Source organism: Dactylosporangium sp. NPDC051087 (assembly GCF_055586325.1).
The window spans coordinates 29923-85571 of the sequence record NZ_JBVJIJ010000001.1; the positions used below are offsets into that span (position 1 = coordinate 29923).

General features: G+C 70.3%; 43 protein-coding genes, 2 tRNA genes and 1 pseudogene. 14 read left to right on the forward strand and 32 right to left on the reverse strand.

Going from position 1 to position 55649, the window contains the following annotated elements; all coding sequences use genetic code 11:
• Window positions 1-89: 89 nt before the first annotated feature.
• Window positions 90-872: a PASTA domain-containing protein gene (locus ACZ6TV_RS00175; RefSeq protein ID WP_465293668.1), complete on the reverse strand. Its 783-nt coding sequence runs from the start codon at window positions 870-872 to the stop codon at window positions 90-92.
• Between the two features lie 130 nt (window positions 873-1002).
• Between ACZ6TV_RS00175 and ACZ6TV_RS00180 the strand changes: the two genes are divergently transcribed.
• Window positions 1003-2532, forward strand: coding sequence for a hypothetical protein (locus ACZ6TV_RS00180; protein WP_465293670.1), 1530 nt, complete (start codon window positions 1003-1005; stop codon window positions 2530-2532).
• A 27-nt stretch (window positions 2533-2559) separates the two neighbouring features.
• Here the strand turns inward: ACZ6TV_RS00180 and ACZ6TV_RS00185 are convergent, their stop codons facing one another.
• Window positions 2560-4035, reverse strand: coding sequence for a glutamate-cysteine ligase family protein (locus ACZ6TV_RS00185; protein ID WP_465293672.1), 1476 nt, complete (start codon window positions 4033-4035; stop codon window positions 2560-2562).
• Window positions 4036-4257: 222 nt separating this feature from the next.
• Window positions 4258-4833: a YceI family protein gene (locus ACZ6TV_RS00190; RefSeq protein ID WP_465293674.1), complete on the reverse strand. Its 576-nt coding sequence runs from the start codon at window positions 4831-4833 to the stop codon at window positions 4258-4260.
• A gap of 96 nt (window positions 4834-4929) precedes the next feature.
• On the opposite strand from ACZ6TV_RS00190, the gene ACZ6TV_RS00195 reads away from it, so the two are divergent.
• Window positions 4930-5409: a MarR family winged helix-turn-helix transcriptional regulator gene (locus ACZ6TV_RS00195; protein ID WP_465293676.1), complete on the forward strand. Its 480-nt coding sequence runs from the start codon at window positions 4930-4932 to the stop codon at window positions 5407-5409.
• Window positions 5410-5640: 231 nt separating this feature from the next.
• Here ACZ6TV_RS00195 and ACZ6TV_RS00200 read toward each other — a convergent pair whose 3' ends face one another.
• The 12 genes from ACZ6TV_RS00200 to ACZ6TV_RS00255 form a co-directional block, all read right to left on the reverse strand.
• A complete protein-coding gene (locus ACZ6TV_RS00200) occupies window positions 5641-7995 on the reverse strand; it encodes an ATP-binding protein (RefSeq protein WP_465293678.1) in 2355 nt (784 codons plus the stop codon).
• A gap of 64 nt (window positions 7996-8059) precedes the next feature.
• A complete protein-coding gene (locus tag ACZ6TV_RS00205) occupies window positions 8060-10237 on the reverse strand; it encodes an MMPL family transporter (RefSeq protein ID WP_465293680.1) in 2178 nt (725 codons plus the stop codon).
• 48 nt (window positions 10238-10285) lie between these two features.
• Window positions 10286-11443: an acyl-CoA dehydrogenase family protein gene (locus tag ACZ6TV_RS00210; protein WP_465293682.1), complete on the reverse strand. Its 1158-nt coding sequence runs from the start codon at window positions 11441-11443 to the stop codon at window positions 10286-10288.
• An 11-nt stretch (window positions 11444-11454) separates the two neighbouring features.
• Window positions 11455-12957, reverse strand: coding sequence for an acyl-CoA carboxylase subunit beta (locus tag ACZ6TV_RS00215; protein ID WP_465293684.1), 1503 nt, complete (start codon window positions 12955-12957; stop codon window positions 11455-11457).
• A 163-nt stretch (window positions 12958-13120) separates the two neighbouring features.
• Window positions 13121-14773 carry a chaplin family protein gene (locus ACZ6TV_RS00220; RefSeq protein ID WP_465293686.1) on the reverse strand — a complete coding sequence of 551 codons (1653 nt, stop codon included), beginning with the start codon at window positions 14771-14773 and terminating at the stop codon, window positions 13121-13123.
• 247 nt (window positions 14774-15020) lie between these two features.
• Complete coding sequence (locus ACZ6TV_RS00225; protein WP_465293687.1) at window positions 15021-16022, reverse strand: hypothetical protein; 1002 nt, start codon at window positions 16020-16022, stop codon at window positions 15021-15023.
• 134 nt (window positions 16023-16156) lie between these two features.
• A complete protein-coding gene (locus tag ACZ6TV_RS00230; protein WP_465293688.1) occupies window positions 16157-17050 on the reverse strand; it encodes a hydroxymethylglutaryl-CoA lyase in 894 nt (297 codons plus the stop codon).
• Complete coding sequence (locus ACZ6TV_RS00235) at window positions 17047-18399, reverse strand: acetyl-CoA carboxylase biotin carboxylase subunit (protein WP_465293689.1); 1353 nt, start codon at window positions 18397-18399, stop codon at window positions 17047-17049. Before ACZ6TV_RS00235 ends, ACZ6TV_RS00230 begins: the two co-directional genes overlap by 4 nt.
• A gap of 68 nt (window positions 18400-18467) precedes the next feature.
• Window positions 18468-19091, reverse strand: a complete 624-nt coding sequence (locus ACZ6TV_RS00240; RefSeq protein ID WP_465293690.1) for a TetR/AcrR family transcriptional regulator — start codon at window positions 19089-19091, stop codon at window positions 18468-18470.
• 52 nt (window positions 19092-19143) lie between these two features.
• Window positions 19144-22002 carry a hypothetical protein gene (locus ACZ6TV_RS00245; protein WP_465293692.1) on the reverse strand — a complete coding sequence of 953 codons (2859 nt, stop codon included), beginning with the start codon at window positions 22000-22002 and terminating at the stop codon, window positions 19144-19146.
• Entirely contained in the window at window positions 21992-23752 is a 1761-nt protein-coding gene (locus tag ACZ6TV_RS00250) for an HSP90 family protein (RefSeq protein ID WP_465293694.1), read from the reverse strand. Before ACZ6TV_RS00250 ends, ACZ6TV_RS00245 begins: the two co-directional genes overlap by 11 nt.
• A gap of 43 nt (window positions 23753-23795) precedes the next feature.
• Window positions 23796-25025: a YncE family protein gene (locus tag ACZ6TV_RS00255; RefSeq protein WP_465293696.1), complete on the reverse strand. Its 1230-nt coding sequence runs from the start codon at window positions 25023-25025 to the stop codon at window positions 23796-23798.
• Here ACZ6TV_RS00255 and ACZ6TV_RS00260 point away from each other — a divergent pair.
• The 3 genes from ACZ6TV_RS00260 to ACZ6TV_RS00270 all read left to right on the forward strand — a co-directional run bounded on the left by ACZ6TV_RS00260 (window position 25024) and on the right by ACZ6TV_RS00270 (window position 29517).
• Window positions 25024-25974, forward strand: a complete 951-nt coding sequence (locus ACZ6TV_RS00260; protein WP_465293698.1) for an ADP-ribosylglycohydrolase family protein — start codon at window positions 25024-25026, stop codon at window positions 25972-25974. The genes ACZ6TV_RS00255 and ACZ6TV_RS00260 overlap by 2 nt on opposite strands.
• Before the next feature lie 284 nt (window positions 25975-26258).
• Window positions 26259-28577, forward strand: coding sequence for a glycosyltransferase (locus tag ACZ6TV_RS00265; protein ID WP_465293700.1), 2319 nt, complete (start codon window positions 26259-26261; stop codon window positions 28575-28577).
• On the forward strand, window positions 28567-29517 hold the full coding sequence (locus ACZ6TV_RS00270; protein ID WP_465293702.1) for a glycoside hydrolase family 130 protein: 951 nt from the start codon (window positions 28567-28569) through the stop codon (window positions 29515-29517). Before ACZ6TV_RS00265 ends, ACZ6TV_RS00270 begins: the two co-directional genes overlap by 11 nt.
• Window positions 29518-29577: 60 nt before the next feature.
• Here the strand turns inward: ACZ6TV_RS00270 and ACZ6TV_RS00275 are convergent, their stop codons facing one another.
• Window positions 29578-30417, reverse strand: coding sequence for a sulfurtransferase (locus ACZ6TV_RS00275; protein ID WP_465293704.1), 840 nt, complete (start codon window positions 30415-30417; stop codon window positions 29578-29580).
• Window positions 30418-30421: 4 nt separating this feature from the next.
• Window positions 30422-31189, reverse strand: a complete 768-nt coding sequence (locus ACZ6TV_RS00280) for an SGNH/GDSL hydrolase family protein (protein ID WP_465293706.1) — start codon at window positions 31187-31189, stop codon at window positions 30422-30424.
• A 146-nt stretch (window positions 31190-31335) separates the two neighbouring features.
• Between ACZ6TV_RS00280 and ACZ6TV_RS00285 the strand changes: the two genes are divergently transcribed.
• Both ACZ6TV_RS00285 and ACZ6TV_RS00290 read left to right on the forward strand, forming a co-directional pair.
• On the forward strand, window positions 31336-31761 hold the full coding sequence (locus ACZ6TV_RS00285; RefSeq protein ID WP_465293708.1) for a CBS domain-containing protein: 426 nt from the start codon (window positions 31336-31338) through the stop codon (window positions 31759-31761).
• Between the two features lie 10 nt (window positions 31762-31771).
• Entirely contained in the window at window positions 31772-32200 is a 429-nt protein-coding gene (locus tag ACZ6TV_RS00290; protein ID WP_465293710.1) for a SufE family protein, read from the forward strand.
• On the opposite strand, the gene ACZ6TV_RS00295 is transcribed toward ACZ6TV_RS00290, so the two are convergent.
• From ACZ6TV_RS00295 to ACZ6TV_RS00310, 4 genes are all read right to left on the reverse strand, one after another.
• Window positions 32183-33463, reverse strand: coding sequence for a VWA domain-containing protein (locus ACZ6TV_RS00295; protein WP_465293712.1), 1281 nt, complete (start codon window positions 33461-33463; stop codon window positions 32183-32185). The genes ACZ6TV_RS00290 and ACZ6TV_RS00295 overlap by 18 nt on opposite strands.
• A 105-nt stretch (window positions 33464-33568) precedes the next feature.
• Window positions 33569-34084 (reverse strand): YbaK/EbsC family protein, encoded by a 516-nt coding sequence (locus ACZ6TV_RS00300; RefSeq protein ID WP_465294860.1) that lies wholly within the window; start codon window positions 34082-34084, stop codon window positions 33569-33571.
• Window positions 34084-35790, reverse strand: a complete 1707-nt coding sequence (locus tag ACZ6TV_RS00305) for a substrate-binding domain-containing protein (protein WP_465293714.1) — start codon at window positions 35788-35790, stop codon at window positions 34084-34086. Before ACZ6TV_RS00305 ends, ACZ6TV_RS00300 begins: the two co-directional genes overlap by 1 nt.
• A gap of 91 nt (window positions 35791-35881) precedes the next feature.
• Window positions 35882-36643 (reverse strand): arginase family protein, encoded by a 762-nt coding sequence (locus tag ACZ6TV_RS00310; protein ID WP_465293716.1) that lies wholly within the window; start codon window positions 36641-36643, stop codon window positions 35882-35884.
• A gap of 53 nt (window positions 36644-36696) precedes the next feature.
• Here ACZ6TV_RS00310 and ACZ6TV_RS00315 point away from each other — a divergent pair, with 53 nt between their 5' ends.
• Window positions 36697-37416: a cyclase family protein gene (locus tag ACZ6TV_RS00315; RefSeq protein ID WP_465293718.1), complete on the forward strand. Its 720-nt coding sequence runs from the start codon at window positions 36697-36699 to the stop codon at window positions 37414-37416.
• 323 nt (window positions 37417-37739) lie between these two features.
• Here ACZ6TV_RS00315 and ACZ6TV_RS00320 read toward each other — a convergent pair.
• The 6 genes from ACZ6TV_RS00320 to gyrB all read right to left on the reverse strand — a co-directional run bounded on the left by ACZ6TV_RS00320 (window position 37740) and on the right by gyrB (window position 43512).
• A tRNA-Ala gene (locus tag ACZ6TV_RS00320) sits at window positions 37740-37815 on the reverse strand.
• A gap of 29 nt (window positions 37816-37844) precedes the next feature.
• Window positions 37845-37973: a DLW-39 family protein gene (locus ACZ6TV_RS00325; protein WP_239136238.1), complete on the reverse strand. Its 129-nt coding sequence runs from the start codon at window positions 37971-37973 to the stop codon at window positions 37845-37847.
• A gap of 1 nt (window position 37974) precedes the next feature.
• A tRNA-Ile gene (locus tag ACZ6TV_RS00330) sits at window positions 37975-38048 on the reverse strand.
• Between the two features lie 117 nt (window positions 38049-38165).
• On the reverse strand, window positions 38166-39026 hold the full coding sequence (locus ACZ6TV_RS00335) for a DUF3566 domain-containing protein (protein ID WP_465293720.1): 861 nt from the start codon (window positions 39024-39026) through the stop codon (window positions 38166-38168).
• Window positions 39027-39029: 3 nt separating this feature from the next.
• Complete coding sequence (gyrA, locus tag ACZ6TV_RS00340; protein ID WP_465293722.1) at window positions 39030-41540, reverse strand: DNA gyrase subunit A; 2511 nt, start codon at window positions 41538-41540, stop codon at window positions 39030-39032.
• A gap of 28 nt (window positions 41541-41568) precedes the next feature.
• Complete coding sequence (gyrB, locus tag ACZ6TV_RS00345; RefSeq protein ID WP_465293724.1) at window positions 41569-43512, reverse strand: DNA topoisomerase (ATP-hydrolyzing) subunit B; 1944 nt, start codon at window positions 43510-43512, stop codon at window positions 41569-41571.
• A 452-nt stretch (window positions 43513-43964) separates the two neighbouring features.
• On the opposite strand from gyrB, the gene ACZ6TV_RS00350 reads away from it, so the two are divergent.
• The gene (locus ACZ6TV_RS00350) at window positions 43965-44522 is read left to right on the forward strand and encodes a hypothetical protein (RefSeq protein WP_354776951.1); all 558 of its coding nucleotides are present in this window, start codon (window positions 43965-43967) and stop codon (window positions 44520-44522) included.
• A gap of 3 nt (window positions 44523-44525) precedes the next feature.
• On the opposite strand, the gene ACZ6TV_RS00355 is transcribed toward ACZ6TV_RS00350, so the two are convergent.
• The 5 genes from ACZ6TV_RS00355 to dnaA form a co-directional block, all read right to left on the reverse strand.
• Window positions 44526-45119, reverse strand: a complete 594-nt coding sequence (locus ACZ6TV_RS00355; RefSeq protein WP_465293726.1) for a DciA family protein — start codon at window positions 45117-45119, stop codon at window positions 44526-44528.
• Window positions 45112-46242, reverse strand: coding sequence for a DNA replication/repair protein RecF (gene recF / locus ACZ6TV_RS00360; RefSeq protein ID WP_465293728.1), 1131 nt, complete (start codon window positions 46240-46242; stop codon window positions 45112-45114). Before recF ends, ACZ6TV_RS00355 begins: the two co-directional genes overlap by 8 nt.
• A gap of 2 nt (window positions 46243-46244) precedes the next feature.
• The gene (gene gnd, locus ACZ6TV_RS00365; protein ID WP_465293730.1) at window positions 46245-47117 is read right to left on the reverse strand and encodes a phosphogluconate dehydrogenase (NAD(+)-dependent, decarboxylating); all 873 of its coding nucleotides are present in this window, start codon (window positions 47115-47117) and stop codon (window positions 46245-46247) included.
• An 18-nt stretch (window positions 47118-47135) separates the two neighbouring features.
• Window positions 47136-48266 (reverse strand): DNA polymerase III subunit beta, encoded by a 1131-nt coding sequence (gene dnaN, locus ACZ6TV_RS00370; RefSeq protein ID WP_465293732.1) that lies wholly within the window; start codon window positions 48264-48266, stop codon window positions 47136-47138.
• Window positions 48267-49182: 916 nt separating this feature from the next.
• A complete protein-coding gene (dnaA, locus tag ACZ6TV_RS00375) occupies window positions 49183-50889 on the reverse strand; it encodes a chromosomal replication initiator protein DnaA (protein ID WP_465293734.1) in 1707 nt (568 codons plus the stop codon).
• A 477-nt stretch (window positions 50890-51366) separates the two neighbouring features.
• On the opposite strand from dnaA, the gene rpmH reads away from it, so the two are divergent.
• From rpmH to ACZ6TV_RS00400, 5 genes and pseudogenes are all read left to right on the forward strand, one after another.
• Window positions 51367-51513: a 50S ribosomal protein L34 gene (gene rpmH, locus ACZ6TV_RS00380; RefSeq protein ID WP_465293736.1), complete on the forward strand. Its 147-nt coding sequence runs from the start codon at window positions 51367-51369 to the stop codon at window positions 51511-51513.
• Window positions 51514-51539: 26 nt separating this feature from the next.
• Window positions 51540-52070: a ribonuclease P protein component gene (gene rnpA, locus ACZ6TV_RS00385; protein WP_465293738.1), complete on the forward strand. Its 531-nt coding sequence runs from the start codon at window positions 51540-51542 to the stop codon at window positions 52068-52070.
• Window positions 52067-52338 (forward strand): annotated as a pseudogene (gene yidD / locus ACZ6TV_RS00390) (membrane protein insertion efficiency factor YidD). The gene rnpA and the pseudogene yidD overlap by 4 nt, the downstream one beginning before the upstream one ends.
• Before the next feature lie 11 nt (window positions 52339-52349).
• Window positions 52350-53393, forward strand: a complete 1044-nt coding sequence (gene yidC, locus ACZ6TV_RS00395; protein ID WP_465294862.1) for a membrane protein insertase YidC — start codon at window positions 52350-52352, stop codon at window positions 53391-53393.
• Between the two features lie 120 nt (window positions 53394-53513).
• Window positions 53514-54173 carry a Jag family protein gene (locus ACZ6TV_RS00400; protein ID WP_465293740.1) on the forward strand — a complete coding sequence of 220 codons (660 nt, stop codon included), beginning with the start codon at window positions 53514-53516 and terminating at the stop codon, window positions 54171-54173.
• Window positions 54174-55649: the final 1476 nt, after the last annotated feature.

A 55649-nucleotide genomic window follows, 5' to 3' on the forward strand; every position in this document is an offset into this window, starting at 1 on the left:
CCCACCCCCCACCCCCCCCCCCCCCCCCCCCCCCCCCCCCCCCCCTCCTCCCCCCCCCCCCCCCCCCCCCCCCCCCCCCCCCGCCGGCCTTACCGGGGAACCGCTGACGGCGACGCCGAGGACTTCGACGGCGCCGCGGACGGCTCGGTCGCCACGTACAGGGTGACGGTCTCGCCGGTCGCGATGATCTCGCCCTCGCCAGGGTCGGTCGCGGCGACCTCGCCCGGCTGCACGGAGCCGTCGGCCCGGCGGACGACCTTCACCTCGAGCCCGAGCTGCTGGAGCTTGATCGTCGCCTGCGCGAGGGAGTTGCCGCGCAGGCGCGGGATCGTGACGCTGGTCGGCGGCGCCTCCGTCGTCTCGGACGGGGCCGCCGACGTGGGCGGCGCCGTCGACGGTTGCTGCGTCTGCGTCGGTGCGGCGGCGCTGTTGCTCGCCGTCACCTCCGGCAGCTGGTTCGGCGGTGCGTTGTCGCCGTCGGCGGTGGCCTGATAGATGAGGTACAACCCGAACGTCAGCGCGCCGACGAGCACCAGCGCCACGACGCCGACGATCACGGGGGTGAACCAGGAGCGTCCCTGATACGGGTCCTCCTCGATCCACTCCTCGGGCGCGGACTGCCGCAGCGACGGATCGCCCGGCTGGGGGACATTGGCGCGGGCCGACCACTTGGGCGGCTCGTCATGGCCGAGCGGGCCGCCGATCCGGGTGGCACCGCTGTCGTCGGGCCGCAACGGCGACGTACCGCCGCCGATCCGGGTCGCGTCCGGGTCCTGACTCTGGCCGGGGCCGATCCTCGTGGCGTCCGGGTCCGCGTCGCCCGGACGTGGTGGTTTGTCGAACGGGGCGGTGGCGTCCGGCTCGTCAGGCATAGTTCCCAGTTCACCACCTTGTCCGACATATCGCCTGCTGGTGCACAGGTTGCCCACCTCAGGTCCACCCTCCGCGACGTTCCCGGACATCGACTCGCCCGGGTTGCCTGCTCGGCGTACGCTGCGCGGCATGGCCGCAAGAAGCTGGGCAACCTCAATATTCACCGCGATCGGCGTCGCGGCGGGCGCGGGTGCCGCGCAGCTCGGTCTTGGCTACGGCCTGGGGATCATCTCCTGGCAGCCGACCGGAAACAGCGCGACCGTCTGGGTCAGCAGTCTCGCCTGGGTGGCGTGGCTCGCGGCCTCCTCGACGGTCATCGGCGCGCTGTGTGCCGACCGGCTCAGCCCCGCGGACACCCCTGTCGCGGGCAACGCATCCACACCCGCCGCGCACGCGCTGACCGCGGCTTGGCGGATCGTGATCGCGTTGTCGGCGGCGGTCGGCGCCCTCATCGTCGTGCCGCTGGTCGCCGTGCCGTCGCGCACGCCCCGGCCCGACAACGTCGCGCCCTACTTCACCGCCGGTGGCTATGCGATCGCCGGCATCATCGTCGGCCTGCTGATCGCCGTCGCCGCCCTGGCCGCCCGCGCGATCGCCGCCAACGTCATCGCCTCGTCGGCGTGGCTGTGGACCCTCGCCGTCGTCGCCGTCGTCGACGTGGTCCGCGCCGACGGCAACCTCGCCACCGCCGCCCAGCTCGGCACCTGGCAGTTCACCGACGCGACCTGGATCCGCAACATGGTCAACCTGCCGGGCGCGCTGCTCATGCTGGCCATAGCCCTGGTCATCGGCGCCCTCGCGGCGTGGCCGGCCAGCCGTCGCGGCGACAACCGGGTGGGCGTGGCGGTCTCCGGCGCGGCCGGCCCGCTGCTCGTCGCCCTGGCCTATTTCCTCGCCGCCCCCGCCGTCGGCGAGCGGGACCCGCAGCTGTCCGCCTTCGTCATCGCCCCGTATGCGGTGCTCGCCGGCCTCGCCGGCTCGGTCATCGTGTCGGCGATCGGCCCGCGCGGCTCCCGCGCCCAGGCCCGGGCCGCCCGCCAGGCCGCCGCCGCCGACCGTGAGGCCCGCGCCGCCTCCGACATCGCCGACTGGACCCAGGCCCTCGCCGACGCGGACGCCGCCGAGGCCCGCCGCCGCGCCGAGTCGGGCGAGCTGCCGGACACCGACGACCCGTGGGCCGCCGCACCCGACCGCACCGCCGAGCCGGTCACGATCGGCGCCTCCGGCAAGGCCTCCGTCCCCAAGCAGGCCGCCGCCGCGAAACCGGCCGCGACCGCCACCAAGCAGCCCGCGACGGCCGCCGCCGCCAAGCCGGCCACGCCCGCTGTCGCGAGCAAGCCGCCCGCCTCGACCGGCAAGGCGAGCGTCGCCAAGAGCGCTGAGCTGGACTCGGCCAAGGACCTCGAGTCCGACGCCTATGCCCCGTCCCGCGCCTATGGCAGCACCGAGTCGTCGGGCCGCACCTATGCCTCGGAGTCGGCCAACCGCGCCTATGCCGAGGACACCGTCACCGACGACCCGGACGCTCCGGCTCCGTCGTCGTCGGCCCGCGGTCCCGTCGAGCCGCTGTGGCCCTCGGACACCTCGACGTCCTCCGAGCCCGCCAAGCCCGCCCCCGGCAGGGGCCGTGGTCGGGGCCGGGGCAAGTCCGGCGAGTAGCACCGGCCCTGCCAGGAGCGCCGCCGCTCAGACGGGCCAGGTGTGGACGGGTTCGTTGGCGTGGAGGCCGACGCTGTAGCGCTGGAGCATTTCGCGGAGTGCTGAGCGGCGGTCGAGGTGGTGCCTGGCCTCGAGGTCGTCGACGGTCTCGGTCTGCCAGGCTGCGCCGTTGCGGCCGGTGCGGCAGCGGCCCTCGATCACGCCGAGCAGGCGGTCACGGGTGGCGGGGTGGACGCCGAAGCGGTCCAGGCCGGCCGAAGCGAGGGGCAGCAGCTCGTCCAGAACGAGGGTGGCGACCTGGACCTCACCCCGGTCGGGCCACCACAGCCGGGCGTCGAGGCCTTCGCGGGCGGCGGTGTGGAAGTTCTCCTCGGCGGCGGAGAACGTCATCTGCGTCCAGATCGGACGGTCCTGCTGCACGAGCTCGCCGACGAGGCCGAAGTAGAACGCGGCGTTGGCGACCTGGTCGACGACGGTGGGGCCGGCGGGCAGGACCCTGTTCTCGACGCGCAGGTGGGGGCGGCCGTTCATGACGTCATAGACCGGACGGTTCCACCGGTAGATGGTGCCGTTGTGCAGGCGGAGCTCGCCGAGGTGCGGGACGCCGCCGGACTCCAGGACGGCGACGGGGTCTTCGTCGTCGGTGATGGGCAGCAGCGGCGGGAAGTAGCGGACGTTCTCCTCGAACAGGTCGAAGATCGACGTGATCCAGCGCTCGCCGAACCAGACCCGGGGGCGGACGCCCTGGGCCTTGAGCTCTTCGGGGCGGGTGTCGGTGGCCTGCTCGAACAGCGCGATGCGGGTCTCCGCCCAGAGCCGTTTGCCGAAGAGGTACGGCGAGTTCGCCCCGACCGCGACCTGGATGCCGGCGATCGCCTGGGACGCGTTCCAGTGCATCGCGAAGTCTTCGGGGGCGACCTGGAGGTGGAACTGGACGCTGGTGCACGCGGACTCGGCGGCGATCGAGTCGGACTCGGCCTCCAGGCGCTCCCGGCCGCGGATGTCCAGGGCGATGTCCTCGCCGCGCGCGTTGATGATCTGCTCGTTGAGCAGCTGGTAGCGCGGGTTGTTGGACAGGTTGGCGAGCACCGTGTGCTCGGGCCGCAGGGTCGGCAGGATGCCGATGAGCGCGAGCCGGGCGTCGGACTTGCGGGCCCGCTCGTCGGCGTGGACGAGGCTGGCGAGGACCTCGCGCTCGTAGATGTCGAGGCCGTCGCCCTCGATGACGCGCGGCGCGACGTTGATCTCGAGGTTGAACTGGCCGAGCTCGGTCTGGAACGACGGGTCTGCCAGGTCGGCCAGCACCTCGGCGTTGCGCATGGCCGGCTGGGCGTCGGGATCGATGAGGTTGAGCTCGATCTCGAGGCCTGTCATCGGCCGGTCCGAGTCGAACCGGAAGTCGTTGAGCATCAGGGCGAACACATCAAGACATCGGCGAACTTTATACCGATATCGGGCGCGGTCCTCACGCGAGAATGCTCCCCGTATGACGTCTTGCCCCATTGTGTTCCCCAAAATCCCGGCCGATCCCGTGGACCCTCCACGTTAGGAGTGGTCGGGATGTACCGCTAGGGACAAAACGGGCGCAACCTCAGCCGACGGTGAGCAAAACCTTGCAGAGGGTGGGAGATTTCGCCCACCCTCTGCACGATGGTCAAACTCCGGCTTAAGACGCGAACCGGTCTCGAAGGCGCACGATCAGTACAGCTGTCGGCCGGGGCCGACTCAGGCCTGGCGCACACCCTCGGCGCCGATCTCGATCTTGACCTTCTTGCCGACGAGGACGCCGCCGGTCTCGAGCGCCTGGTTCCAGGTGATGCCGAAGTCCTCGCGGTCGATCTCGGTGGTCGCGCTGAAGCCGATGACCTCCTGGCCCCACGGGCTCTTCGCGTGGCCCTCGAACTCGACGTCGAGCTCGACCTCGCGGGTGACGTCGCGGATCGTCAGGTCGCCGACGAGCTTGAACTCGCCGCCGGAGAAGCCGACCACGCGGGTGCTCTTGAAGGTCAGCGACGGCCACTTCTCGGCGTCGAGGAAGTCCGCGCTGCGCAGGTGGCCGTCGCGGTCGGCGACGCCGGTGTCGATGCTGGCGGCGTCGATGTCGACCTCGACGTGCGACTGCAGCGGGTCCTCCGCGATGACGATCGTGCCGGCGGCCTTGGTGAAGCCGCCGCGGACCTTGCTCACCATGAGGTGCTTCGCGACGAAGCTGACCCGCGTGTGGGCCGGGTCGATGTCGAACTTGCCCGGCGTCGGGATGTTGACGCCGCTGAACTCGCGGGTGCCGGCCGGTGCGGTCATGATGCCCTCCAGATGTGCTGTGGCGGAGAAGATTGCTGACGCAAATATACTCACGGCAGACTCTCGTTTGTCAAGCTCTTCTGTTAGACTGCCACTGTGACCGACGAGATGCTGGAAGATCCGCGAATCACCGCCATGGGCCTGTTCGTCGAGGCCTTCACCGGTGTGACCGCGCGGCTCAACGTCCAGTTGGCCGAGCACGGTCTCGGCAATGTCGACTTCGAGGTGCTGGTCAGGCTCGCCCGCTCGCCCGGCGGCGAGCTGCGGATGACCGACCTCGCGGCACAGACCGGCCTGTCGACCAGTGGCGTGACCCGGGTCGTCGACCGCCTGGAGCGCGACGGGCTCGCGATGCGCCGGGCCTGCCCGACGGACCGGCGCGGCTCGTTCACGGTGGTGACGCCCGCCGGCGTCGCCAAGATGCATGCGGTCCTGCCGGATCACCTCGCGCTCATCGACGAGTGGTTCACCGGCCGGCTGTCACCGGACGCCCTGGAGACGCTGCTCGGCAACCTCCGCACGATCCGCGACGCGGTCCGCCCCGGCGCCACCTCTGGCGTGGCCGCCGCGGCCTGATGGCGTGAAAGGCCGGGAACGCGACCGGCAGGATCACCGGCAGCTTCTGCCGGTCCATGTGGTGAAAGGCGTGCAAAGCCGCATTCCAGGCGAACAGCTTCGTTAGTGTCCGCTTCGGGGAGGCACACGGCACCAATCCCGCAGTCAATGGGGACCGGCACGGACGAAGCAGGTGGGAAGGCAACACGCGCCCGGGGGGTCTTCGTCCGTGCCCAACAGGCGTGCGGAGCGTCAGCCTGCCAGCAGTGAATGCTCCCGCGGCAGCAGCGACAGCCCGCCCCGCGCGCAGATCCCGTCCAGCTCGCCCAGCGCCCGTGCCCGGTCCGCCGGCCCGGCGCTCGCGGCCAGTCCGACGAGCGCCTCCAGTACATCCCGGATGTCATCGCGACCGGCGAGCACATTGGCCGCCGTCTCGAACGCGACGGCCGCCGCGGCACGGTCGCCCCGGGCCAGTCCGAGATACCCGCCGATCATGGCCGACGCCCCCGCATTGCCGGGCAGCTCGGCGAGCTCGACCAGCACGTCGTCCGCCTCCCGCAGGCGGCCGGACTCGGCGAGCGCCTGCCCGAGCGTGCCGAGCGCGCGGACCCGGTGTGTGGGATCGCCGACCTCGGCGGTCGCGGCGGCGGCGCGGCGGGCCAGGTCGACGGCGTCGTCATAGCGGCAGTCGAGGCGCGCGACCTCGGCCAGGTTCGCCTGCGTGAGCGCCTGGAGGCGGGTGTCGCCGGCCTCCGCGGCGCGCCGTCCCGCGCCGGCCAGCCGCCGGGCCGCGGTGGCCAGGTCGCCGGTGCGGATGTCGTGCCAGGCGATGTTGTTCTGCGAGACGGCGATCTCCCGGATTCGGCCGGTACGGATGGCCAGCCCGAGCATCGCCTCGTTGTGCCGGCGGGACTCGTCGGCGCCGCCGACCGCCTGCCACACCCCGGCCAGGACGGCTCGGGCGGCGAGTTCGCCGGCGGCGTCACCGTGGGCGACGAGCACCTCGAGCGCGGCCTCGGTCGGCCAGAGCTCGGCGAAGCCCCGGCCGTGCGCCATCGCGAGCATCCCGGCGGCGACCTGGGCGGTCGCGCGGATCAGCGGGTCGCAACCGGCGGTGCGCGGGTCGTCGAGGAGCCGCCGGAGCAGGTTGTGCGCCTCGACGTCCCGGCCGCGCAGCCGGCACCAGCGCGGGATGGCCCCGGCGAGGCGCAGCGCGATGGCGGGGTCGCGGACGGCGGCGTACCGCAGCGCCGTACGGATGTCGCTGTTGAGGTAGTCGAGCCGGGACACGGCCGCGGCGCTGGCCGGTCCTACGAGGTCGGCGGCGAGCCGGACCGCGATCCTGGTGACGACCTCGGCGTGGCGGATGCGCAGCTCCCGCAGCTCGCCCAGCTCGGCGCCCCGCTCGGAGGCGAAGTCGCGGACCACGTCCAGGAGGCGGAAGCGCAGTTCGCCGGGGCCGCGGACGCTGACCAGGCCGAGCCCGACGAGCCGGTCGAGCACGGTTTCGGCGTTGAACCCGAGCAGCGCCTCGGCGAGCTCGAGCGACCAGCGGCCGCGGAACATGGCGAGGCGGCGCAGCGCGGCCTGATCGGGCTCGTCCAGCAGGTGGTAGCTGGCCGCGACGGCGTCGCGGAGCCGCTGACCGTCGGGATCGGTGGCGGCGAGGTCGAGGACGCGGTTGCCGTACCGCGACAGCAGCTCGGGCAGCTCCAGCACGCGCCCGCGGGCGGCGGCGAGCTCGATCGCGAGCGGCAGCCCGTCGAGGCGGCGGACCAGTTCGGCGACGGCGGGGATCTCGGCGTCCGGCACCGGTTCGCGGCGGACCTGGCGGAGCCGGTCGAGGAACAGCGCGACGGCCGGCGTGCGGCGCACCTCAGCGAGCGAGGTGGGCGCCGACGCGTGCGGCAGGTCCAGCGGCTCGACCCGCCAGTCGACGGCGCCGGGGACGACGCCGGCGAGGGGGCGGCGGCTGGTCGCGAGGATCTTCACCGCCGGCACCCGGGCGCGGAGCCAGCTGATGGCCTTGACCGCGCTGCGGTGGGAGCGGTCGATGCCGTCGAGGACGAGCAGCGACGGCCGGTCGAGGAGCTCCTCGGCGCGGGCGACGCCGAAGACGGCGGCGACGGCGGCGAACACGTCGGTGGGCTGCGACACGTCGGTGATCGTGACCGAGACGGCGGTGCCGGGGGTGGCGTGCGCGACGGCGTGGGCGAGGCCCGTCTTGCCGACGCCGGCGAGGCCGACGAGCGCGACCAGGTCGGCGCGCTCCAGCAGGTCGAGCAGTTCGGCGATGTCGGCGTCGCGGCCGATGAGCGCGGGTGCCGTGGGCAGCGGCAGGGTCGCCGGGGTGGTGGCGACGGTCCCGGCGAGGAAGTCTTCCCGGTCCGGACCGACGAGGTCGAGCGCGTCGGCGAGCAGCGCGAGGGTTCCCCGCTGGGGGCGGGCGACCCGGCCTCGTTCGAGCTCGCGCAGGGTGCGTACGCCGAGGCCGGCCCGGCCGGCGAGCTCCTCCTGGGTCAGTCCCCGGGCCAGGCGGCGGGTCCGCAACGCGGCGGCGAACCCTGCCCCGGCGCCCCGCGGATCATGATCCGCAACTGGAGACATGTTGAGGAAGGGTACTGACGGGAGCCCTCCCGCAGAAGCTGGCCGTCGGAACTACGACGATTGTCTATTTGTCGGGCTTGGTGAGCGTCGGTACCTCGACCGTCAGGTCGTCGGCGGGGTCCGCGGCCCGCTGCTTCGGGACCTGCTTCCCCGAAGGCGGCACGACCCGGGCGGCACCCGGCCGGGCGAGGAACGACGGCGCCCACCAGTTCCAGCTGTCGAGCATCGTCATGAGCGCCGGCAGCAGCAGCCCCCGCACGACCGTGACGTCGAGGATCACGGCGACGGTCATGCCGACGCCGATCTCCTTCACCGCGACCAGCCCGCCGACCGCGAAGCCGAGGAACACGATGACGATGCAGATCGCGGCGGCCGTCACGACCGGGCCGGACTTCGTGATGCCGCGCAGGACCGCCCGGTTGGTGTCGGGGCGCTGGTCGTACTCCTCCTTGATCCGCGCAAGGAGGAAGACCTCGTAGTCCATCGACAGCCCGAAGATGAACACGAACAGCAGCACCGGGGTCGTCAGGTCGATGCCGCCCCAGGAGTCGAAGAAGAGCGGCAGCTGCCCCCAGCCCCACTGGAACACCACGACGAGGACGCCGAGCGTGGCGACGAGGGTCAGCAGGTTCATCAGGACGGCCTTGAGCGGGATGACCACGGAGCCGGTGAGCGTGAAGAGCACCACGACGGTCACGATGAGCACGATCAGCGCCGCGATCGGCAGCCGCCGCGCGAGGGAGTCCTGGTAGTCGATGACCTCGGCGCTCGGCCCGGTGACCCACTTCGAGAAGGGGGTCGGCATGGCCCGCACCTTGCGCACCAGGTCGAGGCCCTCCTGCCCGCCGACCTCGCCCTTCGGGGTCAGGTCGAGGACCGTCCAGCCCTTGGGCACGTCGGGGCGCACCTCCTGGCGGAACACCTGGCCGGTGAGCTCCTTGTTGACCTGGTTCATGAACATGCGGACGTCGGCGCGCTCGGGGCCGGCCTCCAGCAGCACGACGACGTCGTCGGGGTGGTCGTTGTTGAACTTCGTCTGCAGCGCGTCATAGGCCTGCCGGGCCTCGTTGCTGTGCGGCAGCGCCCGCGCGTCGGAGTTGGCGAAGTTCGCCCCGAGCAGCGGCGCCGCCAGTACGAGCAGGCCGACGGTCACACCGAGGGCGACCGGTCCCGGCGACTGCTGTGCTTTGGCGGCGAGCTTCGCGAGGAGGTCCGTCCTGAAGGTGAACCGCCCTTCGCCGGCGGCCGGGATCTTGTCCTTGGCGAGCGAGAGCAGCGCCGGTACCAGCGACAAAGCGGCAACGGTCGCGAGCACGACGACGGCGGCACCGCCGAGCGCGACGGCGGCCAGGAGCGGCTCCGCAAAGACCGTCAGGCCCGCCAGGGTCGCCGCGACCGCGATGCCGGAGATCGCGACCGCCCGGCCGGACCGCGCGACCGCCTCGATGAGCGCCTCGGTCGGCTCGTGGGTCTGCCGCTCCTCGCGGAACCGGGCGACGATGAGCAGCGAGTAGTCGACGGCGAGCCCGATGCCGAGCAGGGTGACGACGTTGAGGGAGTATTCGCTGACCTTGGTCGCGAAGCTGAGGCCGAGCAGGAGCAGCAGCGACCCGGACACACCGACGATGGCCACCGCGAGCGGCAGCCCGGCGGCGATGACCCCGCCGAAGATCAGCACCAGCACGACGAGGAGGGCGACGAGCGCGATGCTCTCGCCGATCGCGAGGTCGCGCACCGACTGCTCGCCGAACGCCCGCTCGGCGATCTTCGTGCCGCCGACGGTGACCTTGGGCGCCTCGATGAGCTTCAGGCGCGCCTTGACCTTGTCCTCGAGGTCCTCGCGGGCGCTCTCGCCGAGCTTCGGGTCGAGCTCGACGCGCACCGTCGTGCTCATGTTGTCGGCGCCGATCTGACCGCCGGGGCCGTTGTAGAGGTCGTTGACCTCCTTGACCCCGGGCATGGCCTTGATCTCCTGGGTCGCCTTGGTGACGCTGGCGTTGAGCCCCGGGTCGTAGACGTCCTTGCCCTCGATGACGGCGATCACCATCGAGCCTTCAGGGGCGAGCTCGTCGATGCGTGCCTGCGCGATCGCCGACTCGCTGTCGGCGCGGTTGGTGCTCGTGGTGGCGAGCCGGTCGAACAGGCCGCCACCGAAGACCGCACCCGCCACGGTCACTGCCAGCCACACCCCGATGACGGGCCAGCGGTGGCGGTCCATGAGCGTGCCGAGTTTCGCGAACATCGCAGTATGCAAGCACGCCCGCGCAACCCCGCGAAATCCCCTTAAACGTTAGAGCCCCAACGACCGGGAGATGATCATGCGCTGGACCTCCGAGGTGCCTTCGCCGATCTCGAGGATCTTCGCGTCGCGCCACATGCGGGCCACCGGGGTCTCGTTCATGAAGCCGTAGCCGCCGTGCACCTGGGTCGCCTCGCGGGCGTTGGTGACCGCGGCGTCGCTGGCCTGCAGCTTCGCGATCGCCGCCTGGCGCTTGAAGTCGCGGCCGTTGACCAGGCGCGACGCGGCGTCGTAGTAGGCGAGGCGGGCGGTGTGCGCGCGGGCCTCCATGTCGGCGAGCTTGAACTGGATCGCCTGGTATTCGCCGATCGCCTTGCCGAACGCGCGACGCTGCTTGGCGTAGGCGACCGACTCGTCGACGCACCCCTGGGCGAGGCCGACGCCGAGCGCGGCGAACGCGACCCGGCCCTCGTCGAGGATCCGCAGGAACTGCGCATAGCCGCGGCCGCGCTCGCCGAGCAGGTTGGCGGCGGGCACGCGCACGTCGTCGAAGCTCAGCTCGTGTGTGTCGGAGGCGCACCAGCCGACCTTGGAGTAGCCGGGCTGGACGGTGAAGCCCGGCGTCCCGTTCGGCACGATGATCGAGGAGAGCTCCTTGGAGCCGTCCGGGTTGACTCCGGTGACGGCGGTGACGGTGACCATGATGGTGATGTCGGTGCCGGAGTTGGTGATGAACGCCTTCGAGCCGTTGATCATCCACTCGCCGGTGGTCTCGTCGAGCACGGCGCGGGTCTGGGTGCCGCCGGCGTCGGAGCCGGCACCGGGCTCGGTGAGCCCGAACGCGGCCAGGGCCTCGCCGGTGACGAGCTTCGGCAGCCACTGGGCCTTCTGCTCGGCGGTGCCGAAGCGGTAGATCGGCATGGCGCCGAGGGAGATGCCGGCCTCAAGGGTGACCGCCACGGACGAGTCGACACGGGCCAGCTCCTCCAGCGCGACGCAGAGCGCGAAATAGTCGCCGCCCATGCCACCGTGCTCCTCGGGGAAGGGCAGGCCGAAGAGGCCCATCTTGCCCATCTGGCGCACGATGTCATACGGGAACGCGTGCCGCTCGTAGTAGTCGCCGATGACGGGCGCGACGACGTCGTTGGCGAACTCGCGGACGCTGAGGCGCAGCGCCTCGAGATCCTCGCCGAGGGTGAAGTCGACCATGACAATGCCTCTCAGACAGGCGTGACGCCGTGACGGCGGTGCGAGAACTGACGGTCTTTCCCGGCGGCGGCGGCGAAACGCCGGCCCAGCTCGCCGCGCAGCGCGCCCGGCTCGACGACCGTGTCGATGACCAGCTCGCTGGCCAGGCGCATGATGTCGATGTCGCGCTCATACTCGGCGCGCTTCTCCGCGACGAACGCGGCGCGGGCCTCGTCGTCGGGCAGCGCGGCGATCTTGTTGGCGTAGACGGCGTTGACCGCCGCCTCGGCGCCCATCACGGCGATCTTCGCGGTGGGCAGCGCGATGGTGGCATCGGGCTCGAAGCCGGGACCGGCCATCGCATAGAGCCCGGCGCCGTAGGCCTTCCGCACGACGACGCAGATCTTCGGCACCGTCGCCTCGGAGATCGCGGTGATCATCTTGGCGCCGTGCCGGATGATGCCCTGCTTCTCCACCGCCGAGCCGACCATGAATCCGGGCACGTCGGCGAGGAAGAGCAGCGGCACGTTGAACGCGTCGCAGAGCTGCACGAAGCGGGTCGCCTTGTCGGCGGAGTCGACGAAGAGCACGCCGCCCTTGAACATCGAGTTGTTGGCGACGACGCCGACGGGCTTGCCGTCGATGCGGGCGAAACCGGTGGTGAGCTCCCGCGCCCACAGTGCCTGGATCTCGAAGAACGAGCCCTCGTCGACGAGGCCTTTCGCGAAGCGGCGCATGTCGAAGGCCTGGCGCTCGCTGGCCGGGATCTCCGGCAGGCCGGTGGCCTCGGCGGGCGCGGCGACCGGGGCGGGCTGGGTCCAGTTGGACGGCAGGTAGGACAGGTAGCGGCGGACGGTCTCGATGGCCTCGGCCTCGGTCTTGCACAGGAAGTGCCCGACGCCGGACTCCGCGCAGTGCACCCGCGCGCCGCCCATCGCTTCGAGGGTGGTCTTCTCGCCGGTGACCATCTCGACCATGCGGTCGGAGCCGAGATACATGGAGGCGTTGCCCTCGACCATGGCGACGACGTCGCAGAAGGCGGGGATGTAGGCGCCGCCGGCCGCGGACGGGCCGAACAGGGCGCAGGCCTGCGGGATGCTGCCGCTGGCGCGGACCTGGGTGTGGAAGATGCGGCCGGCGCCGCGCCGGCCGGGGAAGAGGTCGACCTGGTCGGTGATGCGGGCGCCGGCGGAGTCCACGAGATACACCATCGGGACGCCGGTGCTGTAGGCCTTCTCGATGATCCGGATGATCTTCTCGACGGTCCGGGCGCCCCAGGAGCCGGCCTTGACGGTCGAGTCGTTGGCCATCAGGCAGACCGGTCGTCCGTCGACGGTGGCGGTGCCGGTGACGACGCCGTCGGCCGGGAGGCCTTCGGCCAGCACGTTGGCGAACATGCCATCCTCGACGAAGGTTCCTTCGTCGACGAGCAGGGCAACCCGCTCCCGGGCGAAGAGCTTGCCCCGGGCCGCGTTTGCCGCGTGATACTTCTCGGCACCGCCGGCCTCGACGCGTTTCCGAAGACCCTCCACCATGGCGCGACCTCCGCGTCAGCAACCTGAACGATCGTTATGCCTAACGATCGTTCAGGTTAGCCGAAGCGGAGGTCAAGTACCAATGGCTCGTCGGGCACGGGTCGGTGTGCGCCCGGCGCGGCCCTGGGTCCCCCTGCGGATCAGAGGGACCCCGGTACCGATGTCAGCAGGAGTACGCGACCGCGCCGCCCTGGCTGGACGCCTGCGAGAAACCGAACAGGCTGATCGCGTTGCCGCTGATGTTGATCGGCACCTGCAGCGTGGTGTCGAACTGGTTGCCGTTCAGCAGACCGGCGTTGTAACCCGTGGTCCAGTCGCTGCAGGAGTTCTTGACGGCGGTCGCGCCGCCGCCACCGTTGCCGTGCCCGTTGCCGTTGCCGTGCCCGTTGCCGTTGCCGTGCCCGTTGCCGTGCCCGTGGCCGCCACCGTTGCCGTTGCCGGCGCCGTTGCCGTAGCCACCGTTGCCGTTGCCGTTGCCGGCACCGTTGCCGTAGCCGCCGTTGTTGTTGCCGTTGCCGTTGCCGTTGCCGTAGCCACCGTCGTTGGCCGCGCCGGTGCCGTGGCCGTTGCCGCGGCTGTGCTCGCTGGAGACCTTCTTGGTCTTCGCCTTGCCGTGCGACGCGGAGGCGCCGTGCGAGCTCATGTTGCTGGCGTTGCCCGCGGCGTTGCCGTAGGCACCGTTGTTGTTGGCGTTGCCGCCGTTGCCGTAGCCACCGTTGCTGTCGGCGTCGTCGTCGCCGTAGCCACCGTTGCTGTCAGCGTCGTCGTCGCCGTAGCCACCGTTGCCGTTGCCGTTGCCGTTGTCGTCCCAGTCGTCGTCCCAGTCACCGTTGCCGTGCCCGTTGCCGTGGCCGTGCCCGTGACCGTTGCCGCCGCCGTTGCCCCCGCCCCAGCCGTCGCCGTCGACGGCGACCGCGCCGCCGCCGCAGGAGGCGCTGGAGAAGCCGAGGACCGCGATCGCGTTGCCGCAGACGTTGATCGGCGCCTGGACCGTGGTGTCGAACTGGTTGCCGTTCAGCAGACCCGCGTTGAAGCCGGTGGTCCAGTCCTCGGTGCGGGAGCTCTCGGTGGAGGCGCTCTCACCCTTGACCGCCCAGGCACCGCCGGCGCTCTGCGCGCTGGAGAAGCCGAGGATGCTGATCGCGTTGCCGCTCAGGTTGACCGGCACCTGCAGCGTGGTGTCGAACTGGTTGCCGTTGAGCAGGCCCGCATTGTAGCCCGAGGTCCAGTCCTCGGTGCGGTTGCCGGTGCTCTCGGTGTAGTCGTCGGCGTCGGCGTCGTCGTAGCCACCGTTGTTGCTGGCCGCGTAGCCACCGTTGTTGCCGCCGTTGCCGCCGCCGTTGCCGCCGCCGTGCCCGTGGCCCCGGCCGTGGCCGTGCCCGTTGCCCCGGCCGCGGTCGTCCGACATGCCGCCGCCCTTGACGGCGTACGCGCCGCCCTGGCTCGACGCGTTGGAGAAGCCGAGGACGCTGACGGCGTTGCCGCTGACGTTGACCGGCACCTGCAGGGTGGTGTCGAGCTGGTTGCCGTTGGCGACACCGGCGTTGTACCCGGTGGTCCAGTCCTCGGTGGTGGCGCTCTCGGTGTCGATCGCCGCGGCGCCGCCGCCGCAGGACGCGTCGGCGAAGCCGAGGACCGCGATCGAGTTGCCGCAGACGTTGACCGGCAGCTGGAGGGTGGTGTCGAACTGATTGCCGTTGAGCAGGCCGGCGTTGTAGCCAGTCGTCCAGTCGGCGTGCGCGGCCCCGCCCGAGATGAGCAGGAAGCCCGCGGAAAGCACGCCCACGTTGAGCGACTTACGAACCCACGTCTTCATGGTGAAAGTGAGACCCTTCGGTAGGTGTTTCTCTTCAGTGCTGCTTGATGGGCGCGGATCAGAGCCGTGATGCCTGCGTGCGGGCAGGCTCTGCCCGGCTCCGCCCTGTCGACGTGCGCCCGGATGGTGCGTGTGTGTTCGGTGGTGCGAGATGCCGCGATGTGGTCGATGCGGTCGATGCAGGCCCAGGGACCCTGGCTGGCTCCGGCTCGGCCCGCTTCGCGTCGCGTCGGCTGGCCGGCCGGCCTCAGTCTGGTGAGACTGTCGGCCTCTCGGCTGCGAGCAGCCTCAGCTCGGCGTCTTCGACCGCGTCCAGCCGGAAGGCGAGCACCTTCGTGCCGGCCGGTGCGGCGGGCAGCGTGGCGGCGGCGCCACCGTCGTGGTTGAGGCCCGAGCCGGTGCCCGGGACTCCCGAGGTGATGCCGACCGCCGGTGCCGGGACGGGCGCCGGGCGGGGCAGCAGCGGCACGTGGCGCGTGCCCTGCGCTTCGGTCCGGTCCGCGACCGGCTTCTCGTGCGTGGCGTCGCCGGCGTCGAGCCGGTCGAGCGTGTCCATGGCACGGGAGGCGACGCGTGTCGGGTCGACGCCGGCACGGGAGGTGCCGGTCGCCGCGGCTACGACGTCGCCCGTTGACCCGACGCCGACCGGTTCGACCTGGACGGCCGGCTCCTGCGTAGACGTCTTGCGGGCGTTCTTGATGCCGGCTTTGGCCGGCCTCTTGGTGCGTGAGTTCGTGGCGCTCGACGCGTTCACCGACGTCAAGCGGGACATCTTGACGGATGCCGGAGTGGCGGCTTTGGTGGCCGCCTTGTCCGTGGCCCTGTCGGTGGTGGCCAGGACGGTGCCCGTCACCGGTCGCAGGACGGTCAGCACCGTCCCGGTGAGCAGGTCACGCTTCGACTCGTGCTTCGCCGCGCCCGAGGGCACACCGGTGGACCCGATGTGACCGCTGGAGATGTGACTGGAGGCGCCGTGACGGTTGCCGCCGGCGCCGAAGCCGAGCAGGTCGAGTCCTGAGCCGCCGGTCCCGGTGACCAGGTTGGTCACCGGCGCGATCAGGGAGACCCCGGACGCGAAACCGTCTGAGCCCGACGACGTCGTCGTGCTGCTGGAGGCGTGCGCCGCCGATGCCGACAGCAGCCAGGCCACACCGGCGAAACCGGCGACGACCAGACCCTTGACGGCGATCCGGGCAGCGGACCGGACACAGCGGGCCGTGCGCGGGTTGCGCTCGCTCCTCTGGGCCATGGCCGCCTCTCAGTACGGGCTCAATGTCGGGCTCGTCGCCCTTCATGTGACTGTTTCCGTACTGAGCAACGAACCGTCTCCGCCGGGGACACGCCACTATCCCGGCGAATCGGGCACAAGTGGGACAGCGAGCGTCAGAAAGGGATTCGCGGACCGGCCTTGAGCACGCCCGACGGCAGCTCCCGCCCGACGATCTCCTGGGCCATCGCGGCCGCCTCGATCAGCGCCTTCAGGTCGATGCCGGTGTCGTAGCCCATGTCGTGCAGCAGGTGCACGACCTCCTCGGTGGCGACATTGCCGGTCGCTCCGGGCGCGTAGGGGCAGCCGCCGAGCCCGCCGACGCTCGCGTCGAACTCGGTGATCCCCATCCGCATCGCGGTGAGGATGTTGGCCAGGGCCGCGCCGCGGGTGTTGTGGAAGTGCAGCAGCAGCGGCAGGTCGGGGTGGCGGTCGCGGACGAGGCCGACGACGTCCTGCACCCGGCGCGGCGTGGCCATGCCGGTCGTGTCGCCGAACGCCACCCGGTCGGCGCCGTCGGCGACGACCCGGTCGACGATGCCGGCCACCCGCGCCGGGTCGATGTCACCCTCGAACGGGCAGCCGAAGCTGGTCGAGATGATCACCTCGGCGGTGGCGCCGGCGCCGTGCAGCAGCGCGATCAGGCCGGCGATGTCGTCGAGCGACTCCCCCGTCGACCGGTTGACGTTGCGCTGGTTGTGGGTCTCGGACGCCGAGACGACGACCTCGATCTCGCCGAAGCCGGCCTTGAGCGCCCGCTCGGCACCGCGCGAGTTGGGCACCAGCGCCGAGTAGTGCACCGCCGGGTTCTTGACCGCGGCCGCCCACACCTCGTCGGCGTCGGCCATTTGCGGGATCGCCTTCGGGTGGACGAACGAGACGGCCTCGATCCTGCCGACCCCGGTCGCGGACAGCGCGTCGAGCAGCCGCACCTTGGCGGCGGCCGGGACGGGGTCCTCGTTCTGCAGGCCGTCGCGGGGCCCGACCTCACGGATGGAAACGAAGCTCACCGCACACCTCCAGCACGCATCCGGCCGACGATCCCCGTGTCGTAGTCGCCGGAGACGAACTCGGGGTTGTCGAGCAGCTCCGCGAAGAACGGCAGGTTGACCTTCGGGCCGACGACCTCGAACCCGGCGACAGCCTCCCGCAGCTTGGCGAGGGCTTCGGCACGGTCGGCGCCGTGCACGATCAGCTTCGCCATCAGCGAGTCGTAGCTGGGCGTGACGACGGTGCCCGGCCCATACCCGGCGTCGACGCGGACTCCGTCGCCGGTCGGCTCGACCCACGTGGTGACCGCGCCGGGGCCGGGCAGGAAGCGCTTCGGGTCCTCGGCGTTGACCCTGACCTCGATGGCGTGGCCGGTGGCGCGCAGCGCATCGGGGTCGAAGGTCGGGGCGAGGCCGGACGCGACCCGCAACTGCTCCTCGACCAGGTCGATGCCGAACACAGCCTCGGTGATCGGGTGCTCGACCTGCAGGCGGGTGTTCATCTCCAGGAAGAAGAACTGTCCGGTCGTCGGGTCGAAGAGGCACTCGACGGTGCCGGCGTTGCGGTAGCCGACCGCCTCGCCGGCGCGGACGGCCGCGGCGAGCAGGTCGGCGCGCTGCCGCGGGTCGAGGGCCGGTGACGGCGTCTCCTCGACGAGCTTCTGGTTGCGGCGCTGCACGGAGCACTCGCGCTCGCCGAGGGCGACGACGCGGCCGTCGGCGAGGCCGAGGATCTGCACCTCGATGTGGCGCACCCGGGGGAAATACCGCTCGATGAGCACCGACCCGTCGCCGAACATCCGCTCGGCGAAGGCGCGGACCTTCTCATATTCCGTGCGCAGCCCGGCCTCGTCGGCGGCGACGCCCATGCCCATGCCACCGCCGCCCGCGGCGGCCTTCACCATCACGGGGTAGCCGATGTCGTTCGCGGCGCCGACAGCCTCGTCGGCCGTGGCGGCCGGGTCGGTGGTGCCGGGCGCTACCGGCACACCGGCGGCGGCCATGACATTGCGAGCGTTGATCTTGTCGCCCATCGCGGTGATCGCCTCGGGCCCGGGCCCCACCCAGATGAGGCCGTGCTCGACGACGCCGGCGGCGAAGGCCGCGCTCTCCGACAGGAATCCGTAGCCGGGGTGGATCGCCTCCGCGCCGGTCGACTTCGCCGCGGCCAGGATCGCCTCGATGTTGCGATACGACTGGGCCGGGTTGGCCGGGCCGATCAGCACCGCCTCGTCGGCCTCGCTGACGAACGGCAGCCCGGCGTCAACGTCGGAGTGCACGGCGATGGTGCGGATCCCCAGCCTGCGCGCGGTGCGGATGACCCGCCGGGCGATCTCCCCACGGTTGGCGACGAGCAGCGAGGTCAGCATGCGGAGCGTCTCCTGTGGATAACTCTGTGGGTTTACACGTAAAGGGCTTGTGGATAACCCCCTCGGGGTCACCCTCGCAGCGCGGAAAGTGTCGCGGCGCGGAGCAGCTCGGCGCGGCGCGGCCGGTCGACCTCGCCGCCGAGGAACGGCGTGGAGTTCATCAGACCGAAGGCGGCGTGGGCCAGGACGCGAGCCTCACCGGCGGTGAGCTCGTCACGAAGTGCGGTGAGGGTGCTGACCCACTCCTCGACATAGAGCCGCTGCAGGCGCCGGATCTGCCGCCGCGGCTCCTCGGGCAGCCGGTCGAGCTCGTGCAGGTGCAGGGCGATGACCGCCGGGTTGGCCAAGGCGAACTCGACGTGGAAGTCGACCAGCGCGGCCAGGGCCGCGGCCGGGTCCTCGGACGCCTCGGAGATGCGGGCCTGCCCGCCGGCGAGCAGCTGCTCGCTGACCGGGATGAGCGCGGCCGCCAGCATCGCCTCCTTGCCGGCGAAATGGTGATAAAGCGCGGGACCGGTCACGCCCGCGGCCGCGCCGATGTCGTCCATGGAGACGCCGTGATAGCCGCGGGTCGCGAAGAGCCCGACTGCGATCTCGAGAATCTCCTCGCGCCGTGAGCGGCGACGTTGTCCGGCAGGCCCGGCACCGCGGGTCTGTGCAGGTGGTCGCACTGCCGATTGCTCCAGCGTCATGGGGAAAGCCTAACCTTGTGTCAAGACATTCGCTGAACGGTCGTTAAGTTCGTCACTGCTCCAGATGGAGCCGGCGGATCTCGGCGGCCTCGTCTGAGCGGTCCATTCCCTCGAGTGCTTCGGCCAGCATCCAGGCCGCGTTCTGCCCGGCCTGCGAGCCGGTCGGCGCGGAGCCGAGCACCGAGCGCAGCAGCGGCTCGGCGGGTGCCGGGTCGCCCGAGCGCAGAAGCAGCTCCGCGTGCAGCAGGTCGGCGTCGAGGGCCTCGCCGAGCGCGCCGATGCCGCGCAGCACGCCACCCGCGCCGGCGACCCGGGCCAAGGCGTCGTCGCCCCGGCCCGCGCCGAGCAGCACCCGGGCCGCGTCACAGTCGAGCATCGCCCGCTGCCACACCAGCCACGGCTCTGCCGCGTCGGCCGTCCTGGTCAACGACGCAACCAGGGCGTCGGCCTCGGCGAGCGCGGTGAGCGACTCGTCCACGCTGCCGGCCCAGCGCAGCGAGAGCGCCCGCATCCGCCGGTTGTAGAGCTCGGCCTGCACGACCCCGGCCGCCTCGAACGCCGCCGCGGCCGCGCCGAACCGGTCCGCCGCCTGCGCGTCCCGATCGGCCCGGTAGAGCAGCTGGGCCGCCTCCTGCAGCATCCGGCCCCGGGACTGCAGGTTGTCGAACCCGTCGAGATTGGCGGCGAGCGTCTCCAGCAGCGCGAGGGCCTGGTCGGGCTCGTCGAGCTCCCGATAGACCCGCGACAGCAGATACCTGGTCCGGTCGGCATACTCCTGGGCGCCGATCCGGTCGAGCACGTCGATCGCGCTCTCCGCCGCCTCGGCCGCGTCCAGCAGCTGCCCGGTCTGGTCATAAGCGCCGGCCAGGTCGAAGCGCAGGATCGCGGCGGGCCCGTCCTCGCCGTGCGCGACGTGGTCGGCGATCGCCTCGACGAGGTCGTCGACCGCCTCGGCCGGCTGCCCACCCGCGAGCCTGGCCCTGGCCCTGCCCACCAGCGCCGACAGCCTCGGGTCCCGCTCGACGGCGGCGTCGAGCGCGGCGTCGAACGCCTCAACGGCCGCGTCGAACTGGTTGAGATTCGCCAGCGCGTGACCGTGGATCAGCGCCGCGAGCGCGACCGGCGGTGGGTCGCCGAGCCGGCCATACTGCTCCCGGCAGTCGACGGCAGCCGTCACCGCTTCCTCGAAACGCTCCAGCACCAGCAGGCACCGGGCTCGCCGGCCGGCCAGCTCCGCCCGCAGCGCCGGGCGGGCCGGCTGCTCGGCGACCGCGGCCTCGACCGCGGCGAGCGCCTCGTCGAGCCGGTCGAGCGCCAGCAATGGATACTCCAGCCGCAGCCGCGCCTCGGCCCGGGTGTCGGCGTCGCCGACCGCGACGATCCGCTCCGTGACCTCCGTGAGCCTGGCCAGGACCTCCTCCTGCCGGTCCTCGGCGTCGGGGGCGAGCAGCGCGCGGGCCTCGGCGATCAGCGCGGACCGCTCGTCGCCGAGCCGGCGATAACCGGCGGCGGCCTCCAGGAACGCGGCCTCTGCCGCGTCGGGCTCCTGGTCGACGCCCGCCAGCCGGCCGCGGGCCTCTACCCGGCGGACCGCGAGCGCGGGCTCGGGGTCGGCGACCAGCTCGTCGAAGCGCTCCCAGGCGGCCCGCGCCTCGGTGAAGCGATACTCGTCGAACAGCTCTTCCGCCCGGTCGAGCAGCTCCGCCGGGTCACTCGGCAGCGGCTGCGGCGGCGTCGCCGGGACCGTGGCCGGGACCGTGGCGGCCCGCAGCGTCCGGGCCACGGCGCTCAGCGGGAGGTGCTCCACGAGCGGCTCGGCGTGCAACCTCGCCTCGATGAGCCGGCCGATGTTGTCGGTGCCGTTGCGGGCGTCGAACCGCGCCGCCAGAGCCCGCGCCCGGGCGGCCAGCCGCTCGGCAAGCTCCGGCGCCGTCACGTGACCGGCGATACCGTCACCGCTGCCCGCGCCGCCGCTGCGGGAGGTGCCGCCGGCCTGGGTGGTGGCGATCAGCACCGTGTCGTCGAGGCGGCCGAGCAGCAGGGCCGCCGCGGCGGAGAACCACATGTCGGCCTGCGGGTGTGGGGCCTTGTCGAGCCAGCTCAGGTGCCGCTCGACGATCTCCAGGCCGCGGGTCTCGTTGCCGGTCCTCGCGCAGAACACCACGTGCTCGCCGATGCGCTGCAGGTCGGCCAGGTTGCCGCGGAGGGTGCGATAGGCGCGGCGGTGCGCGTCGGCGGCCTCGGTGAGCCGGCCGGTGCGCAGATACGGCACGAGCAGCGACGTCAGGATCGACTGGGGCTGCTCGGCACAGGTGAGGTGGCCGGCCAGCACCGGCTGGGCGAGCGCGACGGCGGCCTCGTCGTCACCGACCGACACCAGGTGATAGACCTTCGACGTCGGGTCGCAGCCGACGCAGTCGGAGTTGTCGTCCCGCGGCGTCGCGCACCACTTCTCATACCACTCGTCGGCGGAGGGGTCGCCGACGTGCGCGGCCACGGCGTGCCGATAGGAATAGACGGCCTGCAGGCTGTGCCCGCCGGCCCGGAAGCGGCGCTCCATGTCGTCGAGGACGTCGTGGGTGCGGCCGAGCGGCACCTCGGGAAACTTCAGCAGCCCCGACACCATGTATTTGAACTGCCACAGCAGCAGGCTCTCGGAGTGCCGGTCGAAGCGGTCGGGGTGGGCGTCATATTCCGCGCGGCACCACGAGAACGTCACGAACGACTTCGCGGTCTCCCCGCCGTGCACATATGCCGTCGTGGCCTGCATGCGGGCGGCGAAGCGCAGCTCGTCGAAGCCGCCGGCGTCGGCGTGCTGCACGATCTGCTCGACCAGCGCGATCTGGCCGCTGCCATAAGGCATGTGGTCGGCCTCGCGGAGCAGGGCCCAGAGCTCGTCTTCAGTCTTCACGTGCGACCGCCTTGTTGAGCAGGCCCAGGAATGAGCTGTTGAGCAGCGCGGCGTCCGCCGGCCGCAGCGGATGGTGGCCGAGCAGCAGCGCCTGGCCATACAACCCTTCGACGGCGAGCCGCATCAGGTCTTCGTCGGCGAGCTCGCTCACCCGCCGGACCAGCGGGTTGCGATGGTTGAGCACCAGCTGGGGCCGGTCCTCGTCGTCGGTGCGGGCGAGCGCGTCGAGCACGTCGGCCCACACCTCGTCGACCCGCTCCCGGGTCGCCCGCAGCTCGGCGGCGAACGCGGCCGACCGGTTGACCAGATACATGGCCGGCAGGCCCGCCGGGTCGAACGCGCGCAGGACCACCTCGCAGCCGAGCCGGTCCATGGCCCGCTGCGCCCGGGCGACGAACGGCCGCCGGGCCAGCTCCAGTCCCGGCTCCAGCGCGTCGAAGTGCGTGGTCAGGTCGCTGGGCTCGACCCGCTCGATCATCGCGCCCGGCTCGACGAGCGGCAGCCGCTCGATCAGCTGCGCGTCATAGACATAGCCGGCATTGACCACCGGCATGCCCTGCGCCGCGGCGACCGCGCCGATCTGGCGGAACTCGTCGACCTGGACCGTGTATCGCACCAGGCCGTGCGCGGCGCGGAAATCGGCGAGGGTCATCCGACCCACATTGGTCTCCATCGGCCACCAGCGCTCGACGAGGCGCAGCATCTCGTCGTCGTGGACGGCGAGCGCCTTGACGCCGAGGTGGTGGATCTCCATGAACTCGGTCAGCCGCCGCGGGTCGCGGGTGGCCTGCCGGACCAGCCAGCTGCGCAGCTGGTCGCCGAGCGCCTCGCGGGTCGACTCCAGCAGCTGGTCCTCATAGAGCGCCTCGCGGCTGGCGGTCGGGCGCAGCTCGCCGGCGTCGAACACGCACCGGGCGAAGAACGCCCACTCGGGCAGCACCCCCTCGGCGCCCTCGGCGAGCAGCATCCGCTTGAGATAGACGCGGTGCCCGGCGCGGGCCGCCGGGTTGGCCGGGGTGGGCAGCACGAACGCGACACCGGTCAGCCCCGCCTCGGGCACCGAGAGGTCGACCACGTCGAACGGGGTGAACCCGAAGACCTCCTGGCAATACCGCACGAGATCGCCGTCGCCGATCCACGGCGGCCCGTCGCCGGTGACCCGGTCGTTGGCGACCTCGACGGTCACCGGCAGCAGCGAGCCATAGAGCGTGGCGAGCTCGGTCACGGTCCTGCGCACCAGCCACTGCTCGGCGTCGCGCCGCGGCACCAGCGTCACGGTGGTGCCGACGTGCAGGCGGTCCTCGCCGGCGGGGGCGACACTGTATCGCCCGTCGGCGAAGCCGCGCCACAGCACGGTCGGGCTGCCTTCCGCCCTGGTCAGGACGCGGATCTCGTCGGCGACCAGGAAGCAGGAGAGCAGGCCGATGCCGAACTGGCCGAGGAAGTCGTGCCGGGCGAAGCCGAAGTCGTCGCGCTTGGAGCTGCGCCCGATCGTGGCCAGGAACTGGTGGACCTGCTCCTCGGTGAGCCCGATGCCGGTGTCGGAAACGCGCAGGGTGCCGTCACCGGTCACGTCGGGCGGCTCGATGCGCACCCGCGCCGGCGCCGCCGGGTCGAGCGCGCGCCGCGCGGTGATCGCGTCGACGGCATTCTGGAGCAGCTCCCGCACATAGACGCGCGGGCTCGCGTAGAGATGGTGGCTGAGCAGGTCCACAACCCCGCGCAGGTCTACCTGGAACGTCCGATCCACGCGGGCACGCTACCGCGACCCACCGACACTTTCCGCCCCGTTCTCACCCGAGGACGTACTCGACCGCCGTGAGCCCGGGCACCGTCGCGGTTGCCGTCAGAACTCCTGTCGAAGGATGCAGCCGGTGTACCGCACCCGCCTGCCCGACATACAGGTGCGTGTCCGACACCGCGACCCCGCAAGCGTCGCCGGGCAGGGCCCAGGTCGCCCGCAACGACTTGGACGCGACGTCGAAGACGTGCACCTGCCGCCCCACGGCGAGGTACGCGGAGGACCCGGACACCGCCAACCGCGCCCGGCCAGGCGAGGACGGGAACTGGGCGTCCTGCGTGACGGCCAGTACATCGGCGGAAATGACAGCGAGCGCGCCCTTGCCGGCGTCGGCGACCCACACCTCGTCGCCGTGCTGCGCGATGGTCAGTCCTTCGACCGCGCCGGTGCCGAACGACGACGGCAGGTCGACGCAGACCGCCCACGCGTCGGCGACGTTGAGCGTGTGCACGAACGCGTGCACCTCCGGCTTGCCGTCGCGGGCGCCGGTCTGGGGCGAGGGGTGCAGCAGGTCCCGGACGTGCAGGTGGTCCGGCTGGTGGCTGTACAGCGTGAACAGCCGCTCCCGCTTCGCGTCGAACACCGCCTGCCGGCCCTCGCCGCGCATCTCCTCCTCCGCGCCCTCCGGCACGAGGACCTTCAGGCCCGAGTTCTCCCCCGGCAGGTTCAGCGCGGTGATCTGCCCCATGGCCAGGTCGAGGACCCGCACCCGGTAGCTGTCCGGGTGCTCGGGCGGCAGCATGTCCAGCACGAACAGGCTCGTACCGGTGGAGGAGAACGCTTCCGGCTGGACGAATCCCGGCAGCTTCAGCCGGTGCCGCTCCCCGGCCGGACCCGCGACGATGATCGTGGTCTCGGTCCGCCCGTCGGGGTCCCCGTCGACGAGCGCGACCAGGCCGGCGTCCGGCGCGACCGCGGCCAGCCGCCCGGCGCCCTGCACGGTGGTCTGGGCGACGACGTCGCCGGTGCGCGCGTCGCGGGTGACGACGCGCGACGCGCCCGACTCGGTGACGGCGCTGACGAGGCGCCGGCCGTCGGCGGTCGCGAGGTTCGCCGCCGGCGCCACAACCCGGCGGCCGGTGCCGGACTCGACGACGGTCAGGCCGTCGCCGACGGACACGGAGAGCAGCTCACCGGGCTCCGCCGGGCGGGGCTTCGCGGTCGATGAGCACGAGGCCACCAGGACGACCCCGCCCAGGCCGAGCAGTTCACGACGCTTCATGCCCGACACGAGCCGCGATCCGCGGACGCCGTTCCCGCTCGGCATCGACTATTTTCGGCAGGTGGATCTCCGCGCCGCAGTCGACAGCCTGACCGGTCTCTCCGTCGGTGACGCGCTCGCCGCACCGTTCGAGATGCACCCGCCGTTCGAGGACGGCGCCGTGTTCGCCCCGCCACCGCCACCGTGGCGGTGGACCGACGACACCGAGATGGCCTGCACCCTGCTGCAGGGCCTCCGGCAGGACGGCCGCGTCGACCAGGACTGGCTGGCCGGCGCGTTCGCGCAGCGCTGGAGCGCCGACCGGGGTTACGGCCGCGGCGCGCGGTCGCTGCTGGCCAGCATCAACGAGGGCGTGCCGTGGCGGACCGCGGCCGGCGCCCTGTTCGCCGGCCGGGGCTCGGCGGGCAACGGCGCGGCGATGCGGGTCGCGCCGCTCGGGGCGTTCTTCGCCGACGATCCCGACATCGCCGCCCGGCAGGCGGTGCTGTCGGCGGAGGTCACCCACCAGCACCCGGAAGGCATCTCGGGCGCCGTCGCGGTGGCCCTCGCGGCGGCGCTGACGGCCCGGCACACGCCGCGCGAGTCGCTGCTGCGCATGGTGCTCAACCAGCTGCCGCCGTCCGACGTGCGCGACGGCATCGGCCGCGCCGTGCGCATGTCGGAGAAGTCGGATCCGCGCGACGTCGGAGCGGACCTCGGCAACGGCTCACACGCATTGGCGCAGGACACCGTGCCGTTCGCGCTGTGGGTCGCGGCCACGCATCTCGACAACTATCCGGCGGCGATGGCGGCCTGTGTACAGGCCGGCGGCGACACCGACTCGTCGTGCGCCATCGCGGGCGGGATCATCGCCGCGCACACCGGGATCGGGGACGACGCCGCCCGCGGCACGATCGGCGTGCCACCGCAGTGGATCGAGCACCGTGAGCAGCTACCAAGCTGGGCCTGAATACTCTACGTCACGACTGAACGATATTTCACCCGAACGATCACGTCCGGAAAGGTTTTCGCGAAGCAGGACTGAGCAGCACATTCGCCCCAGAGTCCCATCCGGGCGTATCAAGGTTTTTTGGCAGGCCCGGGGGTAACAATGTGCTCATGTCACACCCTGCCGCGACCTATCGCCTCGGTATCGTGTCGACCTATCTGCCTCGCCGTTGCGGGCTCGCGACGTACACCGCGGACCTGCGGCAGGCACTTGGTGTCGCCACTGACGATCTGGAAACAGCCGTCGTGGCCATCGACCGTGACGGGCACAGCTACGGTGACGAGGTCGTCGTCACCATCAACCACGACCGCATCGAGGACTACTCGGCCGCGGCCCGCGCCATGCGTGAGGCCGGCGTCCAGGTCGTGCTGATCCAGCACGAGTACGGGATCTTCGGCGGCACCGACGGCTCTCACCTGCTCGAGTTGACCCGCGCGCTCAACGCGTGCGGCATTCCTTACCTGCTGACGCTGCACACCGTGCTGACGCGGCCGTCGCCTGGTCAGGCGGCGACGCTGCGCGCGTTGTGTGCCAGAGCGGCGAGGGTCACGGTCTTCACCGAGACCGCCCGCCGGGTCGCGATCCGCACCGGGGTGGCCGCCGGCCACCAACTGGTCGTGGTCCCGCACGGCGCGCCCGACGCGATGCGCCAGGCGCCGGACCCGGCGACGCTGCGCACCGAGCTGCGCGAGCTGCTCGACAAGGTCGCGGACAAGCCGACGCTCACCACGTTCGGCCTGCTCAGCGAGGGCAAGGGGATCGACATAGCGATCGACGCGCTGGCCGCGGTGGTCAAGGAGCACCCGGACACGCAGTACATCGTGGCGGGCGCGACGCATCCGGAGATCAAGCGCCGCGACGGCGAGGTCTACCGGGAGAGCCTGCAGTCCCGCGTGCAGTTGCTCGGGCTCACCGACAACGTGCACTTCGTCGACGCGTTCCTGGAGCTCGACGAGCTGTCGGCGATCCTGCACGCCAGCACGCTGTTCGTGACGCCGTATCGGCAACCGGAGCAGATCTGCTCGGGGGCGCTCACGTTCGCGCTGGGTGCCGGGCTGCCCGCGGTGTCGACGTCGTACAGCTACGCCGAGGACATGCTGGCCGGCGGCGCCGGACGGGTGGTGCCGATCGGCGACGACGCGGCGCTCGCGGTGGAGATCAACGACCTGCTCACCGATGCGCAGGCGCTCGCCGCCGCGAAGTCGGTGGCGGAGGCGTGCGCGGCGTGGCTGCCCTGGCCGGCGGTCGCCGCGCGGGAGGCCGAGCTGGTCGCCGACGTGGTGCGCCAGACGCAGGCGGCGACGGCCCGCCCCGGTCACTCGACCGCGGCCGCGCCGCTGCTCAACCTCACGCACCTGGACCGGCTCACCGACGAGATCGGCATCATCCAGTTCGCGCACGGGGCCAGCCCGGAGCTGTCGTCGGGCTACTGCGTCGACGACGTCGCCCGGCTCGCGATCGTTGCGGCGGACCTGCTCGCGGTCGGCATCGACACGAAGCAGACGGCGCAGGCCACGCGCTGGCTGCGCCAGTCGATCCGCTTCCTGACCGCCGCCTACGACCCGTCGGGCGCCATGCACAACGTGCTGAGCTACAACGGCACGTGGCAGGACTGGCCGCACCACGGCGACCACGTCGGCCGGGCCGTGTGGGCGCTCGGCGTCCTGGTCGGCACGCCCGCGGTCCCGGACGACATCCGCCGGCCGGCGGCCGCGCTGCTCGACGATCTCGGGCCGCGGACCCACCAGCTGCCCGACATCGGGCTGCGGACCGCCGCGTACGCGCTGATCGGCCTGGCCCGCGCGGGCCGCACCGACCAGGCCGCGCCGCTGCTGCACCGGCTGGACGAGGCGCTGGTGACGACGTCCGCGGCGGATCCGTCGTGGCGCTGGTTCGAGCCGGAGCTGACCTACGACAACGCCCGCCTGCCGCAGGCCATGCTGCTGGGCGCGGCGCTGCTGGAGGACGACGCGGTGGCGGCGCGGGCGATCGGGGCGCTGGACTGGTACGCCCAGCACGTCGGCCTCGCCGACGGCACGCTGCGGTGCGTCGGCAACCGGTGGCACCGGCGGGGCGAGTCGCCGGCGGTGTGGCTCGCCGACGACGGCGACGAGCAGCCGCTGGACGCGGCCGCGATCACCGAGGCGATGGTCGACGCCTGGCAGCACACCGCGGACCCGACGTCGGCGCGGCTGGCCGGCTGGGGCTACTCCTGGTTCCTCGGCAGGAACCGGGCCGGCGCGCGGCTCTACGTCGACGCGACGGGCGCCTGCCACGACGGTTTGTCTGCCACTGAACCAAATGGGAACCAGGGCGCCGAGTCCACGCTAGCCTATTACCAAGCGCTACTCAGCCTGCTCAAGGCCGGTTTGGCCGCCCTGCCCCACCCGGTGGTCGCTACGACCCCGGTGCCGACATCACTGCCGGTCACCGGACCCTCACGTACGACTCCGAACAAGGCACCAACGGGCACCCGGGCCGTCGGACGGGCCTCGGCAGGGTTCAGCGCGACCGCCCAGCCGCCCCGCCTGCGCACCACGGAGGGCCAACCTGATGCACTTTGACGCGGAGCTGTTCCACCGGGAAGCCACGAATCCCATGCTCACCGCAGGGGACTGGCCCTATCCGATCAACAGCGTCTTCAATCCGGGCGCCTGCCTGCACAACGGCGACACTGTCCTGCTCTGCAGGATCGAGGACCGTCGGGGCATCTCGCACCTGACGGTCGCCCGCAGCAAGGACGGCCGCAGCAACTGGGTCGTGGACGCCAAGCCGCTGATCGCCGACGACCCCACCGACCAGCACAGCTGCTGGGGCGTCGAGGATCCCCGGGTCACGTATGTCGACGAGCTCGGCGGCTACGTGATCGCCTACACCGCATACGGGCCCGGCGGTCCGTGTGTGGCGCTGGCCCGCACCGAGGACTTCGAGTCCGTGGAGCCTCTCGGCATCGTCATGCCGCCGGAGGACAAGAACGCCTCGCTGCTGCCCCGCAAGATCGACGGGCACTACGTGCTGTTCCACCGGCCGGTGTCGGTGCTGTCGGCGCGGGCCGACGTGTGGCTGTCGAAGTCGACGGACCTTCAGGCGTGGACGACGCCCGAGCCGGTCATGCAGTCACGCTCCGGGCCGTGGTGGGACGCCACCCGGATCGGGATGGGACCGCCGCCGATCGAGACCCCGCACGGCTGGCTCTGCGTCTACCACGGCGTCAAGCAGATGGTCGCGACGTCGCTGTACCGCGTCGGCCTGGTCATGCTCGACCTGGACGATCCCACGAAGATCATCCGGAGGACGCCGAGCTGGGTGCTGGGACCGGACGCCGAATACGAGCGGGTCGGCGACGTGCCCAACGTCGTCTTCCCCACCGGTCTCGTCCACGACGAGGCTCGCGACGAGCTGCGGCTGTATTACGGTGCGGCCGACCTGTGCGTCGCGATGGCGAGTGCCCGCTTCTCCGAGGTCGTCGACTACCTGGTCAGCCTGCCGCCGGAGAATGAATAGAGTTTCCAGACCGAAACAGAAACGGCGGCCCTCTGCAGCGGGCCGCCGTTCTGCTTGTCCTTACTTCGGGCTGCTGCCTTTAACGACCGGGACCCGGACCAGGTTGCCCCATTCCGTCCAGGAGCCGTCGTAGTTTCGTACATGCCGATAACCCAGCAGATGGGTCAGCACGAACCACGTGTGGGACGACCGCTCACCGATGCGGCAATACGCGATGATGTCGTCGTCCGGTGCGAGCCCGAGCTCATCGGCATAGATCCTGCGCAGCTCGTCGACGGGCTTGAATGTGCCGTCCTCCTGCGTGGCCTGCTTCCACGGTTTGCTGACCGCACCGGGGATGTGCCCGCCGCGCAGCGCGCCCTCCTGCGGATAGTCCGGCATGTGCAGGAGTTCGCCGGTGTACTCACCTGGCGAGCGCACGTCGACGAGCGGCCGGTCCGCGGCGATGTGTGCGAGGACGTCCTCGCGGAACGCGCGGATCCCCGTGTCGTCCCTGGTCGGCACCGGATAACTGGTCTTCGGCCGGTCCGGCAGGTCCTTGGTGATCGCGCGCCCCTCGGCGATCCACTTGGTCCGGCCGCCGTCGAGGATGAGCAGGTCGCGGTGGCCGAAGAGGGAGAAGACCCACAGCGCGTAGGTCGCCCACCAGTTGAAGTTGTCGCCGTAGAAAACGATCGTGTCGTCGGGACCGATGCCCTTGGCCTCGCACAGTGCGGCGAAGCCCTCCGCGTCGAGATAGTCGCGGGTGACCTGGTCGTTGAGCTCGGTGTGCCAGTCGACTTTCACAGCGCCGGGGATGTGACCCGTGCTGTAGAGCAGCACGTCCTCATCGGACTCGACGATGACCAAATTCGGGTCTTGAAGGTGCTCCGCCAGCCACTCCGTCGTGACGAGTTTCATGAACTCAATCTAGCGGCGCGAGCTCGGGTCGTTTGGCGGTCACCATGTCCCCGGACGACTTTCCGGTCAGCCGCCGCTTCACCCAGGGAGCCAGGTGGTGGGTCGCCCAGCGGGCGTCGGCCGCCTTGCGCGACATCCACGACAGGTCCTCCGGCGGTGCCGGCGCGGCCAGCCACGACGCGTCGCAGGTCACGCCGAGCGCCGTCAGCACGTGCCCGGCGACCCTGCGGTGCCCGGCCGGCGACAGGTGCAGCCGGTCGATCCCCCACAGCCGCGGGTTGCCGAACTCGGCGTCGTCCCACATGTCCACCACGCGCGCGCCGTGCTTGGCGCCGACGCCGTTGATCGCGGTGTTGAGTGCGTCGACCCGCGGGCGGAGCATTTTGCCGCCCGGCATCCTGCCGGTCAGGTCCGCCCACCGGAACAGGACCACGTCCGCGCCGGTGGCCCGCAGCCGCTCGATCGTCTTGTCGAACCGCGCGACCAACGTGTCGGGCTCGAACCCACGCCGGAGCGCGTCATTCCCGCCGCCGGCGAAGCTGATCAGGTCCGGCTTCATCGCCGTGGCGAGCGGCACCTGCTCGGCGACGATGTTGTCGAACAGCCGCCCCCGCACCGCGAGGTTGGCGTAGCGGAAGTCCGGCTGGTCCTGGGCGAGGCACCCGGCGACCAGGTCGGCCCACCCGCGGTAGCCCTTGCCGTCCGGTCTCGGATCGTCCATCCCTTCGGTGAAACTGTCACCGACCGCGACGTAGCTCGCCCACCGCGCCACCGCACAACCTCCCCATGGTCTGCTGCCTGTCTCGCATCCTTTCAGGGCACCAGGGGCGTTGGAAGCGACTTTGCCGCACGCCACACCTGGTTCAGCCTTTCCACCCAGGGGTAACAAAGGAATATCGAACATCTGGGAGGGCAACCATGACGATGCAGACCGTCCGTGACGTGATGACCACCAATGTGGTGTATCTCCCGAGCGAGACCACCCTCGCGGAGGCCGCCCGCACCATGCGCGAGCAGGACATCGGCGACGTCGTGGTGGCGGACGGCCCAGGTCTCACCGGCGTGGTCACCGATCGGGACATCGTCGTGCGCGCCGTGGCGGAACGCTGCGACCCCGCCGCCACCACCATCGGCGAGATCGTCACCCGTGACCTCGTCACGGTCCGCCCCGACGACTCCATCCACACCGCGGCCCTGCTCATGCGCGACCAGGCCGTCCGCCGCGTCCTCGTCTGCGACGACACCCAGGGTCTCGTCGGCATCGTGTCCATCGGCGACCTGGCCGAGGAGATCGATCCCGACTCGGTCCTCGGTGGCATCAGCAAGGCCGAGCCCAACAACTAGGTTTGGGGGCATGGAAATGCCCGGAAAGCTGGCCGCGATCGTCGACGAGTTCGCCTCCGCACCGCGTGACGTGGTGCTGGAGATGCTGCTCGAGTTCGCCGACGCGGTCCGTCCCCTGCCTGCTTCCTTCGACGGCCACGAGGGCATGGAGCAGGTGCCCGAATGCCAGACACCGTTCTTCCTGAAGGCGGTGGTGACACCTTCGGACCAGGTCGAGCTCTACTTCGACTGCCCACCCGAGGCCCCGACGACCCGGGCCTTCGCGGGCATTCTGAGCGAAGGCCTCGAAGGTGCCACCACCGCCGAAGTGCTGGCCGTGCCGTCCGACCTGTATCAGCGCATGGGGCTGGCCACGGCGATCAGCCCGCTGCGCGTCCGCGGCGGGACCGCCATCCTGAGCCGACTGCAGCGCCAGGTCCGCTCATCGCAGGATGCCTAGCCTTCTGACTTCAGGGATCCACGTCGGGAACTCGCCGAGCAGGCGGTCGTAGAGCTCCGGGTCGCTGACCTTCTCGATGTCGTCGACGGCGAAGAACCCGACGTTGTCCACGACCCGCCCGGTCATCCGGTCGAACCGTTCGAGGATGCCGTAGTTGCCCCGGCCGAGCCCGATGAACTGCCAGAACGTCGGCTCCCCGGCGGCCGCCCGCAGCTGCCGCTCGATCTCGGCGTTGCGGCTGACACCTCCGTCGGAGAAGAACAGCACCAGCGTCGGGTCGGGCACCGGGTTGTCCGCGATCCAGCGCCGGACCTGGTCGATGACGACCGGCTCGTTGTTGCTGCCGCCTACGCCCGACGGTCGCGCCGGCACCTCGGCGGCGAGCCACCCGGGCATCTCGGCGATCGTCAGGTCGGGCAGCCGCCGGGCAAGATCCGCGAATGCCCACACCTGCATGGTCCCGTCGTCGTCCAACTGCGCGGCGACCGCGGCCATCCGCTCGACCGCCGCTTTGACGACGCCGCGCTTGTACAGCCTGTGCATCGACCCGGACGCGTCCAGCACCACGATCACTCTGGCCCGGATCCCGCCGGCGCCACGCTTGCTCAGCGAGATCAGCACCTGCTGTTTGCGCAGGTTGAGCCGTTGCCGGTCGGCGGCGGGCAGCCGGTCCTCGCCCTTGGTGAAGCGGATCCCCGGCTGCGCCGGCGGCGCCCCTGCCTGCGCCGGCGGCGCATTTTCTTCGACGGAGATCCCGAAGGCGGTGGCCAGGCCGGCCAGCCCGGTGTCCCAGCCCTGCCCGACGGCCCGGAACTTCCAGCCGCCCTGCCTGCGGTACAGCTCCCCGACGACGAACGCGGTCTCGGTCGTGGCCCGCATGTCGGTGAACCTGACCAGCTCACCACCGCCGGCGTCGTAGACCGCGACGTACAGCCCGGGGACCTGCCCGAACGACCCGCCGTCCGCGGACGCGGCCACCACGATCCGGTCGACCCCCGGCTCGACGGCGGCGAGGTCGACGCTCACCGCGTCGAACCCCCACCCGTCCCGCTGCTGCTTCCCGTCGTGGACCACTGCGCCGCTGGGATGCTTCGGCTGGTTGTAGAACACCATGTCGTCGTCGCCCCGGACCTTGCCGGCCACACCGACCAGCAACGCCGTGCAGTCGACGTCCGGCACCCCGCCACCCGGGCGCCACCCGACGACCACGCGCACGGCCTGCGCCTGCACGACCGCATTGCCACCCTTGCCAAGCAGCGTCACGCCGCCCAGCCTCACACACCCCCGCGCCCCGCCTCTTCCGGCTTTCGGCCGGTTTCACGTGCAACATCGGTGGCCGTCACCTGCGGTTCCGGCAACCTTCGCGGGTCAGCGGGCCAGGTCTGGGATGACCTCGGCGGTGGGGAGCTGGGCGAGGGCCGCACCCGGGAGGAGGATCTTGCTGCTGCGCAGGCCGCTGCCGATGATGACCCAGGGGACGTCGATGACGCGGGAGTCGACGAGGACCGGCCAGTCGGCGGGCAGGCCGATGGGGGTGATGCCGCCGTACTCCATGCCGGTGAGCGAGACGGCGTCGTCCATCGGGGCGAAGCTGGCCTTGCGGACGTCGAGGCGTTTACGGGCCACGCCGTTGACGTCGGCGCGGGTCGTCGCGAGGATCACGCAGACCGCGTAGCGGGTCACGCCGTCGCGTTTGCCGGAGATGACGACGCAGTTCGCGGACTGTTCCAGGCCTACGTCGTACGCGGCGCAGAACTCCGCGGTGTCGGCGAGGGTGGGGTCGATCGGGGCGACCAGGATGGCCGGGTCGTGCAGGGCTGCGGCGACGGGAGGGGCCAGCAGCTCAAGGGCAGACAGGGCCGGGACGGTTTCGAGCTTGCCGATCAACGGCCGTCGTCCAGGGCGAGCGCCTTCATGAAAATGTCTCCGATCTTCGACGGGTCCTGGGCGACGAAGACGGCGCCGCCGGTGGCGTCGACGATCTTCTGCATTTCGCCCTGGTTCACTTCGGAGCCGACGCCGATGATGATGATCTGCACCGGCTGGTCCTTGATCTCCGCCTTCTTCAACGAGCCGACGAGCGTGTCGAGCGACATGCCGCCCGGGTTGTTGTTGCGGCCGCCGGTGATGACGACGACCGAGTTGCCCCGGGTCGGATCCCAGCCCTGCTGCACCGTCTGGTACGCGGCCAGGACCGTGTCGTAGAGGCCGCTGCCGCCCTTGGGGTTGGGCTTCATGCCGCCCAGGGCGCCGCGGAGCTGGTCGCGTTGCGCGTTCAGCGGGCCGATCGGCACCAGCTGCTGGTGGCCCGTGGAGAAGGACCAGAGCCCGACCGCCCAGCTCTCGGGGAACATGTCCAGGCCACCCAGCGCGGCCTGGACGGCGATCTGCTGCTTGCTCAGCCCGCCCGCGGACTGGACGGTCGTCTTCATCGCCGAGGAGACGTCGACGACCGCCAGCATCCGCGACGGTTGGGTGATCTCGATCCACATCTGCAGTGCCATGTTGATGACCTTGGGGTCGGGCACCGGGGTGACCTTCCCCCCGCTCGACGCGCTCGGTCCGAGCGTCATGTTGGCGCCGACGCTGCCGTCGTTCGCACGCAGCTGGTGCGTCGACAGCACGTTGCGGAAGTCGGCGCCACCGAGCACGGCCCGGAACTGCTCCGCGGCGGCGGCACGGTTGGGCGACAGGCGGGGCATCGCGGCGAACGGGAAGTCCAGCGCGATCGGCGCCGGATCCGGATAGACCGCGATGAGCGGGACCGCCGGGCCGGTCGCGTTGTACGCGTGCAGCGCCTGCTCCGACAGCGGCGCCAGCGTCACCGCGGTGGACAGCGTCCGGGGGTCGGCGTCGCGCGGGAACCGGGCCATCAGACCCGCCTGCTGCTCCGACTTTCCGCTGGTGAGCGCCTTGATCGCACCGACCGTCAGCGCGTCGCCTTCGGGTCCGAACTGATCTCGTACCGACGCCATCGCCACCATCGTGGAGATGCCGACGGCATTGCGGTTGGGGTCGACGATGCCCGGCGTGATCCGGGTGTCGCCGACGATCTGCTGCAGGACCTGCTTCCAGGTGAGCTTGTTCTCCAGCCAGCCGAGTGACTTCGCCGTCGGCTCCGGCACCGCCAGCACTATCGGGCTGCGGGCCAGCGATGGCGCGGCCTGCGGCACCAGGTCCTCACGGGCGGCACGCATGCGCTGCAGCCAGATCGAGGAGTCCGGGATCCAGACGTGCGGCACCTGCGTCTTGCCGTCGGCCTGTCCGAGCGTGTTGATCTTGACGCCGTGCTCGCCGACGATCGCCGACGCGACCTCGGAGGAATCCACGGCGACCACGTCGACCGCGACACACTCGTTGTCGACCCGCGGCTCGGTCTTGATCCACCGGGCCGCGGCATCCTTGATGGCCGGCGCGATCTCCGGACTCGCCGCGACCGACAGTCGCACCGTGCCCGAGCACCCGCTCGACGACATCACCTGATAACCCGTGTAAACGGCACCGATGACGACGAGCGGAAGGATCATGCCGGCCGCGAGTGCGACGAACCCGTTACTTCTCAGGTCCGCCGCTGCGTGCCGTCCTCTCACGGGTACCAATATTCCCTAGATACGCGCTAAATGGGTCCCGCGTTCGGGTATTCGTCACACGACTTCGCCGGACACGTGTACACTCCGCACTTCAATGATCACGTTGAGTCCGAAAGTTGTTCGGATCCTTTCGGAATGCTTTGCAGACGGTTTGGACGAAGCCCTGCGCTCCAGCACCGTTTCCGGGCCGCCAGGTGCACGCGAGGTCCACCGCGACGACCCTTCCCGTCGCGATGATCTCCTCCACCTTCGCCAGGACGTCGCGCATCGCCGGCCCGCCCGGCACGGGGAAGAGCAACCCCGGCAGCTCGCTCGCGTCCACCACGTCGAGGTCCACGTGGACCAGCAGCGGACCGTCCGGCAGCTCGAGGTCCTGCAGCCGGAACCGGCGGATCCCGGACCCCCGCAGGTATTCGGCCTCGGCCGGGTCGAGATCCCGGGCGTCGACGAGCACCGCCCGCTCCTCCGGCAACGCCCGCAGCCCGAGCCGGTCGGCGATGAGCTCCGGCCGGTACCCCACCAGAATCCGCAACGGCATCCCGCCGATGTACCCCGAGGTCGTCGTCTCCAGTGTCTGCACATCCCCGTGCGCGTCGAACCACACGACCGCCGGGTCGATCCCGCGCCGCTGCAGCCCGGCAACGGTCCCCAGGGCGGTCGTGCAGTCCCCGGAGATGACCACGGCCGGCCCCGCCTTGCCCACTTCCTCGGCGACGCTGGTGTACAGCACTGCCAGCCGTCCCCAGACGTCACTGTCCTCGGGAAACTCGACGGTGACGGTCACGTCCGCCGGCTCGTCGACCAGCCCGTCCAGCCGCTCGTCCAGGTGGTATGGAACGTAGATCGTGGTCATGCCCCCAGTCTCTCCCAGCCTCCTTCAGGGCGCTTCCGTGTTAGGTTCGGGTGATGATCGGTGTCGGTCAATGGCTCGGGGCTGTTGTCGACCTGTCGCATCCGCTGTCGCCTGAGGTCCCGCGGCACCCGTCGGCGCACCCGCCGCACGTCGCGGACGCTTCCCATGACGACTTCTACGACCGGCGCTGGTCGCTCGGCGAGCACACCGGCACGCATCTCGACGCGCCGGCGCATGTCACCGCCGGTGGGCGGACCGTCGACGCGCTCCCTGCCGCCGACCTGGTCCTGTCCGCCGCCGTGATCGACATCAGGCTGCGCGCGCAGGACGACGCCGACGCGTTGGTCGAGGTCGGCGACATCCTTGACTGGGAGCACCGGCACGGCCCCCTGCCGCAGCCGTGTGCCGTGCTGGCCCTCACCGGCTGGTCGGAACGGTCGGGCGAGCGGCAGTCGTACGGTGGGATCGATGACAGCGGCGTGAGCCATTGGCCGGGCTTCGGCCCCGACGCTGCCGCTTTCCTCGTGCGGGACCGGCCGCAGGTGGCCGCCCTCGGCATCGATACGCCCAGCCTCGACTCGGCGCGCAACGAGCGGGCCGGCTGTCCGGTGCACATGACCTGGCTGCGCGATCGCCGGTACGGCCTGGAAAACCTCACCAACCTGGCCGCCCTCCCAGCCGCCGGCGCCGCCATCGTCACGGGCGTCGTCAACCTCCGGGCCGGCAGCGGCGGCCCGGCCCGCGTCCTCGGCCTCGTCCGCGAAGACTCCTGACCACCTGGCTGGATCGCCGACTACAGCACGGCGTCACGCCGACGGGTTCCGCTCTCGCTGCGGCCCTGGTCTTCTGCGCCAGCCAGACGATCACCTGCCACCTGGGCCATCACGGTTGCACGTGAAACAACCGCCGTCAGCCTGACGGCGGTTCAGAATTTCTCACGCATGACTTCCGCGAAAAGACCAACCCATCGCGGGTTTTGAGGGGGTGTGGGTGGAGCGAAGCTCCCCCACCGGGGAGCGGCCCTCCGGGCCGCGCGAGGAATGCTGACACCACCCGCGGGAAGCAGCCCGAAGGGCTGCGAACAAGGTGAGCCAATTGGTGGAAGCGAGGGGACTCGAACCCCTAACCCCCGCCTTGCAAAGGCGGTGCTCTGCCAGTTGAGCTACGCCCCCGGGCGAGGGGAACTCCCTCGGGTTTGTGACTAGCGAAGGTCCGGGGCGGTAGTCGCCTCGTGCCAGAGCGCGCGCTCTTCGCTCGCGGTCTTCACGCGCTTGGCGACATAGGCGGCGGCACCGACGACCGCAACCACCAGGAGCACCTTTTTCCACATGTGGGGCTAGCTGGAATCGAACCAGCGACCTCAGAGTTATCAGCTCTGCGCTCTAACCGACTGAGCTATAGCCCCGCTACACCGATCCCCGCGAAAGCGGCGTATCAGCGCGACGATGAAGGTTACCGCACCGCACACCCAAGCCTCAAACCGGTTCCCCCACGGCGCGCCGCGGGGGAACCGGGGAGACGTTTAGTCCTTCTCCGCCAGCGTCAGTTCGATGCCGCCGACCAGGTCGGCGCAGACGTTGTAGATGAAGGAGCCCAGGGTGGCCAGCGCGGTGAAGAGGACCACGTTGACCACGCCGAGCAGGGCGGCGCCGCCGATGACACCCTTCGCGGTGATGCGGAAGGTGCTGTTGGCCTGGCCGCCGGTGGAGCTGACGATGTCGGAGAGGGCCTTGTTGACGCTGTTGAAGACGTCCATCGCGTCGAGGGCCAGGTAGAGCACCGACGTGGCGACGATCACGACGACGAACAGCACGAACGAGACCGCGAACGCGAACTTCATCACAGACCACGGGTCGATGCGCTTGAGGTGCAGCCGGGCCCGGCGCGGGCCGCGGCCGACCGCGGAGCTGACCGTCTTGCGGGCGGCTCGCACGGCCTCGGTGACGCGGGCGGAGCCGCTCACCGCCGGCGCGGCCGCAGGCGTGTTGATCGCCTGCGTGGCGCCCGCGTTGGTCGGGCGCACGGAAGCGCGCGCCACGGCCACGCTGGCCGTGCCGGTGGCCGCGCCGCTGGTGGGCGCGGACGAGCCCAGCGTCACGGGCGGGGGCGTCACGACCCCGGCCTTGCCCTTCGCGACCGACGGTGGCGACTGGATCGGCACCGTCAGCGAGTCGGGCGGAGGCGCCATGCCGGGGGCACGCTGGAACTTCGGCGTGCCGCCGATGGTCGTCTCGCCGGGCGTGCTGGTCCCGTTGACCGCGCCGGCGTCGCCGCCGGCGGCAGGCGCCCCCGAGTCAGATCCCGTCATGGCAGCCTCTCCGGCCTCTTTGGCCTCATCGGTTGCTGCCGAGGCGGTCCCCGACTTCGCCTGTGTGTCTGTCATCAACTAGTCCTGTTCGTCGGGCTCATCGGCGTTACGGGCGATCGCGACGATGGTCACACCCTCCGGCAGGTCCATGAGCTTGACCCCCATTGTGTTCCGATCCCGCGTGCGTCGTACAGGCTTCACCGGAGTCCGGATCACGCCACCATTTGAGGTGATGGCGAAGAGCTCATCATCCGGATCAATCACCACGGCGCCCACCAGGCCGCCGCGCCGAGACGTGATTTTAGCGGTGAGGACGCCCTTGCCGCCGCGTCCTTGCACCGGATATTCCTCGATGGGCGTCCGCTTGGCAAAACCACCGTCGGTGGCGACCAAGACGTCCAGGTCCATCCCTTCGCGCACAACTTCCATCGCCAGCAGTTCATCACCCTCGGCGAAGCGCATGCCGATCACCCCCGACGTCGCGCGTCCCATGGGGCGCAAGGTGTCGTCGTTGGCGGTGAAGCGGATCGCCTGCGCCTGCTTGCTGACCAGGAGAAGGTCGTCCTCGGGGCCGAGCAGCGCGGCGCCGACGAGCTCGTCCTCGTCGCGCAGGTTGATGCCGATGATCCCGCCGGACCGGTTGGAGTCGAACTCCTCCAGCTTGGTCTTCTTGACCAGACCGTCCTTGGTGGCGAGCACCAGGTATGGCGACACCTGGTAGTTCGGGATCTCGATGACCTGGGCGATGTGCTCTTCGGGCTGGAACGCCAGCAGGTTGGCGACGTGCTGACCCTTCGCGACCCGGCTCGCCTCTGGCAGTTCGTAGGCCTTCGCCCGGTAGACGCGGCCCTTGTTCGTGAAGAACAGCATCCAGTCGTGCGTGGAGCACACGAAGAAGTGGCTGACGATGTCGTCCTGCCGCAGGGTCGCGCCGGAGACGCCCTTCCCGCCGCGCTTCTGCGAGCGGTACAGGTCGACCTTGGTGCGCTTCGCGTAGCCGGTGCGCGTGATCGTGACCACGACGTCCTCGCGCGCGATGAGGTCCTCCATGGAGACCTCGCCGTCGAACGGGATGATCTGGGTCCGCCGCTCGTCGCCGCGGCGGGCCACGATCTCGGCGAGCTCCTCGGAGATGATCTGCCGCTGCCGCTCCGGCGTCGCCAGGATGTCCTTGTAGTCCGCGATCTCGATCTCGATCTTCGCCAGCTCGTCGAAGATGCGCTGGCGCTCCAGTGCGGCGAGCCGGCGCAGCTGCATGTCGAGGATGGCGGTCGCCTGGATGTCGTCGATGTCCAGGAGGTTCATGAGGCCGTTCTTCGACTCCTCGGCGCTGGGGGAGCGCCGGATGAGTGCGATGACCTCGTCGAGCATGTCGAGCGCCTTGACCAGACCCCGCAGGATGTGGGCCCGCTCTTCGGCCTTGCGCAGCCGGTACGCGGTGCGCCGGACGATGACCTCGATCTGGTGCGTGACGTAGTGCCGCACGAACTGCGCGAGGTTGAGCGTGCGGGGCACGCCGTCGACCAGCGCCAGCATGTTGGCGCCGAACGTCTCCTGCAGCTGCGTGTGCTTGTACAGGTTGTTGAGCACGACCTTGGCGACCGCGTCACGCTTGAGCACGATCACCAGGCGCATGCCGGTGCGGCCGGAGGACTCCTCGCGGATGTCGGCGATGCCGGCGAGCTTGCCCTCCTTGACCAGGTCGGCGATGCGCTCGGCCAGGTTGTCGGGGTTGACCGCATAGGGCAGCTCGGTGACGACGAGGATGGTCCGCCCGCGGGGGTCCTCCTCGACCTCGACGACGGCCCGCATGCGGATCGAGCCGCGGCCGGTCCGGTAGGCGTCGATGATCGCGGACGTGCCGACGATGAGGCCCTTGGTCGGGAAGTCGGGGCCCTTGACGATCTTGATCAGCTCGTCGAGCGTCTCTTCCTCGCCGGCCTCGGGGTTGTCCAGGCACCACTGGACGGCCTGGGCGATCTCCCGCAGGTTGTGCGGCGGGATGTTGGTCGCCATGCCGACGGCGATGCCGGTGCTGCCGTTGACGAGCAGGTTGGGGATGCGCGACGGCAGGATCGTGGGCTCCTGGGCCCGGCCGTCGTAGTTGGGCTGGAAGTCGACTGTGTCCTCGTCGATGTCCCGGAGCATCTCCATGGCGAGCGGGTCGAGGCGCGCCTCCGTGTACCGCATCGCGGCGGCGGGGTCGTTGCCCGGCGAGCCGAAGTTGCCGTTGCCGTCGATCAGCGGGTAGCGCAGCGACCAGTTCTGCGCCATGCGGACCATGGCGTCGTAGATCGAGGCGTCGCCGTGCGGGTGGTAGTTACCCATCACGTCGCCGACGACGCGGGCGCATTTCACGTAGCCGCGGTCGGGGCGGTAGCCGCCGTCATACATCGCATAGAGGATCTTGCGGTGGACCGGTTTGAGGCCGTCACGCACATCCGGCAGCGCACGCCCGACGATGACGCTCATCGCATAGTCGAGGTAGGACCGCTGCATCTCGACTTCGATGCCGATGGGCTCGATCCGGCTCGCGACCGCTGAACCACTCTCGTCGGGGGTCTCCGGAGTGGAAGTCGGTTCCGTCACTCTTTATCCCTTTTCTCAGTATCGACGGTCAGATGTCGAGGAACCGGACGTCTTTAGCGTTTCGCTGGATGAACGAGCGGCGTGCTTCCACGTCTTCGCCCATCAGGACGCTGAAGAGCTCGTCTGCGGTTGCAGCGTCGTCCAATGTCACCTGACGGAGCATGCGGGTCGCCGGGTTCATGGTCGTTTCCCACAGCTCGGGGTAGTTCATCTCACCCAGACCCTTGAACCGCTGGATGTCGTCGGGCTTCGCGTTGGGCTTGCTCTGCTGGCGCAGCTGGATCAAGCCGTCGCGCTCGCGGTCGGTGTACGCATACTGCGCGTCATCGCCCTTTTTGTTCCACTTGATCTTGTACAGCGGCGGCGCGGCGAGATAGACGTGGCCGAGCTCGATCAGCGGACGCATGAACCGGAACACCAGGGTCAGCAGCAGCGTCTGGATGTGCTGGCCGTCGACGTCGGCGTCGGCCATCAGGATCAGCTTGTGGTAGCGCAGCTTCTCGATGTCGAACTCGTCGTGGATGCCGGTGCCGAGCGCCGTGATCAGCGCCTGGACCTCGTTGTTCTTGAGGACGCGGTCGATGCGCGCCTTCTCGACGTTGAGGATCTTGCCGCGGATCGGCAGGATCGCCTGGACCCGCGGGTCACGCCCCTGCTTGGCCGAGCCGCCGGCGGAGTCGCCCTCGACGATGAACAGCTCCGAGACCCGGGGGTCGTTGGACTGGCAGTCGGCCAGCTTGCCGGGCATCGAGCCCGACTCCAGCAGCGACTTGCGGCGGGCCAGCTTGCGCGCCTGCGAGGCGGCGAGCCGCGCCCTGGCGGCCTGCGACGCCTTGGTGATGATGGTCTTGACCTCGGCCGGGTTGCGGTCGAACCAGTCGACCAGCCACTCGTTGCACACCTTCTGCACGAAGCTGCGGGCCTCGGTGTTGCCGAGCTTGGTCTTCGTCTGCCCCTCGAACTGCGGCTCCCGCAGCTTGATCGAGATGATCGCCGCCAGGCCCTCGCGGATGTCCTCGCCGGTGAGCTTCTCGTCGCCCTTGAGCAGCTTCTTGTCCGCACCGTACTTGTTCACCACGGAGGTCAGGGCGCTACGGAAGCCCTCCTCGTGGGTGCCGCCCTCATGCGTGTTGATCGTGTTGGCGAACGTGTAGACGCTCTCGCCATACGACTCGTTCCACTGCATGGCGATCTCGACGGAGATGCCCTCGCCGTCTGAGCCGAACTCCACCACCGAGCGGTGGATCGGCGTCTTCGTCGCGTTGAGGTGGCGGACGAAGTCAGCGATGCCGTTCTCGTAGCAGAAGACGACCTCCTTCTTCTCTTCCGGGGCGTCGGCGCGCTCGTCGCGCAGCTCGATCCGCAGGCCACGGTTGAGGAAGGCATATTCCTGGATGCGCCGATAGACCGTCTCGTAGTTGAACTCGAGGGTCTCGAAGATCGCGTCGTCGGGGAAGAACGTCACGCTGGTGCCGGTGCGGTCGGTCTCCTCGCCCTTCTGCAGCGGCTCGGGCACCGAGTTGCGATAGGTCTGGCGCCAGACGTGCCCGTCCTTGTGGATCACCAGGTCGATCCGCGTGGACAGCGCGTTGACGACCGAGATGCCGACGCCGTGCAGACCACCGGAGACCGCATAGGCCTGACCGTCGAACTTGCCGCCGGCGTGCAGCACCGTGAGGACGACCTCGACCGTCGGCCGCTTCTCCTTGGGGTGCATGTCGACAGGGATGCCACGACCGTTGTCCACGACCCGCACGCCGCCACCGTCGAGCAGCGTGACCTCGATGTTGTCGCAGAAGCCCGCCAGTGCCTCGTCGACGGCGTTGTCCACAACCTCCCACACCAGGTGGTGCAGGCCACGCTCGCCGGTCGAGCCGATATACATGCCTGGGCGCTTGCGGACCGCCTCGAGCCCCTCGAGCACTGTGATCGATGAGGAGTCGTAGGACTTTTCGGGCTTGTTTTCTGCCACCCTCGGTCGCTTTCTCGCACTGGCCGGCCGCGCGCTCGGCGCCCCGGGTCTCGTGCGGAGTCGTGCGGGCACTACGGTCGCGGGTGCAGGCACGCCGGTGGCCTGCGCCCCGCCGAGCGGGCGCCGTGACCTCCGGCGGGCCGACACCGCGGACGCGTGCACGCGGGATGTGTCGGCTGGTTCTCAGAGCCTTCGCTCTTGCGGCAATCCTACTGTGCCCGTGCGACATTTTCGCATCGGGACGGCGCCTGTAGTCCTCGTAGCGGCCCGAACGGTACGGGGCGAAGGTCCCCCTACGCGGAAGGGGTCCGGGCGGGCGATGATGGGCGGCACGGCGAGCGCCGCGAGGCTGTCACCGGGTTCGGCACCTGCGGGGGTCGCGCGAGCGGCCGTTCGTGCCGTATGTTCCCCGCCGCGGGGCGGGGTGAGTGTGTGAGAGCGAGGGTTCCGCGATGGGTTTGGACAACGTCGCCGTGCAGTGGCCGCGCACCGGCCGGTTTTACGACCCGGTGGCGCCGGCCGAGTTCGTCGACTTCGCCGGGCTCGCCGAGAAGCTGCCGCTGCACGCCGGGCCGGCGGCCGCGCTGGCGGACCATGTGGCGAAGACCGGCACTGTGCGCGTCACCGGATATACAGAGCTGGTCGACCTGCTCTTCGGGCTCAACGGTGTGCTGTTCGCCACGGACGCGGCCGCCGAGGACGAGGATCCGGTGATCAGCCCGGACGACTGCGCCTGGATCGCCGGCGGCCTGGAGCGCTTCGTCAACGGGCACCAGGAGTTCGGCGACGAGATCACGTTCGAGACGGTGAGCACCGTGCTGCGCCGGGCCCTGGAGGGCTCCCGGCTGGCCGAGCAGCAGTTGCGGTGGCTGCAGAGCCGCCTCGACGCGCTGCGCGACGACACCGGCAACGCGCCGCAGTGGAGCTACACGATCGCCGAGGTCGACGTGCTCGCGAAGTTCTACCGCCGCTGCGCCAACCGCGGCTTCGCCGTCTACGCCGACTTCTAGAGCTCAGCCGTACGTGTCGCGCGGGCCCCGCCCGCGCACGCGAAGGGGGCCGCGGCTCCAGGACGGCTTGCTCGGACCCTGGATGTGCAGCTTCTTGACGACGTTGTGACCTACCTCACCCGCAATCCGGGCGAGCAGCCGGCTGGTGAGCATCCGCAGCTGGGTCGCCCACGCGGTCGACTCGGCCTCGACGGTCAGCTCGCCGTCCTCCAGCTTGATCGGGCGGCAGTGCGCCGCTACGTCGGCGCCGACGACCCGCTCCCACTCGCCGAACACGGTCGCCTCGGCGGTCGGGCGTTGCCAGCCTCGCGCCTTCATGATCCGTTCGAGCAGCGAGCCGAAAGGCTGTGGATCTCTCGGGTCCGGTCCTGGGCCGGTGTACCCCCGGCGCCGCCGCGAATCGCCAGGTTCGCCGACGGCTTTGCGGCGCGGCGCCGCCTTCCGTTTCGCGAGGGCCGCCTCGACCGCGGCCCGCGCCAGCTCCGGCCCGGTCTTCTCGGGCCCGCCGGACGAGGCACCGGCACCGGGCGAAGCACCGCCGCCCGCAGAGGCGCCGCCGGCCGTACCGCCGCCGCCGCGTGGACTGTCGTCAGCCACGTCGCACCTCGCCCCCGCCCACCTCATACCGTGCGCCGCGCAGCGCCCGCGGCACGTCGTCGTCGACCGCGCACGTCACGATGACCTGGCTCGCGTCACCCACCAGCTCGGCGAGCCGCTCCCGCCGGCCCACGTCGAGCTCGGCGAACACGTCGTCCAGCACCAGGACCGGCTCCACGCCGTCGTCCCGCAGCAGATCGTAGGCCGCCAGCCGCAGCGCGAGCGCATACGACCAGGACTCGCCGTGGCTGGCATACCCCTTCGCGGGCAGCTCGCCGAGCGTCAGGGTCAGCTCGTCGCGGTGCGGCCCGACCAGCGTCACCCCGCGCTCGATCTCCTGCTTGCGGGATTCGCCGAGGGCAGCCAGCAGCGCCTGCTCGAGATCCGCCTGTGCCGACGACGCCGCCGGCACAGGGAACGACGGGCTGTAGGCGATGCGCGCGTCGGACCGGCTGGCGCTGACCGCCGCATACGCCTTCGCCACGTGCGGCGTGAGCGCGGCGACGAGGTCGAGCCGGGCCCGGACCAGCTGGGCGCCGTGCTGGGCGAGGTGCGTGTCCCAGACGTCCAGCGTCGACAGGTCCCCGCCGCGGCTACCTCCGGTCTTGCGGGCCAGATAGGCGCTGCGCAGCAGGGCGTTGCGCTGCTTGAGCACCCGGTCGTAGTCGGAGCGCACGCCGGCGAACCGCGGCTGCCGGGTCACGAGAAGCTCGTCGAGCATCCGGCGCCGCTCACCGGGATCACCGCGGATCAGCGACAGATCCTCCGGAGCGAAGAGCACCAGCTTCAACGCGCCGAGGATGTCGCGGGTACGAGCCACCGGCGACCGGCCCAGTCGTGCCTTGTTGGCCTTGCCGGGCTCGATCGACAGCTCGACGAGCAGCTCGCGCTCGTCGTGGACGATCGCGCAGCGGACCACCGCACGGGTCGCGCCGAAGCGGACCAGCGGAGCGTCGGTGGCGACCCGGTGCGATTCGAGGCTCGCCACATACGCGAGGGCCTCGACCAGGTTGGTCTTGCCGACGCCGTTGGCGCCGACGAGCACGCACGCCCCGGGCCCGAACTCGACGACGACCCGCTCGTAGCTGCGGAAGTCGACGAGCTCGAGACCCCGGACGTACAAACTCAGCCCTTCTTGACCGCGTGGCCGCCGAACTGGTTGCGCAGCGCGGCAACGGCCTTCATCGCGGGCGAGTCGTCCTGCCGCGACGCGAACCGCGCGAACAGCGACGCCGCGATCACGTTCATCGGCACGGCGAGCCGGATGGCCTCCTCGACCGTCCAGCGGCCCTCGCCGGTGTCGTCGGCATAGCCGCGCAGCCCGTCGAGGTTGGGGTCCTCATCCAGCGCCCGGTCCATCAGGTCCAGCAGCCACGACTGGACGACGGAGCCGGCCCGCCACGACTTGAACACCTCGGGGATGTTGTCGACGTATTCGGAGGCCTCGAGCAGCTCGTAGCCTTCGGCATAGGCGTGCATCATGCCGTACTCGATACCGTTGTGGACCATCTTCGCGTAGTGGCCGGCACCGACGCCGCCGGCGTGCGCGAAGCCGAACTCGCCATCGGGCTTGAGCCCCTGGAAGATCGGCATGCAGTGCTCGACGTGCTTCTTGTCGCCACCGACCATCAGGGCATAGCCGTTGGTCCGGCCCCAGACACCGCCGGACACGCCGACGTCGAGGTAGCCGAGGCCCTGCGTCGCGAGCCGCTCCGCCCGGGGGCGGTCGTTGCTGAAGCGGGAGTTGCCTCCGTCGATGACGATGTCGCCCTCGGACAGCAGCCCGGCGAGCTCGTCGATCGTCGGCTCGGTGAACTGCACCGGGACCATGATCCAGACCACGCGGGGCGCGGCGAGCTTCTCGACCAGCTCTTTGAGCGACGACACGTCGGTGACGTCAGGGTGGTGGTCGTAGCCGATGACCTCGTGCCCGGCGGCCCGCAGCCGCTCGCGCATGTTGAAGCCCATCCGACCCAAGCCGATGAGACCGAGCTGCATTTCTGGTGCCTCCGAAACTCAGCTGCCGATGCGAACCGGCATGATCAAGTACCAGTACCCAGGGATGATTTCTCCATCATCCTTGGCCGGGGACATGACCGCAGGCTTCTTCGGGTCAGTGAACGAGAGCACGGCGATCGGAGCGTCCAGCGCCTTCAGCCCGTCCAGCAGATACTGGTGGTTGAACGCGATGGTCATCGGCTCGCCCTCATAGGTGCAGTCCATCGCCTCGCTCGCCCGCGCGTCCTCGCTGCCGCTGGCCTCGACCACGAGACCGTCGGCGCTGAAGGACAGCCGCACCGGGGTGGACCGCTCGGCGACCAGGCCGACGCGCCGCACCACCTCGTTGAGCGCGGAGACCCGGATGCGGGCCTGTGCGTTGTGCGTGTCGGGCAGCAGCGCCCGCACCTTGGGGAAGTCGCCGTCGAGCAGCCGGGACGTGGTGCGCCGGGTGCCGCCGGCGAAGCCGATCATCCCCTCGCCGAGCTTGCCCCGCGACAGCGCGACCGACACCGAGCCACCGATCGGCCCGAGCGTCTTGGCGGTGTCGTCGAGGGTCCGCGCCGGGACGAGCGCCGCGAGGCTCACGTCGGGCTCGTCGGGGCGCCACTCGAGCTCCCGCACGGCCAGCCGGTAGCGGTCGGTGGCGAGCAGCGTCAGCTTGGTGCCCTCCAGCTCGACCCGGACACCGGTCAACATCGGCAGGGTGTCGTCGCGGCCGGCGGCGATCGCCACCTGCGACACGGCACCGGCGAAGGTGGCCGCGTCGACGGTGCCGGCCAGCTCGGGCATCTCCGGCAGCGTCGGATAGTCCTCGACGGGCATCGTCGGCAGGGTGAAGCGGGCGCTGCCACAGGTGATCTCGACGTGCGACCCGACGGCTGCGACGTCGACGGGCTTGTTCGGCAGCGACTTGGTGATTTCGGCGAGCAGCCGCCCGGAGACGAGCGTCGCGCCGTCGGCGTCGGCCTGGACCTCGACGGTCACCTGGCTGGACACCTCGTAGTCGAAGCCGGACACCTGCAGGCGGCCGTCACCGACTCTGAGCAGAACACCGGCAAGCACCGGCACAGAAGGGCGGCTGGGCAGGCTCTTGGCTGTCCAGGCGACGGCATCGGCGAGCGCGTCGCGCTCGACTCGGAACTTCATCGCGGTCCTCCCGCGTCGTCTCGTCTCAAGCGTGGTGCTGTGCATCGAACCTTAGGGCTTGCGCGGCGGTGCCGTGCACCGACCCCACCAAATTTCAAGCCAAGAACTTATCCCCACGCTGGTGATTGCTTTTTTCTCTCTTTTAAAGAGATTTACTTCGTAGTCATAGGTGTTGTGGATTCTGTGGACAACCCGCGTTTTAGCAGCTCAGAGCGCTTATGTCTCTGGGTATGGACTGTGTATAACCCGGTGTGTACAAGGTTGTGGATTGTGGACAACCCGTCATCCACAGGCGTTGTCCACCGGCTATCCACCGGTAATCCACAGGGTTCGTCCACCATCTGGGGATAACTCGTCCCGAGCGCTGCTCACGTTCCGTCGTTTCTGCAGTCACTCTTCGGATATGCCCACACGTCTTCCACAGCTTCTCCCCAGGGGTTATCCACAGACTGTGGACGACGGCTGTGCACAATCAGTAGTCACTCGGTGACTTGTAATGGAACAGGCACCCAACGTGACGAAGAAATGGCATATGCGAAGTTATCCACAGAGTATGTGGACAACTTCTGTGGATAACTCGGACAAACCCCTCGGGGGTATATGCGCACAAGTTGTGGACATCCTGGGGATAGGCTGTGGACAACATGTGACCATAAGCTCCCGGATCCCAGGTCGGAAGGCCTCTGGACCGGTGGATAACCTAACTTTATCCACAGGCTGTGGACAATGCGGTGGATAGCACATACCCGCATAAATCGACCGGCCCTGGGGGCGCTTCCTACAGCGATATCCACATGCCGTTGATGAGCAAGACTCACGTTTGGCTCGTCCACAGGGAGCCGGGCGTTGGTCGTACACCTGCCGAAGACGCAAAAAGAGGGCCGGATGACCGACCCTCTTGCCTGGCGGTGCGCCGCTACGTCGTCTGCTTGATGCGGTTCGTCAGCTCGGCGATCTGGTTGTAGAGCGAGCGCCGCTCCGCCATCTGCTGCCGGATCTTGCGGTCGGCATGCATCACGGTGGTGTGGTCGCGGCCGCCGAACGCCTGGCCGATCCTCGGCAGGGACAGGTCGGTCAGCTCGCGACACAGATACATGGCGACCTGACGCGCGTTGACGAGCACCCGGGACCGGCTGTGCCCGCGCAGGTCCTCCAGGCTGACGCCGAAGTAGTCCGCGGTCGACGCCATGATCTGGTCCGCGGTGATCTCCGGCCCGGAGCCGTCCGGGATGAAGTCACGCAGCACCTCCTCGGCGAGACCCAGCTCGACCGGGGCGCGGGTCAGGTTGGCGAACGCGGTGACGCGGATGAGTGCGCCCTCCAGCTCGCGGATCGACGACGCCACCCGCGACGCGATGAACTCCAGCACGTCCGGCGGCGCGAACAGCCGCTCCTGCGCCGCCTTCTTCTGCAGGATCGCGATACGCGTCTCGAGGTCCGGCGGCTGGATGTCGGCGAGCAGCCCCCACTCGAACCGGGTCCGCAGGCGGTCCTCGAGGGTCGCCAGCTGCCGCGGCGAGCGGTCGGAGCTGATCACGATCTGCTTGTTGGCGTTGTGGAGCGTGTTGAAGGTGTGGAAGAACTCCTCCTGCGTGCGCTCCCGCGTCTCCAGGAACTGGATGTCGTCGATCAGGAGGATGTCGACATCGCGGTACCGCCGCTGGAACGCCTGCGTCTTGTCGTCCCGCAGCGAGTTGATGAAGTCGTTGGTGAACTCCTCGGTCGACACGTACCGCACGAAACGGGCATTGCCGAGCATCGTGGCGTACTGGCCGATCGCATGCAGCAGGTGCGTCTTGCCCAGCCCGGAGTCGCCGTAGATGAACAGCGGGTTGTAGGCCTTGGCCGGCGACTCGGCGACGGCGACCGACGCGGCGTGCGCGAAGCGGTTCGAGGATCCGATGACGAAGGTCTCGAAGGTGTACTTCGGGTTCAGCCGGTTGCCGGCCGAGTCGCCCGCGGGGGTCTGCGCGCTGCGCCGGTCGTCGCGGCCGGTGCCCGGGCTCGACGGCGGGCGCGGCGGCAGCGGCTCCTCGTCCTGCTGCGGTGAGCGGCGCAGCCGTTCGTCGCGGGCGGCCTCGAACGCGGTGCCGGAGTGTTCGGTGCGCTCCGGTGGTGTCCAGGTGGGCTCGGTCGGCAGGTCGAAGAGGCGGTCGCTGCCTTCCCGCGCGGCCGGCCTTTGCTGCTCCTGCTGCTCATGCACGGGCGGCGACGGCTGCTGATACTGCGGCCGGCTCAGTCCCGGGCCCTGGTACGGCGGCTGGTCCTGGTCGCGGAACGGCGGCGCGGACGCCGGCTCGACGAGCTGCCCGGCGGTGCCGTTGGACCAGTGCGACGCGGACGGCGCGGGCAGCGGCGGCGCGTCCTCCGGCGGGCGGACCGTCACGGCGACCTGGATCGCCCGGCCGAGCAGCCTGGACAGCGCCTCGGTGATGACCGGACGCAGGCGCGACTCGATGACGTCACGGGTGAAGGCGTCAGGCACGGAGAGCAGCGCGGTGTCCTCGACGATGGCCCGTAGCCTCGTCAGCCGCAGATAGGCACGCTGCTGCGCCGAGACGATCTCGTCTGCGAGCTCGTCCGTCGCGGCATGCCACACCGCTGCGAGGTCGGTGTCAGTCACCGTTCGCGCACCCCCATCGTCGCCCCCCACCGCGAGTGGACCGTGCGCCGGAAGTTCCGCCCGCCCCGGCCCCATTGTCCACAGGTTTTCCACAACCTGTGTATCAACGAGTCATGTGCCGTGGACGGATCGTCCTGATTCCCTCTTGCCCCGTGTCAACCTGGCGGTGTCCCGACCGGTTCTGAGAGGTTGTGCAGGTCGGATGCGGTGCCATGCCCCCTGCGGCGCATCCGATTGGTAGCGGAAAGTCCTTTGTGTCCCGTCGCCGGTCGTCGCGGTGTCTACCGGCAACCGGGCACGTTAACAGCGTTGTCCACAACCACTCAACCGTTGTCCACAAGTAGCCTGTGGATTTCGGGCCGTTTCGAGGCATCGTTGACGGTCTGTAGGGCCGCGCGTACCCTGGTTCGGCTGGAGAAGGTTTCCCTGATAAACTCCAGTGACCAGCCCTACGCCGCTACGAAGACGGAGCCCGACGTGAGCAAGCGCACCTTCCAGCCGAACAACCGCCGGCGCGCGAAGACCCACGGTTTCCGGCTGCGCATGCGCACCCGTGCCGGCCGTGCGATCCTTTCGGCGCGCCGCGCCAAGGGGCGCGACCGCCTGGCGGCCGGCTCGGCCTGAGCCGACGCGGGCCCTCCGGAGGCAGCGTGCTGGCGGCCGCTCAGCGTCTGCGGCGGCGTGAAGACTTCGCCGCCACCATTCGCAACGGTCGCCGCGCCGGTCGCGGAGCCCTCGTGGTGCATTTCCTGCAGTCGACTGTCGAGCCGGCGCCAGCAGATCAATCATCTGCACGCGCCGGCTTCGTCGTGTCTGCCGACGGCGCCGGGCACTCGGTCGCCGGTGCTTCAGGTTCTGGCGGTTCGGATGCCGGCGCATCGGATGATCGGCCGTCGGACCATGCCGCCGTCCCCGAGCCTTCTCCGCCGGTCGACGTTCTCCCGCCGCGTGCCGGCTTCGTCGTGTCCAAGGCCGTCGGCAACGCGGTCGTTCGTAACATGGTGAAGCGCCGTCTCCGGCACCTGGTCCGCCCGCACCTGGCCGGCCTCCCGCCGACCGCGATGGTCGTCGTCCGGGCGCTCCCCGCCTCGGCGACAGCAAGCTACGAAGACCTCGGCCGTGATCTCGAGGCAGCGTTGACGGCCGCGCGCCGTCCCCGAAGCCGGGAGGGACGTCGATGAACGCCGGAGCCCGGGTCGTTGCCGCTCCCATCGTCGCGTACCGTCGTTGGATAAGCCCGGCGTTGCCGGCGCGTTGTCGGTTCTACCCGTCGTGCAGCGCTTATGCCCTGGAGGCGGTCGGCACTCACGGCGCGATCCGGGGAATCGGTCTCGCGATCTGGCGGCTGCTGCGCTGCCACCCATTCCACCCCGGTGGGTTCGATCCGGTGCCACCGCGCCGGGGAGCCTCGCCCGAGCCCGAGTCGACGTGACTGGAGCAGTGTCGTGATTAGCAAGCTGATGGGCGGGATCTACTGGCTGATCTCGCAGGTGATGCTGTTCTGGCACACCGTGTGGGACAAGGTCGTGCCCGACCACCGCACGCTCGGCACCAACTGGCAGTGGGTTCTCGCGATCGTGTTCCTGGTGATCACGGTCCGCGTCGTGCTGTTCCCGATCTTCGTGAAGCAGATCAAGTCGCAGCGCGCGATGCAGGCGATCCAGCCGAAGATGAAGGAGCTGCAGGAGAAGCACAAGGGCGACCGGGAGACCCTCCAGAAGGAGGTCATGAAGCTGTATCAGGAGGAGAAGGTCAACCCGCTCATGGGCTGCCTTCCGATGTTCCTCCAGATCCCTGTCTTCATCGGTCTGCTGCACGTCCTGCGCCACCTGAAGCCCGGCACCTCGGACCACCAGATGCAGCTGTATGGCTGGAGCATCCCGGAGTTCATGGGCGCCGTCGACGCCCGGCTGTTCGACGCCCCGATCGTCGCGAAGTTCAGCAGCAGCGCCGCCGAGCTGTCGAAGATCGAGGCCAACTCGACCACCGTCAAAATCGTCGCCGCCATCCTGGTCGCCCTGATGATCACGACGACCTACCTGACCCAGCGTCAGATGATTATGAAGACCGGCTGGAACACCGACCCGCAGCAGCGCATGATCCAGAAGTTCATGCTCTACGGCATCCCGTTCTTCACGCTGACCTCCGGCTGGTACTTCCCGATCGGCGTCATCATCTACTGGGTCACCAACAACGCCATCACCCTCGGCCAGCAGTACTGGGTGCTCCACAAGTACCCGCCGCCGGCGAGCTCGACCGCGAACACCACGCCGTACAAGGGTGGCAAGGGCGGCCCGTCGCTGACCAAGGGCGCGCCCGAGGCGAAGCCGGCCGGTGGCTTCCGGGCACTGCTCAGCAAGGCCAAGGACGAGGCCGCCGCCCAGCAGGCCGCCGCGGCTGAGGCCGCCGCTGCCAAGGCGAAGGCCAACGCGCTCGCCCCGAAGGTCGGCGCCAAGCCGAAGAACCCGAAGAAGGGTGGCGCCGCGAAGCGGCCGACGGGTTGATGTGACCCCGCCGGTCCACCCCTCCTCGGACCGGCGAGCGGCGCTCCCTGTGCACCACCACCCCTCACCGACGACCTGTGACGGCGCCTCGGCGCCCCAAACAAGCGGAGATGAGTTTTCGTGACCGACACCACCAGTGATCTCGACGCGCGCGGCACCAAGGGCGACGCTCTGGATCAGGACGCCAACCTCGACGAGGTCGAGGACGGCGACGACGCTGGAGAAGCTGCTGACGCCGCCGACGCTCCCAAGGGCGAAGGCGACGCCGCTCCCGCGGCTTCCGGCGGCAACGGCCGAGCTGCGGCCGACCTGTTCCGGGAGAGCGAGATCGCGGCCGACTACGTCGAGGGCCTCCTCGACATCCTCGACTACGACGGCGACATCGACGAGCTCGTCGTCAGCGGCCGCCCCGTCGTCGAGGTCGTCGAAGGCGGCGACGGCTCCGGCCGCCGCCTCCAGGCGCTCGTCGGCCAGCGCGGCGCCACCCTCGAAGCGCTGCAGGAGCTGAGCCGCCTCGCGGTCTTCCGGCAGACGGGCTCCCCCAGCCGGCTCCTGCTCGACGTCGGCGGCTACCGCGCCCTGCGCCGCAAGGAGCTCGGCGCGATCGCCAAGAACGCCGCCGAGAAGGTGAAGGAGTATGGCGAGGCCGTCAGACTCGAGCCGATGAGCGCCTTCGAGCGCAAGTGCGTCCACGACGTCATCAACGCCCTCCCGGGCGTCGAGAGCGAGTCCGAGGGCGTCGAGCCGGCCCGCCGGATCGTGGTGCGGCCGGTCGCCTGACTGCTCCTCCACTGTTCTGCCGCTAAGCGGGGCGCCTCTCGGGGCCGCCCCGCTTTCGCGTGTCTGGGGGATGCTGCCTCGGGTGCCCTGGCCGCGATCGCCGCCGGTGTACTGATGGCGAGCGGCGACTCGGCCGAAGCACAGGCGTGACCCTCGACAGCGCGACTTTGTTACGGGCGTTGACCGTCTCTCAGGTCGTTGCTCCCCGTGCCTTTGCGTCAGCATCTCCGTCTCGCGCCTCCGCTTCAGACTTGTGCCCCGCACCTCTCCCTGCATTTGGGTGTGTCCCCGCCCTCGCCTGTTGCGGCTTTTGAGGTCTGCGTCTCCGCCTCGTGGCGAGCCCCGCGCCTCGCCTCGGCGGCCGGGACGGATACAGCGTCGGCGTCTCCTCATGCGCCTCCCAGGTGCGCCTCGCGTCGATTCGCCTTCGTTTAGTGTCCCCGTCTCAGGCCGAGCGGGCCCGAGTCCCGCGCTACCCACGCGTCTCTGGGTGCGGCGCCGCCGTGCGTCTCCGCTTCTTCCGCGCCCGTGTCTCCGCTCGCGTCCGGTCGTCCTCGCGCTCCCGTCCCGAGATCGCCGCGGCGGCTGGCGCGAGGCTCGATTGAGATCCCGGCCGAAACGCCAGGCGGTGCCATGGTGGAGTTTCGCGTCAGCGCCGTGCGTCATCCCTCGCGCTTGCGCCTGGCACCGGTGTGTCCTCGCTTCGCATCCATACCTCGGTAGTGCGTCTCCGCCATGCGGCTCGCCTCTCTGCCGTGTGCGTCTCCGCCTCGCTGGCGCTCGTGTCTTTTCTGCGGGCCCTGGCGTGCTTCCACCTGGCGCCTCCCACGTGTGCCTCGCATTGGTGTGCCGCGCTTCGCTTCGCTCCTCGGTCGAGTGGCTCGGGTATCCGCTTCCTGCACACGTCCCGGTGGTGCGTCTTCGCCTGCGCTTCGCGGTCGTGCTCGCGTCCGAGCCATGCGTTCCCGTCGCACGTCCGCCTCGCACGGTGCGCCGTCGTTTCGCATCCGCACCGCCGCCGTGCATCGCCACTTCTTCCGCCAGCACGTGCCAGTGCCAACCCTTGGGCCGAGATCCCGGCCGAAACGACACGCGACGCCATGGTGGAGTTTCGCGCCGGCGCCGTGCGCTTCCCCTCGCACTTGCACCTGGCACCGGTGTGTCCTCGCTTCGCATTCACACCTCGGTAGTGCGTCTCCGCCGTGCGGCTCGCCTCTCTCCGCCGTGTGTCTCCGCCTCGTTCGCGTTCGTGTCTCCTGTGAGCCCGGCGTGCTTCCACATGGCGCCTTCTCGTATGTGCCTCGCATCGGTGTGCTGCGCTTCGCTTCGCTCCTTGGTCGAGTGGCTCGGGTATCCGCTTCCTGCGCATGTCCGTCCCTGCGGTGCGACTTCGCCTGCGCCGCGCCTGTGTCTCTGCTCGTGTCTATGTCGTGCGTCCGCGCGCCGCCGTTCCAAGTACGCCTGCGCTTCGCGGTT

What these genes read in the sequence shown, in the direction of transcription:
- ACZ6TV_RS00175 (WP_465293668.1), bottom strand. Translation starts at nt 872, where the DNA reads ATGCCTGACGAGCCGGACGCCACCGCCCCGTTCGACAAACCACCACGT.
- ACZ6TV_RS00180 (WP_465293670.1), top strand. Translation starts at nt 1,003, where the DNA reads ATGGCCGCAAGAAGCTGGGCAACCTCAATATTCACCGCGATCGGCGTC.
- ACZ6TV_RS00185 (WP_465293672.1), bottom strand. Translation starts at nt 4,035, where the DNA reads ATGGGGCAAGACGTCATACGGGGAGCATTCTCGCGTGAGGACCGCGCC.
- ACZ6TV_RS00190 (WP_465293674.1), bottom strand. Translation starts at nt 4,833, where the DNA reads ATGACCGCACCGGCCGGCACCCGCGAGTTCAGCGGCGTCAACATCCCG.
- ACZ6TV_RS00200 (WP_465293678.1), bottom strand. Translation starts at nt 7,995, where the DNA reads ATGTCTCCAGTTGCGGATCATGATCCGCGGGGCGCCGGGGCAGGGTTC.
- ACZ6TV_RS00205 (WP_465293680.1), bottom strand. Translation starts at nt 10,237, where the DNA reads ATGTTCGCGAAACTCGGCACGCTCATGGACCGCCACCGCTGGCCCGTC.
- ACZ6TV_RS00210 (WP_465293682.1), bottom strand. Translation starts at nt 11,443, where the DNA reads ATGGTCGACTTCACCCTCGGCGAGGATCTCGAGGCGCTGCGCCTCAGC.
- ACZ6TV_RS00215 (WP_465293684.1), bottom strand. Translation starts at nt 12,957, where the DNA reads ATGGTGGAGGGTCTTCGGAAACGCGTCGAGGCCGGCGGTGCCGAGAAG.
- ACZ6TV_RS00220 (WP_465293686.1), bottom strand. Translation starts at nt 14,773, where the DNA reads ATGAAGACGTGGGTTCGTAAGTCGCTCAACGTGGGCGTGCTTTCCGCG.
- ACZ6TV_RS00225 (WP_465293687.1), bottom strand. Translation starts at nt 16,022, where the DNA reads ATGGCCCAGAGGAGCGAGCGCAACCCGCGCACGGCCCGCTGTGTCCGG.
- ACZ6TV_RS00235 (WP_465293689.1), bottom strand. Translation starts at nt 18,399, where the DNA reads ATGCTGACCTCGCTGCTCGTCGCCAACCGTGGGGAGATCGCCCGGCGG.
- ACZ6TV_RS00240 (WP_465293690.1), bottom strand. Translation starts at nt 19,091, where the DNA reads ATGACGCTGGAGCAATCGGCAGTGCGACCACCTGCACAGACCCGCGGT.
- ACZ6TV_RS00260 (WP_465293698.1), top strand. Translation starts at nt 25,024, where the DNA reads ATGCCCGACACGAGCCGCGATCCGCGGACGCCGTTCCCGCTCGGCATC.
- ACZ6TV_RS00255 (WP_465293696.1), bottom strand. Translation starts at nt 25,025, where the DNA reads ATGAAGCGTCGTGAACTGCTCGGCCTGGGCGGGGTCGTCCTGGTGGCC.
- ACZ6TV_RS00270 (WP_465293702.1), top strand. Translation starts at nt 28,567, where the DNA reads ATGCACTTTGACGCGGAGCTGTTCCACCGGGAAGCCACGAATCCCATG.
- ACZ6TV_RS00275 (WP_465293704.1), bottom strand. Translation starts at nt 30,417, where the DNA reads ATGAAACTCGTCACGACGGAGTGGCTGGCGGAGCACCTTCAAGACCCG.
- ACZ6TV_RS00285 (WP_465293708.1), top strand. Translation starts at nt 31,336, where the DNA reads ATGACGATGCAGACCGTCCGTGACGTGATGACCACCAATGTGGTGTAT.
- ACZ6TV_RS00290 (WP_465293710.1), top strand. Translation starts at nt 31,772, where the DNA reads ATGGAAATGCCCGGAAAGCTGGCCGCGATCGTCGACGAGTTCGCCTCC.
- ACZ6TV_RS00310 (WP_465293716.1), bottom strand. Translation starts at nt 36,643, where the DNA reads ATGACCACGATCTACGTTCCATACCACCTGGACGAGCGGCTGGACGGG.
- ACZ6TV_RS00315 (WP_465293718.1), top strand. Translation starts at nt 36,697, where the DNA reads ATGATCGGTGTCGGTCAATGGCTCGGGGCTGTTGTCGACCTGTCGCAT.
- ACZ6TV_RS00325 (WP_239136238.1), bottom strand. Translation starts at nt 37,973, where the DNA reads ATGTGGAAAAAGGTGCTCCTGGTGGTTGCGGTCGTCGGTGCCGCCGCC.
- ACZ6TV_RS00335 (WP_465293720.1), bottom strand. Translation starts at nt 39,026, where the DNA reads ATGACAGACACACAGGCGAAGTCGGGGACCGCCTCGGCAGCAACCGAT.
- ACZ6TV_RS00350 (WP_354776951.1), top strand. Translation starts at nt 43,965, where the DNA reads ATGGGTTTGGACAACGTCGCCGTGCAGTGGCCGCGCACCGGCCGGTTT.
- gnd (WP_465293730.1), bottom strand. Translation starts at nt 47,117, where the DNA reads ATGCAGCTCGGTCTCATCGGCTTGGGTCGGATGGGCTTCAACATGCGC.
- dnaN (WP_465293732.1), bottom strand. Translation starts at nt 48,266, where the DNA reads ATGAAGTTCCGAGTCGAGCGCGACGCGCTCGCCGATGCCGTCGCCTGG.
- yidC (WP_465294862.1), top strand. Translation starts at nt 52,350, where the DNA reads ATGGGCGGGATCTACTGGCTGATCTCGCAGGTGATGCTGTTCTGGCAC.